The sequence below is a fragment of the Martelella lutilitoris genome, from assembly GCF_016598595.1.
GTDB classification, from domain to species: Bacteria; Pseudomonadota; Alphaproteobacteria; order Rhizobiales; family Rhizobiaceae; genus Martelella; species Martelella lutilitoris_A.
The window spans coordinates 3,170,181-3,222,873 of sequence record NZ_CP066786.1 but is presented as its reverse complement, the minus strand read 5'-3'; the positions used below and the strand labels follow the sequence as shown (position 1 = coordinate 3,222,873).

The following is a 52,693-nucleotide window of genomic DNA, read 5'->3' as shown; positions in this document are numbered from 1 at the left end:
AGCCAAAATGTACAAGGTATCCGATCGTGACGGCATGTATGTGCGCGTCGCGCCATCGGGTGCCATCTCGTTCAGGCTCGACTATCGGCTGAACGGCAGGCGAGAGACCGTCTATCTCGGTAGGTATGCCCGTGACGGAATATCGCTCGCCAGGGCTCGCGAGCTATGCATCGACGCACGGCGCGCAATTGCCGAGGGGCGGTCTCCTGCCATTGAGAAGCAGCGGGAGAAGCGCCGGATCAAGGAAGCGAAGAGCTTCGGTCAGTTCGGCGAGAAGTGGCTGACGAACGCAACCATGGCCGACAGCACGCGCGCGATGCGGCGCTCCATCTTCGAACGCGAACTGATGCCCGTCTGGCGCAATCGTCTTCTGACGGAGATCACACCTGATGACCTGCGTGCCCACTGCGGCAAGATCGTCGAACGAGGTGCGCCTGCAACGGCTATCCATGTGCGGGATATCCTGAAGCAGATCTACAGCTATGCAATTCTGCACGGCGAAAAGGTCGTTAATCCGGCCGATGACGTCGGTCCGGCCTCAATCGCCACCTTTACGCCGAAAGACCGCGCATTGTCGCCCGCCGAGATCCGCATCATGTTCAAGCAACTCGAGCATGTCGCGACGCTGCCAACGATCCGCCTCGGTATGAAGCTCTTCCTCCTGACCATGGTCCGAAAGAGCGAGTTGCAGGACGCGGTGTGGGACGAGATCGATTTCGACAACGCTGTCTGGACGATACCAAAGGAGCGCATGAAGCGGTCGAAGCCGCACAACGTCTACCTGTGCCGACAGACGTTGGACATCATGATCGCGCTCAAGACCTGCTCCGGCAACTCCCGATATCTTTTGCCGTCCCGGTACGACGCTGATGCTCCCATGTCTCGCGCGACCTTTAACCGTATCACCTACGCTGTCGTCGCACAGGCCAAGAAGGAGGGGTTGCCGCTGGAGCCGTTCACCGTGCACGATCTGCGGCGCACCGGGTCGACGCTGCTAAACGAATTGGGCTTTAACAGCGATTGGATCGAAAAGTGCTTGGCGCACGAGGACGGGCGCTCATCGCGCGGCGTTTATAACAAGGCCGAGTATGAAGTGCAGCGCCGGCATATGATGCAGCAGTGGGCGGATACTGTGGATGCCTGGATCGATGGCCGGAAGTATGCTCCCACGCTTTTGCCGCAAGCTATGCCCTTGATGGAGCTTGATCCTGCCCTTTGACGGGGCGGGTTTTACGCCTGGTGACATCGGGGTGTTGGGCGCGCCGGATCGGTGCCGCCCGCCTTGCCATCAGCCAAGCTTCGACTTCAGCCAAGTCCCAAACGACGCAACGCGGAGAGAGCGCAAACCGGCGGGGAAACTCGCCACGCTGCTCCATTTCATAAATGGTGCTGTCAGCCAAAGGGACCATTTCACGTAGCTGCTGGCGCCGAATCGTTCGACGAAAATTTGGAGTGTTCATTCTATGTCCTCCGATCATCATGAGAACCATAGAAAGCGATAGAAGCTGAATGTGAAAAGTCCTTGCAGGCGCTTGTGCGGTAATATCGCGCTATGTCGTGCAAATCGGATTGGTCTTGGAAGAAACGCCTCCCATAACCGTCCACGCAGTTATGCAGCCCGCCTGTCACGTTCCCAGCCGTCTTCTCGATCGTATGATGTTCGATCAATTCGTTCCCGAAAGGTCGAGAGGCTTTGATTGCTCGGCAGAGACCGGTCGCGAAAGGAAGCCATCAATCAACGTCAGAATTATTCCAACAACAAGCCCCGTACCCAACACCAATATGAGGGAAATATTGTCGCCGCGATCGATTGAACGTATTGCTGCGGGGAGGACTGCAAAAATTGTCACGTTATTTAGCGTTTCAGCAAAAGCAAGTACCATGCCTTTGCTATGCCCAGATCGCTCTGCCAATATCGTTGTGCTGCTTGGCGCGCCGGCGCCGAGTGCAAATCCCCATAGGACTAGGCAAGTTACGGCCCCGATGAAAGGGAGAGCCATTGTGGTGAAGGCTGCGATCGACAGCGCAAGTAATGCAGTTATCGCGATGAGTGATATTTCTTCTCTGCCGCACATGCGGCGTATCCAGCCCGCAGAAAGATTTCCGATGCCCAAACCGAAACCAAACGCGGTAACCGTGACGCCAATTTCGGCCGTGTTCAAGTTGTAGCGTTGCTTGAGCATCTCCCCCGAGAGTAGGAAAGCGGCCACGCCTGTCCCATTCCAGGCGCCCTTGGCTATCAGCGGTCGCATTACATTCCATTTCTTCATCCAATGAAAATGCACTGCAGTTCTGGCGAATGAGGGTGAATAATTACCGGGGGTCGTTCTGGAGCCGATAATGAACGCCAACACGCATCCGCTTGCGCTCGTTAGAAAAGGCAGTCGCCAACCAACCCATTCGGTGAGCACGCCTGCGAGGGCTGGACCCAGCGCAATGCCGAACGTCATTCCAAGCATGACGAGTCCCATCGCACCAGCCTGCCTTTCCCTGGGGACGATTTCGGAAACCAGGGCGAACGCCGTTGGAATGATTACAGCAGACGCTAGCCCACCGAAGACTCTAAGAACCATTGCAATTTCGATAGTCGGCGAAAATGCAATTCCTATTCCATCGATAGCAAAGGCCAGAAGAGCAAAGAGTAGGAAACGAACACGGTCGATACGGTCTGAAAGATATCCCAGAATAGGAGCCGCCACAGCGTAAGTGAAGGCGTAGCCGGAGATTAGCCACGAGGCGCGAGCCGGAGACGTGCGGAATGCCTCAGCTAGCGGTCCAAGCATCGCCGAAAGCATGAACTCGCTTGCGCCGACGAAAAAAACCGCCAAGGCTAGGATAGCGAGAAAGGGTCTATGCTGGTTGGAGCTTTCCGACGTCTTTTCTGATGTCGTTACCATTGATCTTCTGCTCTCTTTGAAGCTGTTTCAGACAAAAATACGTCTTCGCGATCGCGATCGCGTTTGGGCGGGATGAATGGACGGGAGGAGAGGCCGAGAGAGGGATCTCGCGACAAGGCCAGATGGATCAATATCCTATCTGGATCGGCTCAGAAATGTTTGTGAGTATATCGACGAAAAGCAGCTCAAAATTAGCTGCCCACGCTGGTATGCGCTCCGATACAAGTCTTCGTATAAGTCGACCTTAGTGCTGCTGTCAACGTGCTGAGGTCGGAACAGTGATCGGGACCGGGCCTTCTCTAGGGGTTGCTTGCCGCCAGAATGGACGACTTTAGCCGCTGGTGTTGGGATAGAGCACATAAAGGTGCCCGATCGCGCGGCCGATGATCACGGTCGAACAAACCGAAGCCAGTTCGTCGCTCGCCGCACCCTAGGTCCAATTCGAGCTACTAACGTCGACTTCATATGTGACGTCGATTATCTATAATGCATGACCAAAGAGACCGATGAAACCATTTCCGACCGGATTGCGCGCATTCTCGCGGATCGGATCATATCGGGCGCGATACGGCCCGGCGCGCGGTTGCGGCAGGATCATGTCGCAGCAGAGTTCGGCGCCAGCCACGTGCCGGTGCGCGAGGCTTTTCGCGCACTGCAGAAGCAGGGGCTGGCGGAGAGCGAGCCCTGGCGTGGGTTCCGCGTCACCGAATTCGATATCGCCGAATTGCGCGAGGTCGCCGAGATGCGGGCAAGCCTGGAATCGCTCGCCCTGCGTCATGCCGCGCCAAACCTGACGCGGGCAATTCTCGATGAGGCGGAAGAGGTTACCCGGCACGGCGATCGCGCCGGCAATGTCCGCGACTGGGAGGCCGCGAACCGCAGATTTCATTATCTGATCCTCACACCGTGCCACATGCCGCGCCTGCTGCGCACGATCGACGACCTGCAGGCGGCGAGCGCGCGCTTCCTGTTTGCCGCTTGGCGCAGCGACTGGGAGGCACGCACAGACCACGACCACCGTGCCATCCTCGATGCCCTGCGGAAGGGCCAGACCGAATTTGCCTGTTCGACCCTGGCACGCCATGTCGGCTGGATCGGCAAGCGCAAGCCGACATCAAAAAATGCCGATCTCAGAGAGACTTATGAGATTCCTGGATAATTATCTATAATCTGCGTTGATCATATGAAACTGACTCCGGAATTATAGATAGCGTTGAAACCTATCTTCGGAGACCAGCCTCATGGCCTTGCTCACCTCCTCCCTGACCCGCCCGGCATCGCTCTGGCGCGGTGCTGCCCTCACGCTTTGCGGCGCGGTGCTGATCACGATCGGCGCCAAGGTGCAGATCCCGTTCTGGCCCGTGCCGATGACACTGCACACGCTCGCGGTGTTCTTTCTGGCCGCGGCGCTTGGTCCCCGGCTCGGCTTTATGGCCATGGCCGCCTATCTCGGCGCGGGAGCAATGGGACTGCCGGTGTTTTCCGGGTCGCCGGAGCGCGGGATCGGACTTGCCTACATGGCGGGGCCGACCGGCGGCTATCTCATCGGCTACCTGCTCTCGACCCTCGTGATCGGCCGGCTGGCCGAAGGGAATGGCCCGATGCGGCTGGCGCTGGCGATGCTCGCCGGCCTCGCCGTGGTCTATGCCTTCGGCCTGGCATGGCTCGCATTGTTCGTGCCGGCCTCCGGCCTGATCGCCGCCGGCCTCGCTCCGTTCATCCTCGGCGACCTGATCAAGATCGCGCTGGCGGTCGCCCTGATCACCGGCCTCGGCCGCCTCAAGGGTCGCGCGGCATGACCGGCGCCAAGATCAGAACCGACTGGACCATGGACGAGGCGCGGGCGATCCACGCCCTTCCGTTTCCGGACCTGATCCACCGGGCGCAGACCGTGCATCGGGCCCATTTCGACCCGACCGCGATCGAGACGGCGAGCCTCTTGAGCATCAAGACCGGCGGCTGCCCTGAGGATTGCGGCTATTGCTCGCAATCTGCCCACCACCGGACCGACGTGAAGGCGACGAAGCTGATGGCGACCGACGATGTGCTGGAAGCCGCCCGGCGCGCGAGGGACGCGGGCGCGCAGCGCTTCTGCATGGGGGCTGCCTGGCGCAGCCCCAAGGACCGCGACATGGACACGCTCTGCGCCATGGTGCAGGGAGTCTCGGAACTCGGGCTCGAAACCTGCATGACGCTCGGCATGCTGAAACCGGATCAGGTGGCGCGGCTGAAGGCGGCCGGGCTCGATTTCTACAACCACAATATCGATACCGCGCCGGACTATTACCGCGAGATCGCCACCACGCGGACGATGGCGGACCGGCTGGAGACGGTCGAGCATGTTCGCAAGGGCGGCATCAGGGTCTGTTGCGGCGGGATCGTCGGCATGGGCGAGACGGAAGAGGATCGCATCGCCATGCTGGTGACGCTCGCGACCTTGCCCACCCATCCCGACAGCGTGCCGGTCAACCTGTGGAACCCGGTCGAGGGCGTGCCGGTGCAGGAAACTGCAAGCCCGGTCGATCCGTTCGCGCTCGTCCGGCTCGTGGCGCTCGCGCGCATCCTGATGCCGGCCTCGGTGGTGCGGCTCTCCGCTGGACGCACGGGAATGAGCGATGAATTGCAGGCGCTCTGCTTCCTTGCCGGCGCGAATTCCATTTTCGTTGGCGAGCAGTTGCTGACGACCGGCAACCCCGCGGCCTGGAGGGACCACGACCTGTTGCAACGGCTCGGGATGCATGTGGCGCCCGCCAGGCCGCAAGGCTCCGCCATGGCGGCCGAGTAGTTCAATCGGGCAGGCTTCGGGCGAGGATATCCACCGCCCGGGCAATCTGCTCTTCGTCCAGCGCTGCATAGCCGAGACGAAGGGCTTGCGGTGCGGTGCGATCAAGGGCGAAGCGTGTTCCAGGCAGCAGCGCAAGCCCTGCCGCGCCGGCCCGCTCTGCCCAGGTTTCGGCGGAGACGCCCACGCACCGCAGCCACAGGGCCAGCCCGCCCGCGGGGCTGTCGAACATGATCCGCCCGCCCAGATGGGCCGACAGAGCCGACGCCAGGACATCGCGCCGGGCCCGATAGATGCGACGGGCCTTCCTCGCATGGCGGCCGAGATCTCCGTCGCGGATCAGGTCCGCCAGCGCGGCCTCAAGCGGCGCGTCACCCTGCCGGTCGATGGCCGCACGCGCGGCCGCCATGCGGCCGAGCAGCGGCTCCGGGGCCATGGCATAGCCGAGGCGAATACCGGGCGAGAGCAGTTTGGAGAGCGAGCCCACATAGATCAGCGGCAGGCCTGCCGGGGCCCGGGCCGCAAGCGGCAGGACCGGGCGCCCCTCGAAGCGGTACTCGTGATCGTAGTCATCCTCGATCAGCGTGATGCCGTGACGCTCGACGGTGTCCAGAAGCTTCAGCCGTCGCGCCGCGCCCATGGTGACCGTGGTCGGATACTGGTGATGGGGCGTGACATAGACGGCCGCGATGCGCGGATCGCTTTCGATTGCCGCCTCAAGCCCCGCGACCGAGAGCCCGCCCGCATCGACCGGAATGCCCCGCACGGCAGCGCCCGCGGCCCGGAAGGCCTCCCAGGCCAGCGGGTAACCGGGTTCTTCCACGGCAATCGCCTGACCGGGTTTCACCGCCGCCCTGGCCGCCAGGAACAGCGCCATCTGGCTGCCGCGCGTGATCAGCAGCCGCGCCGGATCGGCGACCACGCCCCGGTCCGTGGCGAGATAGGACGACAGCGCGTGACGCAGGACCGGCGTGCCCCGGGCATCGCCATAGTCCGCGCCGCCGCGGAAGGCCGGAGACAGCAATGCACGGCGGAAGGCGCGTGCCAGCGCCTTGTCCGGCACCAGCCTCGGATCGGGAGCACCATCGTTGAAGGCGAGATGCGGGCGGACGGTAGCGGGCTCTCTGGGCACGGACACCGAAACCGGCTCCGCCATGCTGTCGGGCAAATCCTCGGCGACGAATGTGCCGCGTGCGGGTTCGGCATGGAGCCAGCCCTGCGTCATGAGCTCCTGATAGGCGGCGTCGACCGTGTTGCGGTGAACGCCGAGCTGGCGCGCCAGCGCCCGCGTCCCCGGCAGACGGGCGCCGGGCTTAAGGCGGCCACGCATGATGTCGCGGGTGATCGCGTCGGCAATCGCCAGAAACAGCGGGCCGGCGGGCTCCTTCTCGATATCCAGCGCAAGCGGCTCCGATGCCATCACAACCGGCCTATCCAAAGTTTCGAAACTGGCACTTTTGTTCAGGCCGGATATTCGCGAGACACATGGAAAACCGCAAGAGGTCCCCATGTCGAAATCCGCCCTGATCCTGCGCCATCTCGCTTTCGAGGACCTTGGCAGCTTTGGCCCGGTGCTTGAGGAAGAAGGCTACCGTCTCAACCATGCCGAAGCTGGCATCGATGCCTTGCCGGATTCGCGCGACCCCGATCTCGTGGTGGTGCTCGGCGGCCCGATCGGGGTGAATGACACGCAAGCCTATCCCTGCATGAAGACAGAGCTTGAGTGGCTGGCCCCGCGTCTGGCAGGCCGCCGCCCGACGCTCGGCATCTGCCTTGGCGCGCAGCTCATGGCGGCGGCGCTCGGCGCGAAGGTCGCCCCGATGCCCCGCAAGGAAATCGGCTTTTCCGCCCTGGCGCTGACGGAGGCCGGCATCAACAGCCCGCTTCGCCACCTGCGGGATGTGCCGGTTCTCCACTGGCACGGCGAAGCCTTCGATATCCCGGATGGAGCGGACAGTCTCGCCAGCACCGCCGCCTGCGCGGCCCAGGCCTTTGCAATGGGCGCAACTGTTCTGGGGCTGCAATTCCACCCCGAAGCAGGCCAACTGCCGGCCTTCGAGCGCTGGCTCATCGGCCACAGCGTGGAGCTGGCTGAGGCCCGCATCGACCCGGCCAGCCTGCGTCGCGAGGCCATCGCGCACGGTCCGGCGCTGAGGCATGCCGGCCAATCCATGCTCCGGGCATGGCTGCAGGACTTGGCCGCATGACCGTGATCACCCTTCTGACAGGGCGCGCCAGACCGCTGCCGGGAAGCGACGCGCAAAGCGGCATCATGAAGTCTCCGGTGGAAAGGCCGCTTCGCCTCGGCCCGGAAGGGTTCGAAGGCGATGAGCAGGCGGACCGGCGGGTGCATGGCGGCGTCGAAAAGGCCGTGCATCATTACCCGCTGGATCATTATCCGCTCTGGCGTGAAGAACTCGGCGATCTGCCGGCGCTTGCCGTTCCCGGCGGATTTGGCGAGAACATCTCGGCATCCGGCCCGACCGAAAACACCGTCGCTGTGGGAGATGTTTTCCGGCTGGGCACGGCACTTTTGCAGGTCTCGCAAGGGCGGCAGCCCTGCTGGAAGCTCAACCACCGCTTCAACGTGGCGGACATGGCCCGCCGTGTGCAGCAGAGCGGCCGCACCGGCTGGTATTATCGCGTGCTGGAAGACGGACTCGTTAAGACGGGAGACCGGCTTGAACTGGTGGACCGCATCGCGTCGGACTGGACGCTGCACCGGCTCTGGCATGCGCTTTATGTCGACCGGCTGAACCTGGACGAACTGAAGGGCATAGCAGCCCTCGACGTGCTGGCCGAAGGCTGGCGGAAATATGCGGTTCGGCGGCTCGAGAGCGGTCGGGTGGAGGATTGGCGCAACAGACTGGACGGCACTGCATGACCTCTCCTCCCTTCGTGATATCGATCCAGAGTCAGGTCGTGTTCGGCCATGTCGGCAATTCCGCGGCCGTGTTTCCGATGCTCGCGGCTGGGCTGGAGGTGGCGGCGATCCCGACGGTCATCTTCTCCAACACGCCCGACTATCCGACGTTGCGTGGCCGGGCTCTGCCGCCGGAATTCTTCTCGGACCTGTTGCAGGGCGCACGCGAGCGCGGCCTGCCGGAACGCGCGGATTTCATCCTGACCGGCTATATCGGCTCGCTCGACGTGGCAATGATGGTCGCGGATTTCGTGGCCGAGGCCAAGGCCATCAATCCGCGCCTTGTCTATCTCTGCGATCCGGTGATGGGCGATACCGGCCCCGGCCTCTATGTGCCGGAGGCGATCGCCGACGTCATGCGCGACCGATTGCTGCCGATGGCCGATATCGCGACGCCGAACCCGTTTGAACTGAGCTGGCTGACCGGGCAGCCGATCGCGTCCATGGCGGACCTCAAAGCCGCGCGAGCCTTTCTCCGCATCGCGCCGGAAGCCCATCTGATCGCAACGGGGTGCGCGCTCGACGGTACGCCCGCCGGCCATATCGAAAGCGTCATTCTCGGAGCCGCCGACGCAAGCCGTCATCCTGTGGAGCACCTGCCGGTCGCGCTTCCGGGCACGGGCGATCTGTTCGCCGGGCTGATCGTCGCGGGGCTCGCGCGCGGATTGCCCTTGACGCAGAGCGTCGAAGCAGCGCAGCGCCTCACATCGCGCGCGCTGGACCACGCCTGTGCCCTCGGCGCCAGCGAAGTGGTGCTCAGCGAACAGGAGTTCCGTCGCGCTCTTCTGACGCTCGATTTGTGAATGAGGGTTATTTCATCTGAACTGAGAAGACTTCAGTGTTCACTGAGGTGAATTAGCAATATCGAACTGAGGGTTTCGTAAAAAGTGGATGCTCATGCTCGATCGATATGACGTACTCCTTCAGAAATTGAGCGCCCCATTGTGGCTCCGGCAGTACCGGCTCGGTTCATACCTAAAAGAAACCTTTCTGATCGGTCAGCCTGCCGAATACTATGGTTGCCCGCCCGCTCTCATTCCCATCACCTCGAATGGTAGCTTACCGGAATATGAAGGGATCTGGATGCGCTGGTTCTGTGACGAGCCGGACGATATCCGACGCTATGTCTGCGCAGGCCCGGAGGACCAATTCCTGCTGGATGAGATCGCTCTTGATGATGAGCAACTTGCGAACTGGCTGTTGGTCCGGGCGCTCGTTTACACGGATGGGGACGATGAGACGGAAGAAATAGCGTCATTTCGTAAGGCGGCCGGGATTTCGGGTCGTCAATTTGCTGAAATAGACGCACATACCCTCGAATTCGGTGACGATCCGGAAAAGCTGGACAAGCTCGCCGCGTATACTGGACGCGTGCCCATTGGCATCGGCGAACGACGGGCTGCGCCGTTGGCGATCAGCCTGTCCGGTTTATCTGACGAGAATGCAAATGATGTCGCCTATTTCGAGCTCAGTGAGCACGGGCGCTCGTGGCTGAGAAATGGGGCATCTCAACTGCCGCCTTGGCTTGTCGCGAATGCGCCGCTGAACCAGGTTTTCGGAGAGTACCTTAAAAGCGGTCGTCTAGAGGAAGCCTGGTTGACCCTCAACAGTACGGGTTGGTCGATCGGAGAGGCCCGCAGCGCCGCTCTTGCCCTTGCCAGGGCAGCAGACGAGCCGCTGTTCACACTCCATATGCGGGCTTGGGTGGCGTTCACGCTCGATGAAGAAGAATTCATTCCCGACGATGAACTGAGTACCCGCGAATATGAAAACTACGATTATTGAGATGATTGGCTGGAAGATGCGTCCCTTGAAATGCGCGTTTCCCACAAGGCTCAAAACGGCAGGCCAGCACGGATGAGCAAAGCGGAAGCCACGATTTTCATTTTCGCCATCGTCCTGCTTATCGGTGTTGGCTGGCTGACGATATTTCTCTACATCAAGAGCCGCCTGTCGGCGGTGAGGCACAGCAGGATCAAGACCGAAGGAGAGGTCGCGAACATTCCGTTGGTCGCCGCATTTTCGGGCTGGCGGGGCGTACCCTGGATTTGCTGGTCATCGAGTGACCTGAAGCCAACGCTTATTTTGCACGCCGACCATATCGAGTGCCGTGTAATCAGGAGGCGCAGGAAACCCTATGACGTGGTTTCCCGTGTGGACTACCGACAAACTGTCGGGACGGCCAATATCGTGCTGGAATTTTCGGATTCTCTGTCGAGCTTCGTCGGAAACACCGCCAACAGGGATACCGCGCGTGACGCGATCAAACGGCTTGCAGAGAAGGGGTGCCCCCTGTCGGCTCGAGCGAGCGGCCTGCTTGATCGCTGAACTCCAGGCCGGTCGTGGGACGGACGTTTTTCACGTGTCGTGATCCGCCATGAAATCCCGTGCAAGACTTTCTTGGTCCCCGATTCTGGCGGGAGCGATGAGAATTCCGACGCCATCCACCAAGGGCGCGACCCAGGCGAGCATGCCGCGCGGCCTTCTCCGCAACCTTAGTTCGTCGCGCGAGAGGAGACCCATGAGGAAATGGGCTTCATCTGGGGCGGGTTTAGTGCCCCTGTCCATCACCAGCATGGGCTGGTGCCCGAAATCCCATCGCCCGTAGGCAAAATACGCCTCTCTCATCGCAACTTCATGATCCGCCGAGACAAGCCAAAGCCGCTCTTTGAGCAGCAGCTTGCGCATACGGCCTAATAAATCGGGTCGACTACCAGTCTCCAGCAATTGGTGGCCGGCCGAGCGGAATGGCTCGGCGTCCGAGGAAAGAAAACTCAGGCGACCGAGTCGTAACAGGCACCGTGTGCAGGCGTCGAGTTCATGATCTGTCGGGCTGCCGCAAAATGGATTGATGAACTCCTCGCCGACGAATGTCTCCCATCGCCAACCAAGAGCGCCGAACGCCTCCGGCCAATCCCGTCGAGAAGCGGCAAGGAGTGGATCCTCTTCCAAAAGGCGTAGCGCCGTAACCCTTACGGAGCCGTCGGATATCTCGTTCATGTCCCCTGCGTACTACGCACTGCCCGCCGGTCCAAGAAATGGCGAAATGAGAAATACTGCGGATCGGCTGAGATGACTTCAGTTTAGCGCTTCCCGAAGATGCTTATGATTTCGAGCAGGAAATTGGGGATCCTCACGATGAAAGCTTATCGTCTGCTGACCGGCGTCGATGACGCTGCATTCTGCCACCGCATTACTGAGGCCCTCAACCTGGGCTGGAGACTGCACGGGAGCCCGGTCCTGACCTACGACGGCGTGCGTCAGGCCGTGATTTGCGGGCAGGCGATCACGAAGGATGTTCCTGACCGCAGTTACGAGCCTTCGATGGATCTTTCCCGACAATAGAAGGGCGACGGAATGACCTCATTCATCACATTGCCAGGTATCGGCGGTTCCGGTGAAACCCACTGGCAAACGCATTGGGAGGCGTCAGACCCTTGCTTTACCCGGTTCCATCCTTCCGACTGGGACAAGCCCCATCTTGCAGACTGGCAAGACGCGCTGGAAAGGCAAATTGACAATTCGCCATCGCCGCCTGTTCTCGTCGCGCATAGTCTGGCCTGCCTGCTCGTCGCGCACGCGGCAGAGACGGTCGCGGGCCGGGTTATGGGTGCTTTTCTGGTCGCAGTCCCTGATCCTGCCTCCGCTGCATTCCCGGCAGCAGCGGCCAGCTTCGCAAACCCGCCACGCCATCGCCTGCCGTTTCCGACCCTCATCGTCGCAAGCGCCAACGACCCTTATGCCACCCCTGACTATGTGAAAGAACGCGCCGAGGAATGGGACGCCGGTTTCGTCGAGATCGGCCCGTGCGGTCATATCAACGGCGCAAGCGGCCTCGGTATCTGGGACCAGGGGCGGATGCTCTTCGGTGCATTCTGCGCTGGGCTGAGGTCCTGACATGGATGCCTTTTCCGCCGTTGCCGCCTTTTCGATCGCCGCCGCTCTTTTGACAATTACGCCTGGGCTGGACACGGCCATGGTCTTGCGCACTGCCACTGTTGAGGGCGGCAAGCAGGCCATGCAGGCTGGCACCGGGGTGGTAACAGGTGTTCTGGCGTGGGGACTGTTGGCTTCGGCGGGTCTCGGAGCCGTTCTCACCGTATCGGAAGTCGGCTACCGGCTTCTTCAATATCTCGGCGCTGGCTACATCATCTGGCTGGGCGCGCGGATGATCCGGAGCGCAATCCGCAGAACCGTCGAGGAGGGAGGGGCGCTTTACAGCGTGCCGGCAGGCAAATCGGCCAATAAAAGTGCCAACTGGTTCTGGCGCGGTCTGATGACCAATCTTCTCAATCCGAAAGTCGGCGTGTTTTACGTCAGCTTCCTGCCGCAGTTCATTCCACAGGATGTCCCGGTTGTCATGTTCAGCATGGCCCTGGCGGCTATTCATGCGCTTATGGGGCTCATCTGGTTCGCGGCCATCACGGCGGCGACGCGGCCATTCACGCGCGTTTTCCATAGTTCACTATTCAAGCGTGGCGTCGATGGAGTGACTGGCTCGGTCCTGATCGCCTTCGGTGTCCGGCTGGCTTTCGAAGAGCGGGGTTGATCAGGTATGGATATGAATACCACGGCCCTTTTGGTCGCCGCCGGTCTTGTTGGCGGAGCCTGCAATGCAGTCGCCGGGGGCGGCACTTTCTTTACTTTTCCGGCGCTCCTTGCGGCTGGCGTTCCTCCGGTCGTCGCCAATGCCACAAGTGCGATTTCGATCTGGCCTGGACATGCGACCAGCCTGTTCGGTTATCGGGAGGAATTGCGCCGGAATGCAGGGCGATTGAAATCCAGCGCGCCTGCTTTCGTTCTCGGTTCCCTTATCGGCGCGGTACTTCTTTCGATCACTGGGAATGCATTATTCCGCCAGCTTATACCATGGCTTTTGCTTGTCGCGACGATCCTGTTCGCACTCGGCCCTAGGCTACGCTCCTGGATAAGAAGGGACCGCCCCGGAATGCTGCCGAGGCCAGTCATCTTTGCGACAGATCTGCTCGTCGCAATCTATGGCGGATATTTCGGTGCGGGCCTCGGTATCCTGCTCATGGCTGTTCTGACGTTGATCGGGCTTAGCGACGTGAACGAGGCCAACGCGGTAAAAAATGCACTGGCAACAATCGTCTCGAGTCTCGCGGTCACAGTTTTCATTGCCACAGGGATCATAGCCTGGGGGCCCGCATTCGCGGTTCTGGTAGGCGCTATTGCGGGCGGCTATCTCGGTGCGCGCTTCGCTCGCTGGATCAATCCGACCATCCTGCGCGGCATCGTCATTGCCGTCGGGTTTGGCCTGACCTGGTTCTATTTCTGATATGCGGCGGTCAGAGGAACAGAGTGGGGAGCGGCGCGTCTACGGTCTGATACTGGTTGGCGCAGGAACCGTGCTCTGGAGCCTTGCTGGCCTGTTCGTACGCGCAATTGATCTTGGGCTTTGGGATCTGATCCTGTGGCGTTCTCTCTTCGCCTGCCTTTGCCTTGTTGCCATCGCCATCGCAAGGTCGGCGGAAGCGGTGCGTTTCGACTGGCGCTTCTGCCTGGCCGCCTGCTTCTCCGCCACCGCAATGTTCTGCTATGTCGCCGCACTCACGATGACGACGGTCGCAAACGTTTTGATCATCTACGCGACACTTCCCTTCGTGACAGCCGCATTGGCCTTCGCGGTCGGTCGGGAAGCGGCCTCGCGACGCCTGTTGATGGCGAGCACGGTATCTATGATCGGGATCGTGTTCGTTGCAGGCACTGCACTGGCGGCGAGCGATATCAAGGGTAACTTGCTGGCTTTCGCAATGACGCTGAGCTTTGGCGCGCTTCTCATCGTCACGCGCCGTAATCGAGCCCTGAATCTCATTCATGTGAATGCCGCGGGGGCAGCGTTGTGTGCGATCGCGGCATTCCCATTCTCATCCGGCCAGCTTCCGGGGGGCGGTGCGCTCGGATTGATATTCATGCTGGCCTTTCTCACGACCGCGCTCGCATTCCTGTTATTTCTTGCAGGTGGACGCCATGTCGCTTCGTCGGAGTCGGCTTTGATCGCACTTCTCGATGTGGTTCTCGGTCCGCTTTGGGTTTGGTTGGCCTTCGCCGAAGATCCGGGGAAATCGGCGATCGCAGGTGGTCTTATCGTAGTGGCAGCAGTGGTCTGGTATTTCTGGCCGTCCCTGCGCCGGTCTCGATCCTGAAGCGATCGACTATGCGCCTGATCGCGGGAAGCGCCTGCTCAAGATCTTCAGATGATGGCGCACCGATACAAAGACGGATTCCGGAGCTAATGCCGTTTGCGGAGGTTGAAGACGGCGGCGTAACCAGAATGCCCAGCGCCTTCGCCGCAGTATCGAGTGCCTCGGCATCGGAATGGCCTAGCGGAACCCACAGATGATAACCGACATGGACAGGTTGGCGTACAGCTTGCCCCAACAAGTCCGTTGCCATCGCACGGCGGCGAATGGCTTCTTCCTGTATAGCCGTGCTGATGGCATCGGCCGTTCCATCGAGAAGCCATTGTTCCATGACCGAGCAACTCAGCGGGCTGATCATCAGCCCGCTGGCATGCATCGCGGTTTCCGCGCGGTCCAGCCATGCCGGCGGAACCACGAGACCGCCAATCCGCAAAGCCGGGTTGAGGGTCTTCGAAAGGCTGTTGATATAAAAGACATGCTCAGGCGCAAGGCTCGCGATCGGCGGATAGTCCGGGTCGGGCGCGAGGGCATAAACGTCGTCCTCGATCACGATGATGCCTGACTTGCGGCAGATTAGCGCGATCGCGCTCCTTCTCGCTTTGCTCATCGAACCCGTGGTCGGGTTCTGCATCGTCGGCGTGAGATAGACTGCCGCGTTGCTGCCGCGACTTGGCGCGAGTTCCCGTTCAAGCTGATCCGGCAGCATGCCTTCGTCATCCATAGCAATTGAAGTGAGCTTGACGCCAAGATGGCGCGCAACGTTGATCACACCGGGATAGGTCTGATCCTCCACATAGAGCGTACCGCCGGGACCACAGAGCGTGGAGAGGCTGACGGACAGCGCGTGCTGCGCACCATTGGTCAGAAGCAGGCAGGCAGGGTCGGCGTCCAGACCGAGACGGCGAAACCAGCGCGCCATTTCTTGGCGGAACCTCTGATGCCCGGTTACGGGCGGATAGGTATTGAAAACATCCGCGTCGATACGCCTGGCGATCGCGTTGAGAGATCGGGACAGAAGCCTCTCGCTGATGACGGCGGGCGGCGCGTTGCGCGAAAGATCGATGACGTCGCCTCTGCGGGCTTCGGTAACGGCCACGAACGTGCCCCGTCCCTTGACCGAGCGCAGCAGGCCGCGCCGCTCCAGGATTCCGTAGGCCTTCGTCACCGTGCCAAGGCCAATGCCGAGACGCCAGGCAAGATCGCGGTGGGCCGGAAGCCTGTCTCCAACCTCCAATCGCCCGGCTGCGATGTCCTCCGACACGGCGGCGACGAGCCGATCGCATGGAGAGTCCATGTCGCCAGTAAGGCGAGGTTGCCAGGGTGATTGTAGACGCATGTGAGTAGCCCAATAGTGTCATGTTACGCTTTTGCATTTTACGGAAAGTGTAACATCAAATAGTATTGGCTATCACGAAAAATCTTTTGCTCCGAGAAGAACGACATGGAGAACGCATCGAAACCCGGCCCTTTTGGCAAGGGTGTCCGCCTATGCGGGACAGTGTTGGCGAACCGAGTTCTGAAAGTTGTCGATGAGGCTTTGGGTAAGAGGGCCAACGCTCCATTGGGCTCCAATCGCTGGCCCCTTGAGTTCGACGACGGGCTGGATCTCGATCGAAGTGCCGACAACGAAGACTTCATCTGCCGCGCACAACTCCTCCAGCGAGACTTTTCGCTCCTCGAGTTCCAGGCCAGCCTTCTGCGCGAGAGCGAAGACATAGCGTTTGGTGATGCTGTCGAGAAAACAGTCTGCTACCGGGGACACGAGCTTGCGGCCCTCGACCAGTATGATGTTCGTCGCGGTCGTTTCGGCAACATCTCCGTCGACGTCGAGCAGCAGGGCATCGTCGAAACCCTCGTCATTTGCGGCATGCCGCGCGAGCGTGCCGATCATGTAGAGGCCGGAACATTTGGAGGCCGTCGGCGCCGTATCGGCACGCGGACGCCTCCAGGAGGAGAGCTGAAGGCGAATACCCGCCGTGCTCCTTCCCTCGGCGGCTGGCGTCGGCCAATCCCAGGCGGCAATCGCAACGTGGATAGTGGCGTTGCGGGCGGCCACCGTCACGCTCTCGCTGCCGCGCCAGGCGATGGGACGGATATAGGCATCCTTCAATTCGTTCGCCCAGAGAACGGCTTCACATGCTTTGACGAGTTCAAGGCTAGAATAGGGAAGCGTGTACCCGACGATCTCGGCAGAACGCTGGAAGCGGGAGAAATGCGCGTTGGACAGGAATATACCTCCGTCATAGGCCCGAATTCCTTCGAACACGGCCCCGCCGGCATGCAGCGAATGGGTCATGACATGGAGCCGGGCTTCGCTCCAGGGAACGAGTGCTCCATCGAGCCAGATCAGGCCATCGCGATCATCGAAAGCAAGCACGTCACTCATAACAATTTGGCCCCTTTGAAAGACACCCCATTGTCACCCAACATCCGTGCCTGGCGAGTGAGCAATCCTCAGAGAAAGCTGAGATTTCGTTGTTCGATGCCAAGTGCAGGAGGAGAACGGCGGCATCCGGCGAGGACGGAAAATACGAGAGCGAGCGCGCCATGACCGAAACGATGCGATTGTCCGTGCCGCTGAATGCCCTGCGCGCTTTCGAGGCCGCCGCACGCCACATGTCGATCAAGGATGCGGCCGAAGAAATCGGCGTGACGCCCTCCGCCGTCAGTCATCAACTCAGGATCCTCGAGGATCTGCTCGGGGTAGAGTTGATGCGCCGCGTCGGACCGCGCCTTGAACTGACGGAGACCGGACGACTGTTGTCTCCGGATCTCACCGTCGGCTTCACGCAGATCATTCAGGCTGTCGCGACAGTGAAGCAGGAACGGAAGCTTGGTCCCTTGCGCCTGTCCATGCTGCCGACATTCGCGGTTCATTGGCTGTCGCCACGGATGGCGTCCTATCCATTTGCGAGGTCTGGCTTCGAACTTTTGATCTCTACGACCCAAACCGCCGTCGATCTTGGCGCCGGCGTTGCAGATGCAGCTGTGCGTCATGGTTCTGGGCAATGGCCTGGTGTTCTCTCCGAGCGCCTGTTCGACGAAAATGTAACGTTGCTCGGCCGTCCGGATGACTGGCAAACGAATGACGAAATCGATATTCGCCAAGCCATCTCGCAAACCAACCTGTTTCTGTCCCAGCATCGGCGCGAGGACTTCCAGCGTTGGAACGAAACGCTCCCGGGCGGTCCGACCCGCCCTGCGGCAGTCACAATCGTCGACTCTTCGGGCCTTGGCCTCAAGGCCGCGATCGACGGCGCAGGAATTACCTTTGCGGGCATCGAAATTGCCGCATGCGACATAGCCGCCGAAAGGCTCGGCCCGATCATGCCGCACCAAGTGCCGGCAAACGCAGGCTATTACCTCTGCTATCCGCCGGCCCTTGAGCGCGACCGCCGCATCAGGAATGTCAGGACCTGGATGCTGGCAGAGGCCGCAAAGACATGCCGATCAGCGGAGCGAGAGAAACGATAATGGCACCGGAGGAACCCGCCAACGCCACGCATCTTCCTGATTTTCCGATCTACTTGTCCTATTGGCGGGCGGCGCTGCTTCTTTTCTTTACGCTGCCGTTTCTGTTGGGTGCGATCAGCATGTCCATCGCCTCTTTCAAAGCCAATTCACTTTCAGAGTTTGCAACGGCGGCCATCCCCACAGCTTTTTTTATAGCAGTGACGCTGGTGCTCCTGCTTGGGGTGTTCAGGTGCCGCCGGAGCCGTGGCCCGATGTATGTTTTTAAGGCCAACGGCCTCATCGTCGGGCGGTATTTTGGCGGCAAGCCCTTACCTTGGAAAGACGTCGATATCTCAACACCAACGCTGCTGTGGTCAGGACCTCTCCTCGTCAATGTGGACTATCGGAAGGCTGAGTTCCGGTCTGATGCAAACCGCCAGCCAATCACTTCCTTCTGTAAAGACAGACATAAAACCACCCGGCGTATTGTCATGCCGAACATTGCTACACTTGGGGGCAGAAATCTGGAACGCACCCTGATCGAGTACATCCGGGCCAACGGCTGCTATGAAACCGAATAGCTCCCTATCTGAACATTTGTCCGCTGCACTGGTACGCCTTCTCGCGGTCAGCGCGGGTGCGACCGTCGCCAACAGTTACTATAATCAGGCATTCCTCGGTCATCTGAAGGCAGATTTTGGGCTGGCCGCGGGCACTGCTGCCATCGTGCCGGTTCTCACCCAGGCAGGTAATGCCTTCGGCGTGTTGCTTCTCGCCCCACTCGGAGACCGGCTGGAGCGCAAATCTCTCATTCTCCGTACTTTCGTTGCGTTGGTGATGGCGTTGATTGGTGCGGCCTTGTCTCCAAGTTTTGTGTGGCTGGCGGTCGCCAGTCTCGCTGTCGGATTATTCACCACCGTCACGCAGCAGATTGTTCCACTCGCTGTGCATCTTGCCCCACCTTCCGAGCGTGGACGCATTCTTGGCAAAGTGACGGGCGGCATATTGATCGGCATCCTGCTTGCCCGCACGGTGAGTGGCACAATCTCGGACCTTTGGGGTTGGCCTTTCGTGTTCTGGTTCTCGGCGGCAATGATGACGGTAATTGGGGTGGCACTTGCGCTCTGGCTGCCTCGTGTGCCGCCAACAACTGACTTGAGCTATCTGCGGCTGCTTGGTTCCTTATGGGCGCTTCTCCGAACGCATGGTGTTCTCCGGCAAGCAGTCGCAGTGCAATTCCTGATTTTCGCAGCCTTTATCGGTTTCTGGTCGAATCTCGCGCTGTTACTATCCGAACCGCCTTATCAGCTTGGTGGCACGGCGGTTGGCCTTCTGGCGCTTGTCGGAGTCTGCGGAGCGCTTGCCGCGCCAGTTGCCGGGGGCTTTACGGATCGACGCGGACCCGCCGTCGTCGTGTCAGTTGGCGCTGGCCTCGTCACGGTCGCTTTCATCGTCTTCGGGCTTTGGCAAGGTTCCCTCATCAGCTTGGTAACTGGTATCCTAGTTATGGACCTTGCCGTACAGTCCTCGCAGGTTGCGAACCAGACGCGTGTCTATGCACTCGACCCGACCGCCCGCAGCCGGCTTAACACGGTGTTCATGGCGACCATGCTCGCTGGGGGGGCGGTCGGCGCCGGCGTTGGAGGCGCTGCGTATGCCGCCTGGGGTTGGACCGGCACATGTGTTTTCGGCGCAAGTGCGGCCGCCATGGCGTTCTATCTGTCGCGAAGATCATGACCCTTCAGCAGGGGTGAAAACGAACGGCCCCGATGAGGTGGATGCCCGCAAACCTGGTGACTAGGAGATTGAGGATGCTCTGCCTCACCAAGAGCCGCCATCGCCCAACCACAACACGTAGCTTTTCCAGGATGCTGCTTTGGCAAAGCGCTCATAGGTCCGAAGCGCAGCTGCATTGTCCTCTGGCACAAGCCATCTCAGATGAATCCAACCGCGCGCTCTGCCGATCAATGCTACCGCCTGGACCATTTCTTGCGCCAGACGCTGGCCGCGAGCGCCAGCAGCCACGTAGAGGTCGTCGAGCTGTCCGGCGCGTCCGTTTGAAATTGCTTCCGGCAGATCGAAGAAAACGGCGAATGCCGACAGTTTGCCGTCCAGGAAACCGCCTATCACCTCGGCCGTCTGGCTCGACAGCAAGGCGGTGGCAGCCTCCTGACGGAGGTTCTCTGTCTCTGAGGCGGGGTACATCTCTGCGCAATAAGCGTTAAGGAGCGGCGCCAGATGCGCCGTGTCTTGGCTGGAAAGCTGGCGAATGACCAGACGTCCTGCCGTTGCGCCTTGCGAGTCCGCCACCGGTCTGTCTTCAGCCTTTTTCAAACGGTTATTGTCTCAGCGTCCAAAATAACCGGCAATGCTTGCTTTCGCGAGCACGTGGCTATTGATCATGTAACTGGCCATTGCGCCAGAAGAGGTAACCGCCAATGGCAGTGTGCTGACATTAAGTGCATACACCGTAACCACGTAACGATGCGGCTGGGCACCAACTGGTGGGCATGGGCCACGATACCCGGAGATGCCAAAGTCGGTGTTTGTCGAGAGCGCTTCTCTGGGTTGGGATCGCTCCGGCAAGCTGGTGACATCCGCGGGGATGTTTACGAGAATCCAGTGCCACCAACCGCTATCTGTAGGCGCGTCCGGATCGAACATTGTGACAGCGAAGCTCTTCGTTTCTGGAGGAGCGTCACGCCATTGCAAAGCAGGAGAAATATTCTGCCCTTCGCAACCCAAACTGTTAAGCGCATGGCGCAGAGGTATTATTCCTCCGTTCTCGAAGGACGAACTCGTCATTTCCATTGCGAGCGCTGATGTCGGCAACAAAGCGGCCGCAATGAAAAGTGTCTGCATCCAACTCGCAGGTATGGCGAAAAGTGCACTTCTCTTGTTCTGACTCCACTTCATTCCTCCCCCTCCCAATATCCGACAGCAGCATTTTTCTTCACGGTTAGTTCCAGGCTTCGGGCTGCTTTTTCACCACCCGGCGCGGAGCCCGCGAAAACCGCCACCTTGCCACTATCGGGATATTCCAGGACGTCGGGCTCATTCATTGTGCTGACCGCTAGGTAGCGCAGCGGTTTGGAGCCTGCTGCCCGCAGTTGATGAGCTGTTTCAACGCCACCGGCGGGGCAAACGACGACATCACCAGCGCTTACGTCGTGTTCTTCCTCGCCATATCGCAGCACGCCGGCCCCGGCCAGAATGACAAAGAGCTCGTCATTCGCGTGGTGACAATGAAAGGGCCAAGCCTTTTTGCCCGGGGGAATTTCAACGTAGCGAGCGCCAAGTCGCTTAGCGCCAAACGGTGCCGCGACGGCAGCCATGTGCGCTTCATAGGCTCCACCATGCGATTGTGTCCGAAGCGGCAGTTCTCGAAGGCGAACGATTGGATGCATCGACTTTCCCTGGCTGATTTCAAACTTTTCGCCAAATGAGCCTGCAATCCTAACGAAAACAAATGAGCGCTTCTCACGCCATATGGAGGGATGCTCATTCGACAATCTGCATCCGGGCGAAGAAAAAACGGATACTTGAAAGTAACAATCGAGAGGCGTCAGCGTGATAAACCACGGACGCGGAACAGAGGTTGCTGGTGTCCGGGAGATGCCGAACCAAGCATTGTCAGTGTGCCTTGAAACAGACGATGGCCGGCTTCTCGGCGGGTTTCTATGGCGACACGGCGGTGTTGCGGCCGCGCGCCCGATCGTGATCATCAGCGCCGCGACGTCTGTAAGGTGCCGCTACTACTCGCGCTTCGCTGACTACCTGTTTCTCAACGGATTCGATGTGCTCACCTTCGATTACCGGGGGATCGGCGAATCTCGGCCAAAATCCCTGCGCGGTTTCCGTGCCGACTGGGTGGATTGGGGCGCGCACGATCTGGAGGCGGCGCTCGCATACGCTGAACGCACTTTTCCGGGGCAGGAAATCCATGTCGTCGGCCATTCGATCGGGGGCTTTGCGATCGGGCTTGCGCCCTCGAACCGGCGGATCGGGCGCATTCTCACCGTCGGATCCCAATTCGCCTATTGGCGGGATTACGGCGAGGCCGAACGCCCGCGCATGTATATCAAGTGGCACATCGTCATGCCGCTGCTGACACGGATGTTCGGCTACTTTCCGGCCAAACGGCTTGGCTGGATGGAGGATACGCCCGCAGGCGTGGTCCGGGACTGGAGCCGAATGAAGGCCCGGTTCGAGCATACCGTGCGGCAGGATCTTTTCATCGGTGGGGAGCGGGAATCCGAAATCCTGCAAAGACGCTTCACCAGGGTGACGGCGCCCATGCTCGCGATTGGCCTTGAAGACGACCCGCACGGCACCCCGGCAGCCCTCAACCGGCTGCTCGCCTATTTCACGTCCAGCCACCGGCATCATTGGCGCATTGCCCCAGCGGACATCGGCGTATCATCCATCGGACACTTCGCCTTTTTCCATGACCGGTTCAGGGACAGTCTGTGGCCACTCGCGCTTGGCTGGCTGCGCGCGGGCGAGATCCCGGCCGACGCGCCCGGCCTTCTGCTCGATGAAGCAACTCCAGGGACAACGACATGACGATAACGATCAAGGCCGCAAGCCACGCAGACAGAGGCGGCTGGGAAAAACTCTGGGCAGAAAACCGCGCGCATTTCGGTGCCGGGGACATGGACGAGGCGGTCATCGCCGGGCTGTGGCAGCGCGTACGCGATCCTTCCTCACCGATGAATGCCTGGCTCGCGTTTCAGGCTGGAGAACCTGTGGGGCTGGCGCATACAATTCTCCATCCCCACACATTCTCGCTCCGCCTCGTCTGCTATCTCGAAGACCTTTGGGTTTCTCCCCTGCACAGGGGCCGGGGCGTTGCGACGAGGCTCATCGAACATCTGGAGGTTCTGGGCAGGCAGGAGGGCTGGCGTCGCCTCTACTGGGAAACGGCCGAGGACAACGCGGCCGCCCGACACCTGTATGACCGCGTGGCGACGCTGAGGCCGATGGCGACTTACCAGATCGAGCTGGCTAACTGAGGGTTGCCAATGGCGAGAACCACCCATGACCCATGCCACCGCCATCTTTGATCTGAGTCTTGCGTTGGAGGCGTATGGCGCCGACCGCCTCGGCGAGGCCGAAAGTATCTGCCGCACTATCTGTGCGCAAGACCCGCCGCCAGTCGATGCGATGCACCTTCTCGGACTGATCGAAATGGCGCAAGGAAGGCTGGAGGCAGCAGTCGAAACGCTGACAGCCGTGACCAAATTTCAACCCGACGACGCAACGGCCCGGAACAATCTCGGCATTGCGCTGCGGAAGCACGGCAGATTGCCGGAAGCGATCGCCGCGTTCGAGAACGCCGTCGCCTGCCGCCCGACTTATCCGAACGCTCTCTACAACCTGGCTGTCGCATTGACCGATACGGGCAACAGAGGCTCGGCAATCGAACCCTTGCGCCGGTGCCTGTCACACGCGCCCGACCATGCCGGCGCCCGCTTCCTGCTCGGGGATCTGCTGGTCGATGCCGGCGATCATGAAGAGGCCACCGCCCATCTGGAGAGATATCTGGGCGAAAATCCGGACGACGTCGATGGCGCCCGCATGCGTCTGGCGCAGATGAACAGGGGGCCGGTCCCCTCAAGGGCTTCCGCGGCGCAGCTCGACCAACTCTATTCATCCAAGGCGCGCGACTGGGATCTGGCGGACGGTTATCTGGCGCATCGCCATGTCAGCGACGCGCTCGCCCGGCTGTTGCCTCGACACGGCAACCGGATCCTCGACATGGGATGCGGAACCGGACTGGTCGGTGGCCTGCTGCGAGATCGGGCCGCGCATCTGGCGGGCATTGATCTGTCCGGGGCGATGCTGTCAGTCGCGAGACAAAAATCGCTTTACGACACGCTTGTCCGTGACGATCTGGCGTCGTTTCTCTCCGCCACCTCGCTTCGGTTTAATGCGGTCGCGGCTGCGGCCGTCCTGATCCATTTCGGAGACCTGGCCACAATCCTCCCGAGCGTCGCCAATATCATGGATCCCGGAGGCCTATTTGCCTTCACAGTCTATCCAAATGACAAAGGAGACCGTCTTGGCTTTGGTCCCTGCATCAACCCGGAACTCGCCAGGTCGGGCTGTTTTTCCCACGGCTCCGCCTATATTGAGGCGATAGCCGAGCGCTCAGGCTTCAAGCTTCTTGAACAAGGCGAGGTTGTGCACGAATTCAGCGAAGGGCATATCGAAATGGGGCTGCTGACCGTTTTACAGTGTCGCTGATCGCACAACCTGACCACCAGAGGCAATTTTGCGTGACGATAGCCGTCGATCCAAGCTCAAGCCCCCCAATTCGTTGGGTCGGCGGGGTAGCGGTCACCGGATGTACTTGGGCTGGATGAGAGCAGGAATATAAGATCGGAAACGTCGTCGTTTCTGACCCAGTGCGGTTGCCCGGCCGGTATATGCATTCCTTGGCCCGGACCAATGAGAGTGACGCCGATGGGGGTGAGGATCGTCATTTGCCCATCCAGCACATAAAAGAATTGATGCGCCTCACGATGTACATGGGGCTCTTCAGCCGTCGCCGGCGGCATTGTTTCCTGCCTCACCTGAAGGTGCTCGAGGTCAAGCAGGCGCCAGCCCGAACAGCCGTTTCCCCAACGATAGAAATTCTCGCTTGAAGGTTCGACGGGTCTCATTGCGACGGCTCCGAAACATCCGCGCCATAAAACGCCTCGCCATAAACTTGCAGTCCATTCTCGAACCGCATGAGTTCGCATGCTCGAAGAGTCTTTCCACCGGCATGCGACACGTAGTGGACCAGAACGGTTTGCGCGTTCTCGTCACAGGCGATGGATTCAAGTCTAAATTCCAGGTCGGGAACGGCGGCGAGGGCTTTCGTCCAGTAGTCATAAAGCGCATCTCGGCCTCGCACCGTTGCGTCTCCGGTCACGATTGCCGCCCTCGGGCTAACGAATACAACCGACTTGGAAAATGGTGTGATCACCGCATCGACGTCGTGGCGGTTCCATGCTTCGATCCATGTAGTTGCATGATTTTCGAGATCTTTGCGTGAAAGAAAATTCATAGCCAAAACAATCCTGCTGTCAGTGCCGCGAGCGCGGACATGCTGCGATTTATGAGAAGAAGTTTCGATGGATCGTGAAGCACTTGTCGCAGTCCAGCCCCGAAGGCCGCCCACACCGCCAAGCATGGAATGCCGACAACGGTGAAAATCGCTGAGGCAAAGACAAGCTGGATCAGATAGCCGTTATCTGGAGAAATAAAGGCCGCGATGACGGTTACCGCAATCAGCCAGGCCTTGGGGTTTACGAACTGGAATGCGGCAGCCTGGAAAAAAGAAACCGGCTTTGCCAAAGAGGCATCGGGCATCTCGGCGGCACGCCAGAGTTTGTAAGCAAGCCAGAGCAGGTAAGCCGTGCCAATAATTTTCAAAAAAATCTGGATACGGGGCTCAAGTGCAAAGACAGCCCCAAGGCCAGCTCCGACCGACATCAATTGAACGGCAACACCAAAAGGAATTCCGAGAATATGTGGCCATGTTCGTGCCATGCCAAAGACAAGGCCTGATGTGGTGAGCATCAGGTTGTTCGGCCCCGGCGTGATCGTCATCACGAAAGCATAAAGTGCGAGGCCGGTAAGTGTTGCGGTTTCCATCCAGAGATCCGTTTGCAGGCCATCTCGATACTGAAAAATGGCCATACATACCTGTCATTGAATGGAGAGAGACGCTGCTGAGAATTCATCATGCAAAGATGAGCCTTTCTCTCTCGCTTGCCGGCGAACCAAATGCACGATGTCGGGAACACAATGAATTTCCAGCGCTTTCAAGGATCAGATGGACCCATGCCATTGGCTATAGCTGCACGATTGGACGATCACCTTTCCAAGACAATAGACCGGTTAAGGCAAGATCTCCTCGTTCGGGCTCCGAACGCAGAAAAGCAGCTGGACTATCCACCACACATCACCTTGGCAGTGATAGAGGACGGTGAACGCGTTGATCCCATGATTCAGCAACTCGCCGCAGCTTGCCAAAATACTGGCCAGCTCAAAATAAAAATGAGTCACTTTGGAATATTTTCAGGGATCCCATCCTATGTTTTTCTGGCACCTGTCGTAACTCAATCGCTCCTTGCACTTCATGAGAATATCGCGGAAGCCGTTCGAGGGCAGCAAATACACGAACATCATTTGGTTGGTAGTTGGGTACCTCATGTCACGGTCGCAACGCTCAAAGGAAAGCCGGAGAAGGCTTTGGAAGCAGCGATGTGCAATTTCGACCATCACGACGGTCATATTACGGCGATCGAGCTTGTGCAGTTTCCGCCAGTCGAAATTCTGGCAAGTTTCCCTCTCCAGTAGAACTTTCAACGACGATGGTGGACGGAAAGAACCTGAGTTTTTCTCAGCATCCTGTCAGGGCTTTTCACTCCAGTATGTCGCCACCTCCCGGTAGTTTTGGCATCCAGGGTCATTGCTCCGGAGGTGTCATGAAAAGGGTTATTGGCAGTGCCGTAGACGCAAGCGTTGAGCAGCGGGTTCGTGACAGCTTTCGTCGCCAGGGGCTGATGAGCCATTTGGGCGCGACACTGTCCGAAATTCGCCAGGGACTGGTATCTGTCCAGATGCCTTTCCGGCCTGAGCTTTCGCAGCAGCACGGTTATTTCCATGCAGGAGGAACTTCCGCGATCGCGGATTCTGCCGGCGGCTATGCCGCTTTTACGCTCTTCCCGGAGTTCAGCTCGGTTCTCACCGTGGAATTCAAGATCAATCTGCTGAACCCGGCTCTAGGCGATAAACTCGAAGCGCTAGGCAAAGTGATCAAGGCCGGAAAGACGCTCACAATCTGTCAATTAGAAGTGTTTGCCGACTCTGCTGATGGCGGAACGCTTGTGGCAATTGGTCAGCAAACGCTGATTTGCATGATGGGCCGCCGGGATTCGCTGTCGCACGCTAACCCCAAATAGGTGGTTGTATTGTGTGTAGACGCAGGGCCTGAAAGGAGCGAGTTGTGTGTGAAGTACCCCTTTCCCCCTCCTTGACACAGATGCCGAATGCCATCGCGCTACGTCACCTACGATACTTTGTTGCCGCAACGGAGGAAGGGAGCTTCCGCAAAGCGGCGCTATCCTTATCGGTGCAGGAGTCTTCCGTCAGTAGACGAATTCGTAATCTCGAGGATCAAATCGGCGCTTCGCTCTTTCACCGCCACAGCTCCGGCGTAGCTCTTACCGTAGCTGGTGAACGCTTTCTTCCTGCCGCCCGTAAGGCTCTCAGAACCTTGACGGAGGGAACTAGAGATATCCAAGTCATCGCGCGAGGCGACCTGGGATCGGTAAGGATTGGCATATTTTCTTCGCTGGCATCGGGATTTCTTGCAGACTTGTTCCAAGCATATGGAACCAATCACATTCAGGTTCGGATGGACTTCATTGATGGCAGCCCCGCGGATCACCTATCAGCTATCCGCCGCCTTGAAATTGACGTAGCCTTTTTAACTGGAACTTCCAAACGTCCGGATTACGACTCCGCAGAGTTGTGGTCAGAGAAGGTGTTTGTCGCTTTGCCCGAGCATCATCACTTGACTGCCAAAACCGAAGTAAAATGGACTGATCTGGCCGATTCAACGTTTATTGTCAGTGACGCGCCGCCAGGTCAGGAAATTCACGATTTTCTCGTGATGCGATTGGCCGAACTGGGACATCATCCGCAAATCGAGCCCCAATGTGTAGGGCGAGATAATCTTTTACCCTTGGTGGCATTCGGCCGCGGAATCACGGTTACAAGCGAATCCACGACAGCTGCCTGTTTTCCTGGTGTTGCCTACCGCCCTATCGAAGGAGAACGTCTGCCATTTTGTGCGGTATGGTCTCCTCGGAACGACAATCCAGCTTTTCGCAGGTTGTTGAGCTTGGCCAAGCATCTATCGAAATCAAGAATCTCTAGGCAGACGAACGTTGGCGCTTGGCCTTCGCAAAACCTCGGTCTGTCGCAATGAACCGTTCCAGCATGGGCACGATCAAGCGGACGGGATCGGCGGGCGCATGCCCTCCCTCCCTGCCGAGAATTTCGGCATAGGCGGCGAGGTCGCGATGGAGACTCGTAGGCAGTTCCACCGTGACTTTGACCGGCTTGTCATCAGCGATCGGACCAAGTTTCAACTTCGTCATGGTCAGCCTCCATAGGGTTCAAGTACGAGATCGTGCGTGACGATCACGCGGACGGGGAAGCCCGGACGGATCGTCAATGTCGGCGCGATATTGAGCTGGCGGCTGACAATCTGCTGTCCGGTCTGGTTGATGCTGTCGCCAGCGCCCTGGCGCAGGGCACGCACGATCTCGCTTTCCTCGTTCGACGAACTGGCCTTCGAACCGATGCTGAGCAGCGTCGAGAGCGCGGCAGCCTTGAACAGTTCGCCCCAGTGATAATCGACACCATCCTCCAAGCCGGCATAGCCTTGCGTGTCTGCGCCTGGCTGGCGTTCCAGCACGATCGAACGGCCGTTCGGGAAAATCAGCCGGTTCCAGACGAGCAGGATGCGGCGCTGGCCGAAACCGATGCCGTTGTCATACTGACCGATGACACGCGTGCCCTGAGGGATGAGCAGGATGCGCCCGGTCGGGCTGTCATAGATGTTCTCCGTCACCTGCGCCGTGATCTGGCCGGGCAGGTCGGAACGAATGCCGGTGATGAGCGCGGCGGAAATCACCGCGCCGGCCTGAAGGGTGTTTGCCGATGCCGGAGCGGCGACGCGATCGGTCGACACGGTGCGTTTGTCGGGCGTCTGGTTGAGGAAGGCGAGCTGCCGATCCTGCGCCGAGGGCGTCGCTGGCTGCGGCGCGAGGCCGAGACTGGTCAGATCCGGCAAGGGCGTCGTTGTGGTTGTTGTCGTGGTGGCGGGCGAGGCCATGTTGCGCGTCTCGGTCGAAGTGAAGAGGCGCGCGGTCCTAGCGGCCTCCAACTCCTGCAATCGGCGCTGTTCCTCGGCGCTGAGGCCGGGCTGCGCGGCGGGGGTGCCGATCCGTGACGACGTCACAGGCTGGCCGCGGTTCTGCGCATCGAGGATCGGGCGGCCGAGATCGCCTGGCAGCGGTGGGCCGAGGACCGGGCCGGTATAGTCCTTCGGAAGCGTGTTTAGGCCATCGGGTGTCGGCCGGTTGTCGGTCGAATACAGCTCCTCGTTCGACCGGCCGTCATGCTGCACCTGAAGCGCATAGATCAGCGCGCCACCGATACCAACACCGGCGACCAGACCGAGACCAGCCAGCACTTTGCGCGAGAGCCGGGTGACGCGCGGCGGCTCCGGACGCAGCCGCATCGGCGCGGCCGGTTCTCCGGTCAACGGCCGGGCATCATCGTCGGACTCCGGCTGGGGTTCCAGCCCGGACTTGCGGCCTTCCTCCTTATCGGGATCGATCTCGTTCACGACGCAGGCCTCCCGTCAGTCCGGGAGATGCGCACGCGCTTCTGGTTCTTGGCTGCGCCGAAGCGTAGCTCGGCGGCGGCGAACAGCCGGTCGATGACCATGTAGTTGCCGCGCACCCGGTAGTTAACCAGCTCGGACGTGTCGCCTTCGGGGCCGACGACGAAGAGCGGCGGCATCTCGCCCTGACCGATGCCGCGCGGGAATTCGATGAAGACCTGTTTGCCGTCGTCGAAGGCGCGTAGCGGCCGCCACGGCGCGCGATCGCCCGTCACCTGGTATCGGAAATTGACGCGGGACAGATCGACGCCACTGGCGACGGGCTGTACGGCCTGCGCCTCAGTATTCTGGCGACGCAGCGCGATGAGTTGGTCCTGCGGATACTGCCAGGAAACCGAAGCCATGTAGGTCTTCTCGGTCGAGCGCAACTCCATATGATAGGTGCGCAGGCTGGTATTGATGACGAGATTGGTCATCAGCTCCGTGCGCGTGGGCTTCACCAGGATATGGATCTGCTTGGTCGCGCCTGTGCCGCTTTCGGTGTCGCCGATGATCCAGCGGACGGTATCGCCGGCGGCGACCGGGCCGGAGCCAACGAGGGTTTCGCCGGGCTGCAGCGCGATATCGGTGATCTGACCGACGGCGGTGTAGACCTGATAGAGCGCGCCTTGAGTGAAGGGATAGACCTGCATGGAATTGATGAAGCCGTCACGGACGGGTTGGATGCGGGCGGCGGCGTTTGCCTGATTGACGCGGGCGGCGGGATCAGTGGGCTCCGGCGTCCGGCGTGAGGCTTCGACCGGCTTCATCTGACCGGGAAGCGGCAGCGGCTTTGGCAGTTCGACCACCGTGACGGGTGCGGGCGGATCGACTGTCTGCACGGCGGGCGCGGCATCGTCGTAGGAGATTTCCGGGGGCTTCTGCATCGTTGCGCAGCCTGCAAGCGCCGAGGTGCAAACGAGGAGAGCCAAGAAAGCGGATTTGCGGAAAGCCGGCCTCCCGGCGGCGCGGAAGGTCGGTGTCATTGTCCAAGCTCCTTCGACCAGTTGATGGCGTTGACATAGATTCCAAGCGGATTGGCCCGGAGTTTTTCGGGGTCGCGTGGTATCTGCACGGCGACGGTGAGGATGGCGGACCACCGTTCGGTGGAGGCGAGCGAGCCGTCCTGATAGCGGCGCTCGATCCAGGCGACGCGGAACGAGTCTGGTGAGGCCCGGATCACGCTGGAGACCTCGATGGCGATCTGCTGCTTGCCAACCTTGGTGAAGGGATCGTTGGCGCGGGCATAATCGTTGAGCGCGAGCGCCCCGGCCTGCGTGGTGAAGTCGTAGGCCCGAAGCCAGTTTTGCCGGACGATGATCGCGTCGGCCGGGATCGAGCGGACCTCTTCGATGAAGCGGGCGAGATGAAAGGCGATCTGCGGATCGGTCGGGCGATAGTCGGCGACGGCCGGTGCCACGGCTTGCGCTTGGCCGAGCTTGTCGACCTGAACCACCCAGGGAACGATTGAGCCGCTCATCGACTGCCAGACCAGTGCGGCCGACAATCCGGCTGAGAGCGCCAGTGATCCGAAGGCCATGAAGCGCCAGTTGCGGGCCTGCACGCGGGCGGAACCGATGCGGTCGTCCCAGACCTGGGCGGCGCGCTGGTAGGGCGTCTCGGGTTGTGGTGATTTACCGTAGTGAGTGGTGGGTCGTTTGAACATGGTCAGTCGCTTTCGGAGAGGTTGACGGAAGAGCCGCCGCCATGGCTGTCGCCCGACTTGACCGCGTGAGCTGCGGCCTGGACGCCGTGGGACATCTGCTGCGAACGCTTCAGGCGCTTCGCCCAGGCGGGTGGGCCGTCGGTGGCGGGAGATGGGGATGCGGCGGACGCCGAAGCGGCCTCGGCGTCGGCTTCGCCGCCTATCGTGCCAGCGGTGGACGATCCGCCGGTCATTTCGAAGGCTGCGCGTGCCCCGGACTGGTAACTGGACTTGAAACCATCAGCGGTTTGGGTTGCTGCGCGTTTCAACGGCGAGATGGCGGCTTGGGCGCCGGCGCTGGCGACATTGCCGAGACCCGACGCCACAGCCGATGCGCCGGATTGGCCGGCAGCGCCCAGGCTGTAGGCGGTCGAGGCGCCGCCCGCGAGCGCAGCCCCGCCACGGGCAGCGGCAGCAGCGCCGCCGGCAAGGGCAGCGCCACCAGATGCGACGGCGCCTACCGTGGCCGCACCCGCCGCGACCATGCCACCAACGGCGAGACCCGTGCCGACAGCGGCACCAGCGCCAAGCTGCGGGCCGCCGGAGACCAGGCCATTGGCGATGCCGGGACCGAAGATGCCGAGGCCGAGCAGCGACAAAGCGGCGAGCACGATCGCCATGGCGTCGTCGATAGATGGGGTAGCACCGCCGAATCCGGCGGTGAACTCGGAGAACAGCGTCGAGCCGATGCCGATAATGACGGCGAGCACCAGCACCTTGATGCCGGACGAAATCACGTTGCCGAGCACGCGTTCGGCCATAAAGGCGGATTTGCCGAACAGGCCGAAAGGGATCAGCACGAATCCTGCGAGCGTCGTCAGCTTGAACTCGATCAGCGTCACGAAGAGCTGGACGGCGAGGACGAAGAAAGCGAGCAGCACCAGCATCCAGGCAAACAGCATGCAGGCGATCTGGATGAAGTTCTCGAAGAAGGACCAATAGCCCATCAGGTTCGAGATCGAGTCGAGCAGCGGGCGGCCGGCATTGAGGCCGGTCTGCGCCACCTTGCCGGGGCGAAGAAAGTCGGTGACGGTAAAGCCCGTGCCGGATGCCTTCAGGCCGAGGCCGGCAAAACTCTCGAAGACGATGCGGGCAAGATTGTTCCAGTTGCCGATGATGTAGGCGAAGACGCCGACGAAGAGCGTCTTCTTGACCAGGCGCGCGATGATGTCCTCATCGGCGCCCCACGACCAGAAGAGGGCTGCCAGCAACACATCGATGACGATCAGCGTGGTGGCGATGAAGGCGACCTCACCGCCGAGCAGGCCGAAGCCGCCATCAATGTAGCGGGTGAAGACCTCGAGGAAATGATCGATGACGCCGGTGCCGCCCATATCAGTGCGCTCCCGGCCGGACGGGTTCGGGTTGCGCGACCGGCGCGGTGTCCTTGATGGCCGTATCTTCGGTTGGGAAGAGCGTCACCGGCGCCTCCGTTGCGGGCGTCCTCGTTCCGCCCGGTTGGGAAGGTTTCGGGCTTTGACCCAGAAATCGGTCACGGGCCTTGGCCCAGACATCGAGGCAGGCGGGATCGCGGGTCGCCGCTTCGCCCATGTCGCGGCACCGGCGCAGGACCTGGCGAAGCGCATCGGTGTCGTCGCGCTCGTGGACGAGCGTGCGGACCTGCGGCTCCTCGGGCTTGCGGGTCACTTCTATGACCGTGGCGGTGATGGCGACGCCGACGAAGACGACGGCGCCGAGCCGGGCGAGCATCTTGCCGTCCATGGCGATCTCCCCGTTCAGTTACTGCCGGGGAACATCCGGGCGTTGCCCGGCTGGTAGCCCGTGCTTGGCGTCAGGAAACGGCGACGCTGTTCGCGGCCCTGTTCGGCCGCCGCCGCCTGCTCGGCCGATTGCAGCGCCTGTGCGCGACCGTTCGCTGCGACGACAGCGGTGAGGTCGGCGAGTTGCTGGGCCTGAAGGGCGAGGAGCTGGTTGCCGGCCTGGGTTGCCTGAAGCGCGCCGGTGGCGCCCTGGCTCTGGCCGACAAGCGCTGACATCTGGGCGCGGTTGGTGTCGATGTTGCCGACGACGCCGGCCTGTACCTTCATGGCGTCCTGCAAGCCACCGACCGTGTTCTGCCAGCGCGATTTGGCGTCGGCGACGAGTTGCGCGTCCGAGGCGGAGAGTGAGGCACTCCCGTATTTCTGCTGGAATGCCTGGTCGATCTGCTGGACGTCGTAGGCGATGTTCTGCGCCTGGCTCAGAAGCTGTTGCGTGCGGCTCACCGACTGCTGGAGCTGTTGCAGCGAGGAATACGGTAGATTCGCAAGGTTGCGGGCCTGGTTGATGAGCATCTGCGCTTCGTTCTGAAGCGAGGTGATCTGGTTGGTGATTTGCTGGAGCGCGCGGGCGGCCTGAAGGACGTTCTGCGCGTAGTTGGTGGGATCGAACACGATGATGGCGTGGGCCGGCGTCGTGATGATCGGCGACAGGGACAGCGGGACAGACAGGATGGACGCGGCAAGCAATGCCGCGCGTGAACGGCGCAGTTTCATGGCAGTTTCTCCAGGTTGGTGAGGTTGGGAATGAGGTCGGCGGCCCAGTCAGCGCCGCGCAGGCGCAGCCATGCGCCGAGGAAGCCATCCGGGCCGTGCTCGGCAGTGATGCGGGCGATGGCGGCCTGATCGGTCTTGGAGGATGCGGCGCAGAGCGCCAGCGCCACCTCCGACAGGCCGAGCTCGAACAGCCGGTTGCCGCGTCGGGACTGGCAGTAGTAATCGCGCTTGGACATGGCCCGCGCGAGGATCTCGATCTGGCGATCGTTGAGACCGAACCGGCGATAGATGGCGGTGATCTGCGGCTCGATCGCCCGTTCGTTCGGCAGAAGGAGCCGGGTCTGGCAGCTCTCGATGATGGCGGGTGCGATGGCGCTGCCGTCGATGTCCGACAGGCTCTGCGTGGCGAAGATGACGGAGGCGTTCTTCTTCCTAAGCGTCTTCAGCCATTCACGGAGCTGGCCGGCAAAACCCTCGTCGTCGAGGGCCAGCCAGCCTTCATCGACGATGATGAGGGTCGGTGAACCGTCGAGCCGATCTTCGATCCGGTGGAACAGATAGGCCAGCACCGCGGGTGCGGCGTCCGTGCCGATCAGCCCTTCTGTCTCGAACGCCTGAACGGTGGCCGTGCCGAGATGTTCGCTCTCGGCGTCGAGCAGCCGGCCCCAGGCCCCGCCGATGCAATAGGGGCGGAGCGCCTGCTTCAGGTCATTGGACTGGAGCAGGACGCATAGGCCGGTGACGGTGCGTTCTTCGACCGGCGCCGAAGCCAGCGAGGTTAGTGCCGTCCAGATATGCTCCTTCACGTCAGGCGAGATGGCGACGCCCTCCCGTGTCAGGATGGCGACAATCCAGTCCCCCGCCCACGCGCGTTCGCTCGTCTCCTCGATACGGGCGAGCGGCTGGAGGCTGACGGACGTGTCCGAGCCGTCCGTCAGGCCGCCGCCGAGATCGTGCCAGTCTCCGCGCATGGCGAGTGCTGCGGCGCGGATCGAGCCGCCGAAGTCGAAGGCGAAGACCTGTGCGCCGGCGTAGCGCCGGAACTGCAGCGCCATCAGCGCCAGCAGCACGGACTTGCCCGCGCCGGTCGGGCCGACGACGAGGGTGTGACCGACATCGCCGACATGAAGGGAAAACCGGAACGGGGTCGAGCCTTCGGTCTTGCCGAAGAGCAGTGGGGGCGCTGCAAAGTGCTCGTCTCGTTCCGGCCCCGCCCACACCGCCGAAAGCGGGATCATGTGGGCGAGATTGAGCGTGGAGATTGGTGGTTGCCGGACATTGGCGTAGACATGGCCCGGCAGGCTGCCGAGCCAGGCGTCCACGGCGTTGATGGTCTCGGCCATCGCCGTGAAGTCGCGGCCCTGGACGACCTTTTCGACCAGCCGCAGCTTCTCGTCGGCGATGCGCGGATCGGCGTCCCATACCGTCACCGTCGCGGTGACATAGGCAATTCCGGCATAGTCGGCGCCCAGCTCCTGCAAAGCGAGGTCGGCATCCGCCGCCTTGTTCGCCGCATCGGTATCGACCAGTACGGAGGCCTCGTTGGTCATCACCTCCTTGAGGATCGCGGCGATGGACTTGCGCTTGGCGAACCATTGCCGCCTGATCTTGGTGAGCAGCTTGGTGGCGTCCGTCTTGTCGAGCAGGATCGCGCGGGTAGACCAGCGATAGGGAAAGGCCAGCCGGTTCAGCTCGTCGAGCAGACCCGGCGTGGTCGCGGTCGGAAACCCGGTGATGGTCAGCACACGCAGATGCGACGTGCCCAGTCGCGGCTCCAGCCCGCCGGTGAGTGGCTGATCGGCGAGCAGCGCGTCGAGATAGATCGGCGTCTCGGGGACGCGGACGCGGTGCCGGTGCGTGGAGACGCAGCCGTGCAGATAGTTCAGCGTCTCGCCGTCATCGAGCCATCGGCATTCCGGCATGAAGGCTTCGATCAACCGCAGCAGGCGTTCGGTGCGGTCGGCGAAGGCGGTCAGCACCTCGTTGGGGTCGATTCCGGTCTTCTCGCGGCCCTCATAGAGCCAGGTCTCGGCGCGGGCGGCATCCTCGGCCGGTGGCAGATAGGTGAAGGTCAGAAAATAGCTGGACTCGAAATGCGCCCCGGCTTCTTCGAAATCGGCCTTGCGTTCGGCATCGACCAGTGCTGACGCCGCGTCAGGGAATCTACTCGTCGGGTAGATCGCTGCGGCATGGCGCTGCGCCTCCACGAAGATCGCCCAGCCGGAGCCGAGACGCCGGAAGGCGTTGTTCAATCGTCCTGCGACTGCAACCAGCTCGGCAGGCACGGCGGAATCCAGATCGGGGCCACGAAACCGGGCCGTGCGCTGGAAGCTGCCGTCCTTGTTGAGCACGATGCCCGTGCCGACCAGCGCGGCCCAGGGCAGGAAGTCGGCGAGCCGGCTGTTGCGATTGCGGTATTCGGCGAGGTTCATCATCGCTGCGCGCTCCTCAGACCGAAAGATGCGCGGGGATGCGCAGATGGCGGCGGCCGACCTCGACAAACAGCGGATCGCGCTTGGCCGCCCACACCGCCGCGAAATGGCCGATCGTCCAAATGGCGAGGCCGACCAGCCAGAGGCGAAGGCCGAGCCCGACCGCGCCGGCCAGCGTGCCGTTCATGATCGCGATAGCGCGCGGTGCGCCGCCGAGCAGGATCGGCTCGGTCAGCGCCCGGTGGACGGGAACGGTGAAGCCCGGAACCTCGCTACCTTGATCGACGACGCCCACCATCAGACCAGCGCTCCGCCGCCGAAGCTGAAGAAGCTGAGAAAGAACGAGCTGGCGGCAAAGGCGATCGACAGGCCGAACACGATCTGGATCAGACGGCGGAAGCCGCCCGAGGTGTCGCCGAAGGCCAGCGCCAGGCCGGTCGAGATGATGACGATCACAGCGATGATCTTGGCGACCGGGCCTTCGATCGACTGGAGGATGGATTGCAGCGGCGCTTCCCACGGCATGGACGAGCCGGATGCGTGGGCGGGCGCTGCCATCACGACGCTGAGCGTGGTGACGGACAGCACCATGGCGAGGCGATGGCGCATTGAGCGCGAGGCTTGGATCACAGGTTTTCTCCTTCGGGGCTGGGGGTGAGAGAGGTCGCACCGCCGTCGCCCTCGACAGCCAAGGCCGTGACGGCGGGCGTGACGCGGTAGTCGCCATCCGGGCCGAGGCCCTCGACACGGGCGAGTTCGGAAAGCCGACGCGCGGAGCCGCGGCCGGAGAGCACGGCCACGAGGTCGATCGTCTCGGCGATCAGCGCGCGCGGGACGGTGACGACGGCTTCCTGGATGAGCTGTTCCATTCGGCGAAGCGCGCCGATGGCGCTACCCGCGTGGATGGTGCCCACGCCGCCGGGATGGCCGGTGCCCCAGGCTTTGAGCAGGTCGAGTGCTTCCGAGCCGCGCACCTCTCCGACCGGGATGCGGTCGGGGCGCAGGCGAAGTGACGAACGAACGAGATCGGAGAGAGACGCGACGCCGTCCTTCGTTCGCATGGCAACGAGGTTGGGTGCTGCGCATTGCAGTTCGCGTGTGTCTTCGATGATGACGACGCGCTCGGAGGTCTTTGCGACCTCGGCCAGGAGCGCATTCGTCAGCGTCGTTTTGCCGGTGGAGGTGCCGCCCGCGACGAGGATGTTGGCGCGCGACGCAACACCTTGGCGGAGCGCCTCAGCCTGTGCGGCGGACATGATCCCGGCGGCCACATAGTCGTTGAGGGTGAAGACAGCGACGGCGGGCTTGCGGATGGCAAAAGCCGGAGCCGACACGACGGGCGGCAACAGCCCCTCGAACCGCTCCCCCGTTTCCGGGAGTTCTGCCGAGACGCGCGGGGCGCCGGCATGGACCTCGACGCCGACATGGTGCGCGACCAAACGCACGATGCGCTCGCCATCGGCTGGCGACAGGCGTTCGCCGGTGTCCGACAGTCCTTCGGAAAGCCGATCGATCCAGATGCGACCGTCCGGGTTCAGCATCACCTCGACGATCGCGGCGTCCTCGAGAAGCCGGGCGATGGCCGGGCCGAGCGCGGTGCGCAGCATCCGCGCGCCGCGTGCCAAGCCTTCCGAATTGTGGTGAGAAACTGCCATCTGATCCCCAATGCAACGGGGGAAAGTCAGACGGTCCCCCGACGGGGATGATTAAAAGAGCCCGATTTTGGGCCGCTTCAACAAGAAACTAGAGGCGTAGTAGTGTGGCGTGCAAATACAGGAGATAGCGTAGATCATGTCGTTGCTATGATCTCAAAATCACAAAAGGAGGCTCGCGATTCGCTGTTACTGGAGGGCTGAATGAAAGAGAGATTGCAACGGACATTGAAGCGCGCCGTTCGGCTCCGAGACATGGCTGTGATTACGAGCGATGATCTGCTTCAGATCGATGCTGACGGCTATCAAGAGGTTAGACGGTCCGCCACGCGGGCTCGCAACGACGGACAGGCGGCCTTCGTCTGCGATCATTGCGGCTTTCCGGTTTACGCACCGCGCGAGCCCAACACGAGACTGCCATTCTGGCGTCACCACAAGGGTGCTCCGCGCAGTTGTCCATGGTGGACTGGCGAGCCGGGCACAACAGATGCGGTCAGCGCGTCACAATTTCAGGGGGCGCAAGAAAGTCCCCTGCATTTGCGCGTCAAAAATCTCGTTGCTGAGTTGCTCAATGCAGATCCGTTGACCGAGCCAGGATCAGTTGTCGTCGATGAATATGTTGTTTGCGGTGAGAGCCGGCGCCGGCCTGATGTGCGTGCGACATATGATGGAAAGCCGATCGCCATCGAAATCCAGCTCGCGACGACGCAGATCCCGATCATCGTTGCGCGGGAAGATTTCTATCAGCGCGAAGGGCGGCATCTAATCTGGCTGACTTGGAATTTCGTGCCTGTCGAGCGGGCACACCTCCTGACGGCTTTTGAGGATATCCTCTACTCGCACAATAAAAACCTGTTCTCCCTCGACGACGAAGTTGTAGCGGAGTGCCGAGCAAGGAAGGCATTTCTGGTTCGGGCCTTTTGGGAACACGGCTCAGGCTGGAACTCGAAAATCACTGCGCTCCCTGAACTTGAGTGGCCGCCATCGGGGTTGCCCTATGCGGTCGCTCCGCCGCCTCCGTGGCACATGGGTTTTCGGGCACGCTGGCTTACCGCAACGACAAATGGTGGGACGCCGTGGTCACTCAGGAGAGAATTGCTCGCCGACTTGGCAGAACGGCTCAATGAAGACGCGATTGATGCGACAGCCCTCGAAGAGGCCGACATGGGCGCGCTCCTCAATGCGATCTTGTCATTTGTTGAAGGCAAACCAGTCGGTTCAGCGCAACGAAACCTGAGCGAGGTCATCAACACGTTCCTGTCGAGTGAGCGGCGCCACAGGTTCGCGCGCATCATGCGAAAAGTTATTTCGATAACGACGGGACCTGAAATTCTCGACAAGCCAAGCGTTGCGGCGAAATTTGGTCGCGCAATGGAAGATACGCAGGATGCGCCGGACAGCATGGTTGGCAAAGCCGCGCTTCTACTGTTTCCCGAGTTGTTTCAAAAGCGAAAGCTGACCACCTAATCCGCTTCGCCTTGAGGGCTGACATCCTCCGAAATCTCCTGCCTGAGCTTCGGTCCCTTGGCGAGACGCCGACCGAGCGCAGTGACGAACTGATCGTATCGCTCGCCGGCCTTGGCGCGCGCTGCCTGCGCGGCGGGCTCTGGTAACGCAGGCGTGGTCGCGAGCCAGAACTTGATGAACACGGCCAGGCTCTCCACCGCGATGCCGCTATCGCGCTCAAGCCGGGTCATGCGTCGATCGAGCTGATCGAGACGCTTGGCGATCACTGCTTCCCGGCGCTCAGCCGCATCCGGTGACAGGAAGGACGCGATCGCAGCCTCGGCGATCATCGACTGCGACTGGTCCCGGCGCGCCGCATGGTCGGCAAGCATCGTCATGATCGCCGGATCGAGATAGACCGAGATCTGGGCCTTCTTCTTGCGGGTCTCCACGGCCTTCATAGCTCCATGCCGTCGTTCGGATCGAGCGAGACCTGTCGCGCTACGCCCTGCATGATCCCGGTCATCCGCCTGTTGCGGGTGGCAGTGTTCTCCATCTCGTCATCGCGATCAGCATCGATCTCGAACTCGTTTTCGATCGGCGGCGTCTTCTCGACCGGCTGCACCCAATTGAGCTCCGGTTGGTGGCGGCGCTCGGATTCGGTCGGGTCTTCATCCTGCGCGGCCTCGACCGGTTTCGCTTCGACGAGTTGGGGACGTGGCGGAAGCAGCAGCGAAGTCCAATCGTCGGGGCGCCCCTGCTTCGGTGTGGCGGGGGCGGGAGGCGGCAGAAGACGCTCCTTGAATCTGATGTCCTCGTAATAGCGCGCCTTCTTCGCCCGGATCGGCGGCGTGCCCGCGACCATGACGATCTCGTCGCTCGGCGGAAGCTGCATGATTTCGCCGGGAGTCAGCAGCGGGCGCGCCGTCTCCGAGCGCGAGACCATCAGATGCCCGAGCCAGGGCGAGAGCCGATGTCCGGCATAGTTCTTCATCGCCTTCATCTCGGTCGCGGTGCCCAAAGCATCCGAAACGCGCTTGGCGGTACGCTCATCGTTGGTCGCGAAACTCACGCGGACGTGGCAGTTGTCGAGGATGGAGTTGTTCGCCCCGTAGGCCTTTTCGATCTGGTTCAGCGACTGCGCGATCAGGAAGCTTTTCAGCCCATAGCCGGCCATGAAGGCCAACGCCGATTCGAAGAAGTCCAGCCGCCCTAGGGCCGGGAACTCGTCCAGCATCAGGAGCAACCGGTGCCGCCCGGCTTTGGCCTGCAGATCCTCGGTCAGGCGGCGGCCGACCTGATTGAGGATCAGGCGGATCAGCGGCTTTGTCCGGTTGATGTCGGACGGGGGCACGACGAGATAGAGCGTCGTCGGCTGTTTGGCCGTCACGATGTCGGTGATGCGCCAGTCGCAGCGGCGCGTCACCTCGGCGACGACGGGATCGCGGTAAAGGCCGAGGAAGGACATGGCGGTGGACAACACGCCCGACCGCTCGTTGTCCGACTTGTTCAGGAGTTCGCGCGCGGCGCTGGCGATGACGGGATGCGGCCCGACCTCGCCGAGATGTGCCGTCTTCATCATCGCCGCGAGCGTCGACTCGATTGGGCGCTTGGGATCGGAGAGGAAAGCGGCAACGCCTGCCAGCGTCTTGTCCTCTTCGGCATAGAGGACATGGAGGATGGCGCCGACCAGAAGCGCATGACTGGTCTTCTCCCAATGGTTCCGTTTTTCGAGCGAGCCTTCTGGGTCGACCAGGATGTCCGCGATGTTCTGGACGTCGCGCACTTCCCACTCACCCCGGCGGACCTCCAGCAGTGGATTGTAGGCCGAAGACTTTGCGTTGGTCGGATCAAACAGCAGCACACGGCCATGCCGCGCGCGAAAGCCGGCCGTAAGCTGCCAGTTCTCGCCCTTGATGTCGTGAACGATGGCCGAGCCCGGCCAGGTCAGCAGCGATGGCACGACCAGGCCCACGCCCTTGCCGCTTCTCGTCGGCGCGAAGCACAGCACATGCTCCGGCCCGTCATGGCGAAGATAGTCACGATCGAGCTTGCCGAGCACCACGCCATCCGGGCCGAGAAGCCCGGCGGCTTTGACTTCTTCCGTCTCGGCCCAGCGAGCGGAACCATAGGTCTCGACCTTCTTGGCCTCACGCGCCCGCCAGACCGACATGCCGATGGCGACACCCACGGCGATGAAGCCGCCTGATGCGGCGATGAATGCGCCTTGGGTGAAGATGCCAGGCGCATAGGCGTCGTAGAAGTACCACCACCAGAAGAAGGCGGGCGGCAGGTAGAAGGGGAAGCCGAAGACCGTGAACCACGGCGGCCCAAGTTGCGCCTGAAAGCCGAGCTTCCATGCGACATATTCGGTGGCGCCCCAGGTGGTGGCGAGCACGATCAGAAAGACGGTGAGGATCTGGCCCCAGAGGATTTTGGTGGACGACATGGCGACGGTCCTTTCTTGGGAATGAAGGGTTAGAGGCCTAGCCCCCGTTTGCGGCCAAAGCTCCAATCCACGCCGCCGTCGTCGCGGGCGACGCCGGAGACATGGCGGCCGAGCTGCTTTTCGAGCGAAGGGGTCCAAGGCACGAGCTGGAAGCCAAGGCCGTCATCGATCATGGCAAAACGGCCGGAGGCGAGCGTGAGGCGGTTGCGATAGGTGCCAGCGACATATTCGCCGCTGCCTGCCCGGTTGAAGGGCTGGCCGGTCTCAGCGGCGAGCTTGTCGCCAGCCGCCTCCAGTTCCCGGCGGCGCAACGTGTCGATCAGGTTGCGGCCGAAGCTGATGCGCTGGCCTTGCCGCTCGGCAAGGCCCTGTTCGACTAGATGCTCGGCACGGGCGGACATGGCTTTCCGCACCTCGGCGCCGAAGCCGCCTTCGGAGAGCGCGACCGGCTCGCGTGCAATATTCTGCCGGTCGAGCCAGGTGGCGCCAGACGCCGTGACCTGAGCATCAACGTCGAGATCGGAGCGCACGGCGAGCGCGACGCGGCGCTGGCCACGCGCGTCATCGAACTTTCTGAGTTCGACGATCGAGCCCGGCGCGCTGTCGCCGGCCGCATCGAGGTCGGGCAACTTGATATGATGGGTGCGTCCGTCCACGCCATCCACCACGGCGTAGGCCGTGCCGTTCAGCTCGTCATCGAGACCGCGTTCGACCAGCCGTCCAACGACGGGCAGATCGAGGCTTTCGGCCGCCAGGACATAGTTGGTTGAGCCGCGGTCGATACCGCGCTCCGTCAGCGCCTTGTGCATCCGCTTTATTATGTCGCCACGTTCGCCCAGCTCGCGAAGCGTCTTCTCGGCTTCCGGCTTGATGAACCATTGCGCGTTACCGACCTGGCTGGCGAGACCGAGGGTTTCGAGCTTGCGCAGGCGCCCGACCTTCAGGGCATGGAACTCGTCGGGCTGCTGGCCTGGAACCGGCGCGAGGTCGATGATGCCGGTGTCGCGCCCGTCGCGAACAAGCTGACGGTCGAGCTGCGTCCAGCGTTCCGTTTCGATCTGCCGCTCGAGGGTGCGGCGGATCTCGAGATCGGTGCGTAGCCCCAGTTCCTGGGTGATGAGATCGCGCGCCCGATCGCGCATCCCTTCCTTGATGTAATCGCGCGCGATGACGAGGTCCTGGCCGTCGTCACGAACTCCGCGCACGATCAGATGGACATGCGGGTGCTCGGTGTTCCAGTGATCGACCGCCACCCAATCGAGCTGGGTATCGAGATCCTTTTCCATTTGCCCGACGAGATCGCGGGTGAAGGATTTGAGATCGGCCATCTCCAGCGCATCGTCGGGCGAAACGATGAAGCGGAAATGATGCCGGTCGTCCTGGTAGCGATCGGCGAAGGCGCCGGCATCCGCGTTTTCGCTTCCCGGCCCGAACAGGCGGGCCTTCTCCCCCTCGCGGGTCACGCCCTCTCGGCGCAGATAGTTGAGGTGCTGCGCCAGTGATGCGGCTCGGGCCGTATGGCGCACGACGCGCGCCTTGATGACGGCTCCGCGCGAGCGCGAAGTGATGAGGCGGTTCGCTTGGATGCTGGCGCGCTGGCCGTGCCCGAAACGCGAGCGGTTGCCGGGCACGATGCGGCCTGAGCGTGATACGCCGCCGCCAGCCTTCTTCGCCGCCGCCAGCGCCTGCGCGATGAAGGGCTTGGCCCGCTGTGCGCCCGACGAGCGGATGCGGCCCGGGCGGACACGGAATTCGCGCTCATCGGACATGGCGCGGCCCCGCAATGTGCCAAAGCTCGTGGAGATACAGCGGTTTAGGCTTGCGGCACACATTGCCGATGAAGGCCGCAAGGTGCGGATCCTTCCAGAAAACCCAGCAAAAACCACCAACCGACCGAAGCGCAATGTGCGCCCTTTTATCCTGCCCTCCTTCGGTCGTGTTGCCCGGTCCCGACCTCTGCGCCCGATATGCTGCGCCAGAGCCCGACAGGATACGAATGGGAGGCAATGCGGTCATGGGACCGGCCTTTCCGTAGGGCGCGGCACGAACAAGCCGCCGGACTGCGGCGCGATGGCAGAAACATCGCGCACGGCAACTGCTGTCGGTGCGTCGTTCGGTGGACGATCTGCCGACACGGAATTTGCAGCCGCTGCGCTTATCCGTTGCGCTACAAACAGCGGAGCGCGGGTCCAGGCGAGCGCCTCAACCGAGGCCACCATGACGGGGTTGACGGTTTCGCCGCCGTCGATGACCGGCGCGATGGCTGCGACATAGGCGCGGGTTTCTGCGGGCAGCGGGCGGCCGGAGAGCGAGGCTTCGTAGCGACCGGGACCGGCATTGTACGCAGCGAGAAACCCCGGGGAGCCGTAACGGTCGTAGAGTTCACGCAGATAAGCCGTGCCCGCCAGAATGTTGTCGCGCGGGTCATAGGGATCGCTGCCGAGCCTGTGCCGGACGCGCAGTTCCGCCCAGGTGTCGGGCATGATCTGCATCAGCCCCATCGCACCGGCCGAAGAGATTGCCTGGCGTTCGCCAGCGCTTTCGGCCCGCATGACGGCCCTGATCCATGCCGTCGGGATGCCGAAGCGCTGCGAGGCCTCCGCGATATAGGCGGCTTTGGGATCGACAGGCGCCGGACGTTGCACCGGTTCCGCCTGCGCCAGTGCGGAGGCCGTCCACGGGGCGGCGAAGATCAGGCCGGAAAGGAGAAGGAGGGCAGGACGGCGCATGACGTCAGTCTCTCCCGCCGCGCGCTTGCGGGCTGCTCCAGTGCAGCGACCATGCGTTACCGGCATCGTCGTTGCGGAACAGGTTGGCGCGGATCGGCTGCGGCAAAGCCGGATCGTCAATCAGCAAGACGACATATTCGCCCGCGCGTTCGCCGGTGCGCTTCCAGCCCGCTCGGATTTCCGGGCCGACCTCCGCTTTGCAGTCATCGCTGGCATGGATGCGGAAGTCCGGCGCGTTCTCGGCATCGGACAGCTCTGCCGAAACGATGACGATGTCGCGGAAGAGCGTGAACGTCTCGATGCGCCCGACGAAGCCTGTGGTCTCGCGCGTGAATTGACCAATCTGCGGCATGGCTGATTCCTGTGCGGTGGCGTTGGAAAACCATCGGGCGGACACCGCTCCCGCCGATGGGGAAGCGATCAGCGCGTGGCGGCACGCCAGATGAAACGACCGTCGCCGGCCTCGTCGGTGTAGAGCGGCGCCGCCTTGCCGATGACGGTGCGCGCCGGGATCGGGCCGAAGTAGCGGCCATCCAGGCTGTCGCGCACGTCAGGGTTCATCAGGAAGATGTCGCCGTCCGCGATGCGGCGGCAGCCCTGCCAGACAGGCAGATCGCGGCCTTGGCTATCGCGATCGAGGGCATCTCCGAGCGGCACGGCATTGACGGTCACGGCGTTGCCGGTGCGGCAAACCCGTTGACCGGGAAGCCCCATGACGCGCTTCATCAGCGGCACGTCGCGGCCGATATAGCCGCGCTCGACCATGAAGTCTGCGAGCGGCTTGTCTGGCGTGACGGCGACCAGATTGCCAATTTCCAGATGGCGCGGCGGATCGAGATCGTAAAGGCCGATCGGCACGCTGGCCGAGGCGTTCCAGACGAGGCGCAGCGGCGTCGGGATTAACGCGGCGATGGTGACGCCCATGACCGAGAAGTACGTCGCCATGACATAGCCGAAGCGGGTCATTGCTCGATCTCCCGCCGCTTCAGCCATGCCTGATGACGGTCTGCCGTGTACGCGCGCGGTTCATGACCGGCGCTCATCCGGTTGGCGACATGCCGCCAGTGATCGGGAGCAACCTCGCAAGCATCGATGCCGGCGGCTTCCACCGCGTCGATGTGGCGGAGCACCTGTTCGACCTTGGGCCAGCCCTCGATCTTGAGCAGGATGTCGCCGCCGGGACGCACGAAGGGCAGCGTCTGATAAGGCTCGCCCGGTTCAACGGCACGCACGATATCGATGCGCGAGATGATCGTACCGAAGTCGTTCGCCGCCCAACGGACAAAGGCGAAGATGCTGCCGGGCCGGTAGGAGAAGATACGCCGCCTGCGGTCGAGCACCTGTTCGCTCACCTCGCGGCCGAACCTGATCCAGTTCTCGATCCGCTTCTCGATATGCGTCAGTTCGACATGGGTAAGGCTGTCGGCGGAATGCGCGCGCGGCACCGGGCCGCCGCGCGCGGAGGGAACCGCGGCGCTGGTCATGGATGATCTCCTTCGGTTTGGGGGAATTCGCGCGCGAGCAGGCCGCGCAGCATGTCGGCGACGGTGATGCCCCGACGGAAGGCGGCGATCTTGATCCGGCCGCGCAGATCGGGCGTCACGTCGATCGTGAGCCGGGCAGTGAACCCGCTGGCCTCACCGTCGCGTGGTGGAGCGTCGGCCGCCTTGATCCAATGTTCGGGATCGGCCGGACGGGCAGCGAAGCCACGGCGGGTCGGGTGCTCGCTCATCGCGCGCGCCTCCCGATACGAAGCCGGTCGAGCTCGTCCGCCAGCGCTGCGATCTCGCGTGCGGCGGGCGTGTCGTCGTCGAGTTCCGAGACGAGGCGGCCGGACTGCGCTGCGGCGGCGAAGGCGATGCGCTGGCCGATGGTGTTGGAGAGCACCGGCGGATCGTGATCGGCCAGCGTCTCGGCCGTCTCGCGGGCGAGCACCGTGCGCGCACCGCAACGGTTCAGCACAAAGCGGGCGGCAAGCTCCGGACGGTAGATGCGCGCCTCGGTGACGAGCGCCAGCATTTCGGCCGAAGCCCAGCCGTCGAGTGGCGACGGCTGCACGGGGATCAGGACCAGGTCGGAGGCAAGCAGCGCCGAGCGCATCAGCGCGGCGACACGCGGCGGCCCGTCGATGACGACATGATCGGCGTCGCGTGCCAGTTCCGGCGCTTCCCGATGCAGCGTGTCGCGGGCGAGACCAACGACGCCGAACAGGCGCGGAAGGCCTTCACGGCTGCGTTGCTGCGACCAGTCCAGCGCCGAGCCTTGCGGGTCCGCGTCGATCAGGGTGACGCGCTGGCCTCGACGGGCCAGTTCCCCGGCGAGATTCAGCGCCAGCGTCGTCTTGCCGACACCGCCCTTTTGATTGAGCAGCGCGACGATCATGACGCGCTCCCGATCGTCGGCGAGCGGTTTTCCGCAATCGTAGAAACGACGGAATGCGTTAGAAGAATTCCATAGGAATTCTGGTTAGATAAGTTACGGGCGGCGCAAGCTTTTGATTCAAGGCGAGGAATCGACGATTCCGGTCCCCGATAGCACGAGGATCGGGTCCCCGATGGCACGATAGGTGCGGTCCCTGATAGCACGAGACTATTCACAGCTTATCCCCAGGGCGAGAGGTTGCGCGGCGACGGCGAAGCCGCGGCACGCCGAAGGGCGCCGGGTCGGTCGGAGCGAAGGAAAGGCGTTCGGGAAGACCTGACGGCTGCTCGATCACGAGCCGGTAGCCGGGCAACGGCTGGCGCCGGACGATGTCGCGCAGGTCGTAGGCGAAATGCTTCAGGGGCGAGAGTGAACCCGACTTGGCGTGCAGGTGGAGGAGATCGAAGCTCCAGCCATATTCCTGGCGGCCGCCATGCTTGCGCACGAGCCGATAGAGCCAGCGCTCAAGCCCGCCGGTCAGGTCGAAATAGGCCTGGTCGATGGTCAGCACGAGCGCGTCGTCGAGCACGGCGGCGTAGAACCAGTCGGGCAGAATCAGTTCGAGCCCGAGCGGACGGCCCCGATGGTCGGCCTTTTCCTTCCACTCGTTGATCCAGGAGAAGCGGTGCATCCGCCGCTCGGTTGGCTGGCGGATCGATGTCGCCACGGTGGTCGACTGAAGGCGATCGAGGGCTGCCTTGAGGCGATCGTAATCGCGCAAGCTGACGCCGCGGCCGATGAAGGTCAGGATTTCGTAGGGCGTCGTCGCCATCAAGCGCGACGGGCGCAGACCCAGATCGCGCGCCTCGACGATCTGGGACGCGGCCCAGATCAGCACGTCGGCATCCCAGATGGTCGCCATGCCGTGTTCGGCAACCGCTTCGACCCGGATGATGATCGACCCGGCCTTGAAGTCGATCGGCGCCAGGCGCTTCGACTTGGCGAGCGAGAAGAACGGATAGGCCATGAGGTCCTGGGCGTCGCGCGGCGCGAGGTCGCCGGGCAACGTCCGGAAGAGATCGAGTTGATCCCGCTCGCTGCTGTGACGGTGAAACGTCATGGCCGGACGCTCAGCGGGCGTATCGGCCGGCATGAGCCGGCTGCGTCGGCTCTTGCCGCTTGGCGGGCAGCACCGCGCCGCGCGGGTCGGAGGTCGAGGTGACGGCGCCGCGTTCGGCCCAGGCCTGCAGGTCATCGACCGCGTAGACGACCCGGCCGCCGAGTTTGCGGTAGGCCGGGCCGGTTCCGTAGGTCCGGTGCTTTTCGAGGGTTCGGGCTGACAGGCTGAGAAATTCGGCCGCCTCCTTGGTGCGCAGGAAGCGCGGCGGCAAAACGGCGAGATCGGGTCGCATGGATCGGGCCTCCGTGGGGTTCGTTAGAGCCGTCGGGGATCGGCGGCGGACGAAAAGCACGGTGGCGAAGAAGGCCCGGCAGGAGGGAGGGCGAAGATGGGAGGGCTAAATTCTCCCCCCTCCCGAAAAGGGAGAATTCGCTAGGATCGGCGGCGATGACGAAGAAGCTGACGATACCCGCCCTGAATCATGGCAAGGCCGTCGCGGACGAGATCCCTGACGGTGTCTCGCAGCGCGGAGGTTTTCCACGGCTGATCGGCGACGCGACGCGCGCCGAAGAGGGCCTCGGCAATTTCGCGGTAGCTTGCGCCGCTGGTCCGGCCATCGACGGCTTGCAGCATGTGGCGCGCGCGGCGCAATTGCTGGTCGGTCAGTCGGGTATCTTGTGGCACGGCGCGTCCATGAAGCGCCTTGACGAGGCGGCTGACCGCTTCGACACGATCAAGGCCGTCCGCGTCGAGGGGCACAAGAGCCGCCAGCGGCCGGGCTCCATCGACTCCAATCAGGCGGACCAGGCGCAGCGACTGCCCGTTGCCGAGATCATGGAGAAAATGCTCGCCGGTTTCGTCGCGGCGGGGCGCGTTCGGATCGAGCGCGTCGATGAAAATGTTGTCGGAGGGAAGGAGCGAGGGAACATCCGTCAGGATGACAACGCTGCTGTCTTCCTCTGGCGACCAGAAGACGGGGATCTCAACGGCGGTAAAAACAGGGTGGACAAGGAAATTGCAGGCCCCATCGCCGCCGCACAGCATTCACAAGCAACTCTGACTCATCCGCCCGGCCTTCGACCTTGGAATAGTCATGCTGATAGTCGCTGTTGCGCCTCAACCATTCCCAGGCGAGATCGGGCGCCACAAGGCGATCAATATAGTCGTAGTTCGGTGATGCTCTCCAGTTCGATATATCGGGAGTCATGTTACCTCCAGGCTCGCATCGTTCGTGCGTATCGCGGCCTGTGATGATTCCCGATTGCAATACCGGTCGGAAGCCCTGAGGGGTGCAACATGCGATGCCGTGACTGCATCGCAATTAATCAATGAAGATGGCCTTCGCGCACCAACAAGCGATAGCCGTGCTCCGTCATCCAGCGCGCGCGGGCCAGATGGGTATCATGGACATGGCGCGCACGTTCCGGCTCGTTCGTGGGGTCGAGGCCGAACAGGATCATGACGGCTTCGCGCCAGTCGGCGCCGTCCGTCGCCGCGTCGAGCAGGCGCAGATAGAGAACCATGTGCTTACGGTCATATGCCGTGAGCACCGCGCTTTCCGGCGGTTCGTCGAGAAAATCTATGTCCGTCATATTGTGCCCCAGTACCCATTTATAGCCGTTCTAAATCCCGGTGTTAACCATTGGATTTGGACGCGAAGCAGCGAGCATCGACACACATCAGGCGATGCGCCGCGTGTATCGCCTGTCAGTTCAAACGGGCAGAAATCACGAAGACTTGCGACTGTCGATTTTCGCACGGACGAGCATCACACCTTCACCCTGGTCGGAAGTGAGGAGAACGATGCCGTTGCCTTCAAAGGCCCGGCGAACCTGATCGCGCGTTGTTTCATACACCTCGAGGCCGTTTTCGGATTCGAGGCGCTTCAATGCGGTCAGTGATACTTGGGCCTTGTCAGCGAGCGTCTCCTGTGTCCAACCCAGCAACGCGCGTGCGGCCCGTGATTGTCGGGCGGTGATCATGCATGATCACCTCCCATCGGCACGGGCACGCGCGCCAGAACTACGACTATAATAGTCGTTCTTGAGGCTGTGAGCCAAGCTATTTCTGCTGATTGGCCAGCTTCAGCCGTCATTCTGGCTTGACTGATTCGGTTGCGGCGGCAGCGCTTCGGCCCCGCCCGGATTATCCGGGCGGGGCGGCTGCGGGTCTCAGTCGCCGTTGCGGCGGTTGGGGCGGGACCAGATCAGCGAATGGGTGTCGCCTTCCTCGTCGTCGAAGAGGTTGGCGTAGATCGGGGCGTTGAAGCTCGGGTCGTCGAGCTTGAGGCCCAGATAGTCGCGGCCTTCGCCCGAGCGCTTCGTCCAGGCGGCGCCGATCTCGGCGCGGCCAACCAGGACCCGGTGGCTGGGGGCGTTTTCGCCGGTGGAGCGCAGGTCGGGGACGATGCGCACGCCCTTGGCCTGGACGCTGAGGGTGACGATTTCGCCGGTGAATTCGTTCGAACCGATCTTCTTGAAGGTGCCGATGGTCGCCATTTTCAAATCTCCGTTTTCCGTTTTCGAGCCCGCACCATGCGGCCTCGATGGCGATCGGTTGGCCGGAGACGACCGACGACGCATCGCTTGCGACCGGAGCGAAGCGGAGGATGGCGCAGGAACGAGTTTCTTGCCTCGCGAGGAATGACGGCCTTGGCCGGCAGGGGAAGAAAGTAGGGACGCGCCATTGCGGCATAGGCGGTCGAGGCGAAGCCGCTCTTCGGCCAGATCAGCCCATTGAAGAGGCCGTTTGGAGCGGTCGGCGGACGGATGTCTCACGGAGATGATGGCGACCTGACGCGACTGGCGCGGAGACTGTCCGATCTCTCACCGGCTCATCCCTCCTTAGCGGCGGGCCGCATGTGCTTCTCCGCCGTCACGCCCTTCCGCATCACGAATGCCCACCATCACGTCATGATTGGTTGTGTCGGCCGTGGACACCGCTGGTCCAGGCGTATCAGCAGAATTCCAGCTTCTGGGCCTCTTGCGCGACACGCTGCCATCGCCGCCTTGCCACGTCTTCGACGACGAGGCGGGCGCGCGGATCAGCCGTTTGGTCTGGCGAACCATCGTATGGAGAAACGATCAGGCCCACATCGTGCCTTGACCGGCCGGGGCGGTGGCCGCCATGCCTGTGACCCGCATGAGTGCAGTGATGCCGACAGCGATCGCGCCGATGACGGAAAATGCGATCTGCCAGGTCTCCGACGGCATGGTGTGTTTCACGATGCCATGCGTGGCGAGATAGCCCGCCATCACTGCGGGCGCGACAAAGACCAGTGCGATCAGCAGCCGCGCCCACATGGGACGGACGATCACGAACAGGACCTGGCCGATGCTGAGCGTGAGCCCCGCGGCGACAATGCCGATGATGATCGCTCCGAGCCAACCCGCGCCGGTGTGCCAAGCCCAGGTTCCGACGCTCAGCCCTGCGAAGAAAGGAAGCGCGAAGACGGCGAGTGTGAACAGAAGCCAGCAGAAGAAGCCGATGGCTGCGATGGAAAGAAGAATGCCGAGAAAGATCATGGTGGTGTCTCCGTGAGGAAAGCTCTGACGGTCGCGCCTCCACCACCACCACGGCACGAAACAGAGAATAGCAAAAGATAACCGTCAGCGGGAGCGGAAACCGGCAAGGTTCTCGTCTCGGCCATGACGATCTTCGCCCCGTCATGGGGCGAAAGGATCGATCTCGCTGACGATTTCGGCGGCATCGCCGTCGTATTCGGCTGCGGGGGTGACCGAGAGCGTGCCGTCGCCGGCACGGAAGATGACGATGGCGGCCATGAGCGTTGCGGCGAGGCTGAAGGCGAAGGCTTGAGCGTCGTTGAGGGACATTGATCCGGCTCCTGCTTGAAGCGGAGGACCATCCCCCGCTGACAGGCGCCCGATGTGTCGGACTGAGTGCTGCAATCACCGCGAAGGTGAAACCGCAGCGGCGGCATGCCCGCATAGCCGACCCTTTACGGGTTGATGGCATCAAGCGATCAGTCGGACCAAGGATCAGCGCAGAAAAGCGGGGGGTGCGTCAGCCGGTCCGAAATGGTAGTCGATGAATATCTCAACAGCCCAAGTGCCAAGACTTCAGCCGGACGTCTCGCGCAGCGGAGGCGATAATCATGGCGGGGGAACAGTGGCGAGTGGATTTCATGTGCCCGACGGCAACGAGGCGCTTCGTGCCGACATCCCAGCAATCGTTGAATTGATCGAGCGAACGGCACGGTGGGTTCATCCGCACACTTTCCACGGGCTGCCGGTCTGGGCGCCGCACACGGCGCGAGGCCGCCCACTCTACGATGCCGGTTGGTCTCGCCGATACACGAACACTCGGAAGGCGACAGGCGTGACTGCCGAGAAGTTCGAGGGAAACGTGGCGGCACTGAACGCGCTTGTGGCCGCTCTCGACGTCGCGTCGCCTAAGCCGAAGAATTGGACCGTCTGCCACATCTGGGGATATGACGATCCGTCCTTCGCGCAGCGCAGTAGCGTCGTGCAGGACCCGCGCTACTTCTCATGTGTTGCGAACATGGTCTGGCTGCCCACTTCGCTGAAGGGCTTCACCGACACGCTTCCCGAGATCAAGGCAATGCTGCGGGTTTGTTCGTTCCATCTTTACGGATGGGCATGCGAGCATG

At 62.0% G+C, this 52,693-nt stretch carries 66 protein-coding genes (2 of these 66 only partly in view); 25 read left to right on the top strand and 41 right to left on the bottom strand.

The window, feature by feature from the left end:
• A protein-coding gene (locus JET14_RS15510; protein ID WP_200334668.1) for a tyrosine-type recombinase/integrase crosses the window boundary here: on the top strand, positions 1 to 1,219 show its 3' portion. The gene continues 38 nt to the left of window position 1, outside the view; the window shows 1,219 of its 1,257 coding nt (coding positions 39-1,257); its start codon lies off the left edge, out of view; the stop codon is at positions 1,217 to 1,219.
• Here JET14_RS15510 and JET14_RS15505 read toward each other — a convergent pair.
• Both JET14_RS15505 and JET14_RS15500 read right to left on the bottom strand, forming a co-directional pair.
• Positions 1,185 to 1,460, bottom strand: a complete 276-nt coding sequence (locus JET14_RS15505) for a helix-turn-helix transcriptional regulator (RefSeq protein WP_200334667.1) — start codon at positions 1,458 to 1,460, stop codon at positions 1,185 to 1,187. The genes JET14_RS15510 and JET14_RS15505 overlap by 35 nt on opposite strands.
• A 204-nt stretch (positions 1,461 to 1,664) precedes the next feature.
• Complete coding sequence (locus JET14_RS15500; protein ID WP_200334666.1) at positions 1,665 to 2,897, bottom strand: MFS transporter; 1,233 nt, start codon at positions 2,895 to 2,897, stop codon at positions 1,665 to 1,667.
• A gap of 490 nt (positions 2,898 to 3,387) precedes the next feature.
• On the opposite strand from JET14_RS15500, the gene JET14_RS15495 reads away from it, so the two are divergent.
• The 3 genes from JET14_RS15495 (at position 3,388) to bioB (ending at position 5,682) form a co-directional block, all read left to right on the top strand.
• Positions 3,388 to 4,056: a GntR family transcriptional regulator gene (locus JET14_RS15495; protein WP_200334665.1), complete on the top strand. Its 669-nt coding sequence runs from the start codon at positions 3,388 to 3,390 to the stop codon at positions 4,054 to 4,056.
• An 82-nt stretch (positions 4,057 to 4,138) separates the two neighbouring features.
• Complete coding sequence (locus tag JET14_RS15490) at positions 4,139 to 4,696, top strand: biotin transporter BioY (RefSeq protein ID WP_200334663.1); 558 nt, start codon at positions 4,139 to 4,141, stop codon at positions 4,694 to 4,696.
• Entirely contained in the window at positions 4,693 to 5,682 is a 990-nt protein-coding gene (gene bioB / locus JET14_RS15485) for a biotin synthase BioB (protein ID WP_200334662.1), read from the top strand. Before JET14_RS15490 ends, bioB begins: the two co-directional genes overlap by 4 nt.
• A gap of 1 nt (position 5,683) precedes the next feature.
• Here the strand turns inward: bioB and JET14_RS15480 are convergent, their stop codons facing one another.
• The gene (locus JET14_RS15480) at positions 5,684 to 7,099 is read right to left on the bottom strand and encodes a PLP-dependent aminotransferase family protein (RefSeq protein WP_200334661.1); all 1,416 of its coding nucleotides are present in this window, start codon (positions 7,097 to 7,099) and stop codon (positions 5,684 to 5,686) included.
• Positions 7,100 to 7,187: 88 nt separating this feature from the next.
• On the opposite strand from JET14_RS15480, the gene JET14_RS15475 reads away from it, so the two are divergent.
• From JET14_RS15475 to JET14_RS15455, 5 genes are all read left to right on the top strand, one after another.
• Positions 7,188 to 7,886 carry a glutamine amidotransferase gene (locus tag JET14_RS15475; protein ID WP_200334660.1) on the top strand — a complete coding sequence of 233 codons (699 nt, stop codon included), beginning with the start codon at positions 7,188 to 7,190 and terminating at the stop codon, positions 7,884 to 7,886.
• On the top strand, positions 7,883 to 8,563 hold the full coding sequence (locus JET14_RS15470; RefSeq protein WP_246750341.1) for an MOSC domain-containing protein: 681 nt from the start codon (positions 7,883 to 7,885) through the stop codon (positions 8,561 to 8,563). The genes JET14_RS15475 and JET14_RS15470 overlap by 4 nt, the downstream gene beginning before the upstream one ends.
• Positions 8,560 to 9,405: a pyridoxal kinase gene (pdxY, locus tag JET14_RS15465; protein ID WP_200334658.1), complete on the top strand. Its 846-nt coding sequence runs from the start codon at positions 8,560 to 8,562 to the stop codon at positions 9,403 to 9,405. Before JET14_RS15470 ends, pdxY begins: the two co-directional genes overlap by 4 nt.
• Before the next feature lie 88 nt (positions 9,406 to 9,493).
• Entirely contained in the window at positions 9,494 to 10,387 is an 894-nt protein-coding gene (locus JET14_RS15460; RefSeq protein WP_200334657.1) for a hypothetical protein, read from the top strand.
• Between the two features lie 72 nt (positions 10,388 to 10,459).
• Positions 10,460 to 10,930: a hypothetical protein gene (locus JET14_RS15455; RefSeq protein ID WP_200334655.1), complete on the top strand. Its 471-nt coding sequence runs from the start codon at positions 10,460 to 10,462 to the stop codon at positions 10,928 to 10,930.
• A 30-nt stretch (positions 10,931 to 10,960) separates the two neighbouring features.
• Here the strand turns inward: JET14_RS15455 and JET14_RS15450 are convergent, their stop codons facing one another.
• Positions 10,961 to 11,602 (bottom strand): hypothetical protein, encoded by a 642-nt coding sequence (locus tag JET14_RS15450; RefSeq protein WP_200334653.1) that lies wholly within the window; start codon positions 11,600 to 11,602, stop codon positions 10,961 to 10,963.
• Between the two features lie 138 nt (positions 11,603 to 11,740).
• Between JET14_RS15450 and JET14_RS15445 the strand changes: the two genes are divergently transcribed.
• From JET14_RS15445 to JET14_RS15425, 5 genes are all read left to right on the top strand, one after another.
• Entirely contained in the window at positions 11,741 to 11,947 is a 207-nt protein-coding gene (locus tag JET14_RS15445; protein WP_200334651.1) for a DUF1737 domain-containing protein, read from the top strand.
• A gap of 12 nt (positions 11,948 to 11,959) precedes the next feature.
• Entirely contained in the window at positions 11,960 to 12,499 is a 540-nt protein-coding gene (locus JET14_RS15440) for an RBBP9/YdeN family alpha/beta hydrolase (RefSeq protein WP_200334649.1), read from the top strand.
• A gap of 1 nt (position 12,500) precedes the next feature.
• Positions 12,501 to 13,151, top strand: a complete 651-nt coding sequence (locus tag JET14_RS15435) for a LysE family translocator (RefSeq protein WP_200334647.1) — start codon at positions 12,501 to 12,503, stop codon at positions 13,149 to 13,151.
• A 6-nt stretch (positions 13,152 to 13,157) separates the two neighbouring features.
• Positions 13,158 to 13,901, top strand: a complete 744-nt coding sequence (locus JET14_RS15430; RefSeq protein ID WP_200334646.1) for a sulfite exporter TauE/SafE family protein — start codon at positions 13,158 to 13,160, stop codon at positions 13,899 to 13,901.
• Between the two features lie 70 nt (positions 13,902 to 13,971).
• Entirely contained in the window at positions 13,972 to 14,769 is a 798-nt protein-coding gene (locus JET14_RS15425) for a DMT family transporter (RefSeq protein ID WP_200334645.1), read from the top strand.
• Here the strand turns inward: JET14_RS15425 and JET14_RS15420 are convergent.
• Together JET14_RS15420 and JET14_RS15415 are read right to left on the bottom strand one after the other, a co-directional pair.
• Entirely contained in the window at positions 14,708 to 16,027 is a 1,320-nt protein-coding gene (locus JET14_RS15420; protein ID WP_246750340.1) for a PLP-dependent aminotransferase family protein, read from the bottom strand. The genes JET14_RS15425 and JET14_RS15420 overlap by 62 nt on opposite strands.
• A 225-nt stretch (positions 16,028 to 16,252) precedes the next feature.
• Entirely contained in the window at positions 16,253 to 17,152 is a 900-nt protein-coding gene (locus JET14_RS15415; RefSeq protein WP_200334643.1) for a branched-chain amino acid transaminase, read from the bottom strand.
• Between the two features lie 89 nt (positions 17,153 to 17,241).
• Here JET14_RS15415 and JET14_RS15410 point away from each other — a divergent pair, with 89 nt between their 5' ends.
• The 3 genes from JET14_RS15410 to JET14_RS15400 are packed head-to-tail and all read left to right on the top strand — an operon-like array spanning position 17,242 to position 19,956.
• Positions 17,242 to 18,240: a LysR substrate-binding domain-containing protein gene (locus JET14_RS15410; protein WP_246750339.1), complete on the top strand. Its 999-nt coding sequence runs from the start codon at positions 17,242 to 17,244 to the stop codon at positions 18,238 to 18,240.
• Positions 18,240 to 18,800: a hypothetical protein gene (locus JET14_RS15405; protein WP_200334642.1), complete on the top strand. Its 561-nt coding sequence runs from the start codon at positions 18,240 to 18,242 to the stop codon at positions 18,798 to 18,800. Before JET14_RS15410 ends, JET14_RS15405 begins: the two co-directional genes overlap by 1 nt.
• Complete coding sequence (locus JET14_RS15400) at positions 18,787 to 19,956, top strand: MFS transporter (RefSeq protein ID WP_246750338.1); 1,170 nt, start codon at positions 18,787 to 18,789, stop codon at positions 19,954 to 19,956. The genes JET14_RS15405 and JET14_RS15400 overlap by 14 nt, the downstream gene beginning before the upstream one ends.
• Before the next feature lie 84 nt (positions 19,957 to 20,040).
• Here the strand turns inward: JET14_RS15400 and JET14_RS15395 are convergent, their stop codons facing one another.
• From JET14_RS15395 to JET14_RS15385, 3 genes are read right to left on the bottom strand one after another with little or no spacing between them, the layout of a single operon-like run.
• Positions 20,041 to 20,553: a GNAT family N-acetyltransferase gene (locus JET14_RS15395; protein ID WP_246750337.1), complete on the bottom strand. Its 513-nt coding sequence runs from the start codon at positions 20,551 to 20,553 to the stop codon at positions 20,041 to 20,043.
• 12 nt (positions 20,554 to 20,565) lie between these two features.
• Positions 20,566 to 21,135 (bottom strand): YbhB/YbcL family Raf kinase inhibitor-like protein, encoded by a 570-nt coding sequence (locus JET14_RS15390; RefSeq protein WP_200334641.1) that lies wholly within the window; start codon positions 21,133 to 21,135, stop codon positions 20,566 to 20,568.
• On the bottom strand, positions 21,132 to 21,731 hold the full coding sequence (locus JET14_RS15385; RefSeq protein WP_246750336.1) for a cupin domain-containing protein: 600 nt from the start codon (positions 21,729 to 21,731) through the stop codon (positions 21,132 to 21,134). Before JET14_RS15385 ends, JET14_RS15390 begins: the two co-directional genes overlap by 4 nt.
• Before the next feature lie 103 nt (positions 21,732 to 21,834).
• Here JET14_RS15385 and JET14_RS15380 point away from each other — a divergent pair, with 103 nt between their 5' ends.
• From JET14_RS15380 to JET14_RS15370, 3 genes are read left to right on the top strand one after another with little or no spacing between them, the layout of a single operon-like run.
• Positions 21,835 to 22,785: an alpha/beta hydrolase family protein gene (locus JET14_RS15380; protein WP_114215851.1), complete on the top strand. Its 951-nt coding sequence runs from the start codon at positions 21,835 to 21,837 to the stop codon at positions 22,783 to 22,785.
• A complete protein-coding gene (locus JET14_RS15375) occupies positions 22,782 to 23,234 on the top strand; it encodes a GNAT family N-acetyltransferase (RefSeq protein WP_200334640.1) in 453 nt (150 codons plus the stop codon). Before JET14_RS15380 ends, JET14_RS15375 begins: the two co-directional genes overlap by 4 nt.
• Before the next feature lie 25 nt (positions 23,235 to 23,259).
• On the top strand, positions 23,260 to 24,468 hold the full coding sequence (locus tag JET14_RS15370; RefSeq protein WP_200334638.1) for a tetratricopeptide repeat protein: 1,209 nt from the start codon (positions 23,260 to 23,262) through the stop codon (positions 24,466 to 24,468).
• A gap of 56 nt (positions 24,469 to 24,524) precedes the next feature.
• On the opposite strand, the gene JET14_RS15365 is transcribed toward JET14_RS15370, so the two are convergent.
• From JET14_RS15365 to JET14_RS15355, 3 genes are read right to left on the bottom strand one after another with little or no spacing between them, the layout of a single operon-like run.
• The gene (locus JET14_RS15365) at positions 24,525 to 24,887 is read right to left on the bottom strand and encodes a cupin domain-containing protein (protein WP_200334636.1); all 363 of its coding nucleotides are present in this window, start codon (positions 24,885 to 24,887) and stop codon (positions 24,525 to 24,527) included.
• Complete coding sequence (locus JET14_RS15360) at positions 24,884 to 25,276, bottom strand: nuclear transport factor 2 family protein (protein ID WP_200334634.1); 393 nt, start codon at positions 25,274 to 25,276, stop codon at positions 24,884 to 24,886. Before JET14_RS15360 ends, JET14_RS15365 begins: the two co-directional genes overlap by 4 nt.
• Positions 25,273 to 25,911, bottom strand: coding sequence for a LysE family translocator (locus JET14_RS15355; protein WP_234187005.1), 639 nt, complete (start codon positions 25,909 to 25,911; stop codon positions 25,273 to 25,275). Before JET14_RS15355 ends, JET14_RS15360 begins: the two co-directional genes overlap by 4 nt.
• Positions 25,912 to 25,998: 87 nt before the next feature.
• Here JET14_RS15355 and JET14_RS15350 point away from each other — a divergent pair, with 87 nt between their 5' ends.
• From JET14_RS15350 to JET14_RS15340, 3 genes are all read left to right on the top strand, one after another.
• Positions 25,999 to 26,574: a 2'-5' RNA ligase family protein gene (locus tag JET14_RS15350; protein ID WP_200334632.1), complete on the top strand. Its 576-nt coding sequence runs from the start codon at positions 25,999 to 26,001 to the stop codon at positions 26,572 to 26,574.
• A gap of 128 nt (positions 26,575 to 26,702) precedes the next feature.
• Positions 26,703 to 27,179, top strand: coding sequence for a PaaI family thioesterase (locus JET14_RS15345; protein ID WP_114215846.1), 477 nt, complete (start codon positions 26,703 to 26,705; stop codon positions 27,177 to 27,179).
• A gap of 44 nt (positions 27,180 to 27,223) precedes the next feature.
• Positions 27,224 to 28,210, top strand: coding sequence for a LysR family transcriptional regulator (locus tag JET14_RS15340; RefSeq protein WP_246750335.1), 987 nt, complete (start codon positions 27,224 to 27,226; stop codon positions 28,208 to 28,210).
• Here JET14_RS15340 and JET14_RS15335 read toward each other — a convergent pair.
• From JET14_RS15335 to trbB, 11 genes are read right to left on the bottom strand one after another with little or no spacing between them, the layout of a single operon-like run.
• Entirely contained in the window at positions 28,155 to 28,382 is a 228-nt protein-coding gene (locus JET14_RS15335) for a DUF2274 domain-containing protein (protein ID WP_200334628.1), read from the bottom strand. The two genes, JET14_RS15340 and JET14_RS15335, sit on opposite strands and share 56 nt — an antisense overlap.
• A gap of 2 nt (positions 28,383 to 28,384) precedes the next feature.
• Positions 28,385 to 29,638: a TrbI/VirB10 family protein gene (locus JET14_RS15330; RefSeq protein ID WP_432443042.1), complete on the bottom strand. Its 1,254-nt coding sequence runs from the start codon at positions 29,636 to 29,638 to the stop codon at positions 28,385 to 28,387.
• Positions 29,635 to 30,660, bottom strand: coding sequence for a P-type conjugative transfer protein TrbG (trbG, locus tag JET14_RS15325; RefSeq protein WP_200334626.1), 1,026 nt, complete (start codon positions 30,658 to 30,660; stop codon positions 29,635 to 29,637). The genes JET14_RS15330 and trbG overlap by 4 nt, the downstream gene beginning before the upstream one ends.
• On the bottom strand, positions 30,657 to 31,340 hold the full coding sequence (trbF, locus tag JET14_RS15320) for a conjugal transfer protein TrbF (RefSeq protein WP_200334624.1): 684 nt from the start codon (positions 31,338 to 31,340) through the stop codon (positions 30,657 to 30,659). Before trbF ends, trbG begins: the two co-directional genes overlap by 4 nt.
• Positions 31,341 to 31,342: 2 nt before the next feature.
• On the bottom strand, positions 31,343 to 32,713 hold the full coding sequence (gene trbL, locus JET14_RS15315; protein ID WP_200334622.1) for a P-type conjugative transfer protein TrbL: 1,371 nt from the start codon (positions 32,711 to 32,713) through the stop codon (positions 31,343 to 31,345).
• Between the two features lies 1 nt (position 32,714).
• Positions 32,715 to 33,101, bottom strand: a complete 387-nt coding sequence (gene trbK-alt / locus JET14_RS15310) for a putative entry exclusion protein TrbK-alt (protein WP_200334620.1) — start codon at positions 33,099 to 33,101, stop codon at positions 32,715 to 32,717.
• 14 nt (positions 33,102 to 33,115) lie between these two features.
• A complete protein-coding gene (gene trbJ, locus JET14_RS15305) occupies positions 33,116 to 33,874 on the bottom strand; it encodes a P-type conjugative transfer protein TrbJ (RefSeq protein WP_200334618.1) in 759 nt (252 codons plus the stop codon).
• Complete coding sequence (trbE, locus tag JET14_RS15300) at positions 33,871 to 36,309, bottom strand: conjugal transfer protein TrbE (RefSeq protein WP_200334617.1); 2,439 nt, start codon at positions 36,307 to 36,309, stop codon at positions 33,871 to 33,873. Before trbE ends, trbJ begins: the two co-directional genes overlap by 4 nt.
• Before the next feature lie 13 nt (positions 36,310 to 36,322).
• Positions 36,323 to 36,604: a VirB3 family type IV secretion system protein gene (locus JET14_RS15295; RefSeq protein ID WP_200334616.1), complete on the bottom strand. Its 282-nt coding sequence runs from the start codon at positions 36,602 to 36,604 to the stop codon at positions 36,323 to 36,325.
• A complete protein-coding gene (locus JET14_RS15290; protein ID WP_097622889.1) occupies positions 36,604 to 36,915 on the bottom strand; it encodes a TrbC/VirB2 family protein in 312 nt (103 codons plus the stop codon). Before JET14_RS15290 ends, JET14_RS15295 begins: the two co-directional genes overlap by 1 nt.
• A gap of 17 nt (positions 36,916 to 36,932) precedes the next feature.
• On the bottom strand, positions 36,933 to 37,961 hold the full coding sequence (gene trbB / locus JET14_RS15285) for a P-type conjugative transfer ATPase TrbB (protein WP_200334615.1): 1,029 nt from the start codon (positions 37,959 to 37,961) through the stop codon (positions 36,933 to 36,935).
• A 201-nt stretch (positions 37,962 to 38,162) separates the two neighbouring features.
• Here trbB and JET14_RS15280 point away from each other — a divergent pair, with 201 nt between their 5' ends.
• Positions 38,163 to 39,425, top strand: a complete 1,263-nt coding sequence (locus JET14_RS15280) for a DUF6035 family protein (RefSeq protein ID WP_200334614.1) — start codon at positions 38,163 to 38,165, stop codon at positions 39,423 to 39,425.
• Here JET14_RS15280 and JET14_RS15275 read toward each other — a convergent pair.
• The 18 genes from JET14_RS15275 to JET14_RS15195 form a co-directional block, all read right to left on the bottom strand.
• Positions 39,422 to 39,856: a CopG family transcriptional regulator gene (locus JET14_RS15275; RefSeq protein ID WP_200338121.1), complete on the bottom strand. Its 435-nt coding sequence runs from the start codon at positions 39,854 to 39,856 to the stop codon at positions 39,422 to 39,424. The genes JET14_RS15280 and JET14_RS15275 overlap by 4 nt on opposite strands.
• Positions 39,857 to 39,861: 5 nt before the next feature.
• Positions 39,862 to 41,853: a conjugal transfer protein TraG gene (locus JET14_RS15270; RefSeq protein ID WP_200334613.1), complete on the bottom strand. Its 1,992-nt coding sequence runs from the start codon at positions 41,851 to 41,853 to the stop codon at positions 39,862 to 39,864.
• 29 nt (positions 41,854 to 41,882) lie between these two features.
• Positions 41,883 to 43,622 carry a relaxase/mobilization nuclease domain-containing protein gene (locus JET14_RS15265; protein WP_200334612.1) on the bottom strand — a complete coding sequence of 580 codons (1,740 nt, stop codon included), beginning with the start codon at positions 43,620 to 43,622 and terminating at the stop codon, positions 41,883 to 41,885.
• Between the two features lie 243 nt (positions 43,623 to 43,865).
• Positions 43,866 to 44,582: a lytic transglycosylase domain-containing protein gene (locus JET14_RS15260; RefSeq protein ID WP_200334611.1), complete on the bottom strand. Its 717-nt coding sequence runs from the start codon at positions 44,580 to 44,582 to the stop codon at positions 43,866 to 43,868.
• 4 nt (positions 44,583 to 44,586) lie between these two features.
• The gene (locus JET14_RS15255; protein WP_200334610.1) at positions 44,587 to 44,934 is read right to left on the bottom strand and encodes a DUF736 domain-containing protein; all 348 of its coding nucleotides are present in this window, start codon (positions 44,932 to 44,934) and stop codon (positions 44,587 to 44,589) included.
• A 68-nt stretch (positions 44,935 to 45,002) separates the two neighbouring features.
• The gene (locus JET14_RS15250) at positions 45,003 to 45,548 is read right to left on the bottom strand and encodes a S26 family signal peptidase (protein WP_200334609.1); all 546 of its coding nucleotides are present in this window, start codon (positions 45,546 to 45,548) and stop codon (positions 45,003 to 45,005) included.
• A complete protein-coding gene (locus tag JET14_RS15245; RefSeq protein WP_200334608.1) occupies positions 45,545 to 46,066 on the bottom strand; it encodes a DUF2840 domain-containing protein in 522 nt (173 codons plus the stop codon). The genes JET14_RS15250 and JET14_RS15245 overlap by 4 nt, the downstream gene beginning before the upstream one ends.
• Positions 46,063 to 46,314, bottom strand: coding sequence for a hypothetical protein (locus JET14_RS15240; protein ID WP_200334607.1), 252 nt, complete (start codon positions 46,312 to 46,314; stop codon positions 46,063 to 46,065). The genes JET14_RS15245 and JET14_RS15240 overlap by 4 nt, the downstream gene beginning before the upstream one ends.
• The gene (gene parA, locus JET14_RS15235; protein WP_200334606.1) at positions 46,311 to 46,964 is read right to left on the bottom strand and encodes a ParA family partition ATPase; all 654 of its coding nucleotides are present in this window, start codon (positions 46,962 to 46,964) and stop codon (positions 46,311 to 46,313) included. Before parA ends, JET14_RS15240 begins: the two co-directional genes overlap by 4 nt.
• A gap of 211 nt (positions 46,965 to 47,175) precedes the next feature.
• On the bottom strand, positions 47,176 to 48,096 hold the full coding sequence (locus tag JET14_RS15230; protein WP_432443041.1) for a replication initiator protein A: 921 nt from the start codon (positions 48,094 to 48,096) through the stop codon (positions 47,176 to 47,178).
• Positions 48,074 to 48,355 carry a helix-turn-helix transcriptional regulator gene (locus JET14_RS15225; RefSeq protein ID WP_097622901.1) on the bottom strand — a complete coding sequence of 94 codons (282 nt, stop codon included), beginning with the start codon at positions 48,353 to 48,355 and terminating at the stop codon, positions 48,074 to 48,076. Before JET14_RS15225 ends, JET14_RS15230 begins: the two co-directional genes overlap by 23 nt.
• A 140-nt stretch (positions 48,356 to 48,495) precedes the next feature.
• Entirely contained in the window at positions 48,496 to 49,107 is a 612-nt protein-coding gene (locus JET14_RS15220; protein ID WP_200334605.1) for a DUF2285 domain-containing protein, read from the bottom strand.
• Positions 49,046 to 49,270, bottom strand: a complete 225-nt coding sequence (locus JET14_RS23070) for a transcriptional regulator domain-containing protein (protein WP_432443040.1) — start codon at positions 49,268 to 49,270, stop codon at positions 49,046 to 49,048. Before JET14_RS23070 ends, JET14_RS15220 begins: the two co-directional genes overlap by 62 nt.
• A 118-nt stretch (positions 49,271 to 49,388) precedes the next feature.
• Entirely contained in the window at positions 49,389 to 49,655 is a 267-nt protein-coding gene (locus JET14_RS15215) for a DNA -binding domain-containing protein (RefSeq protein ID WP_200334603.1), read from the bottom strand.
• Positions 49,656 to 49,790: 135 nt separating this feature from the next.
• On the bottom strand, positions 49,791 to 50,045 hold the full coding sequence (locus tag JET14_RS15210) for a helix-turn-helix domain-containing protein (RefSeq protein WP_114215823.1): 255 nt from the start codon (positions 50,043 to 50,045) through the stop codon (positions 49,791 to 49,793).
• Between the two features lie 189 nt (positions 50,046 to 50,234).
• Complete coding sequence (locus tag JET14_RS15205; RefSeq protein WP_025560835.1) at positions 50,235 to 50,561, bottom strand: DUF736 domain-containing protein; 327 nt, start codon at positions 50,559 to 50,561, stop codon at positions 50,235 to 50,237.
• Between the two features lie 585 nt (positions 50,562 to 51,146).
• The gene (locus JET14_RS15200; RefSeq protein WP_200334601.1) at positions 51,147 to 51,587 is read right to left on the bottom strand and encodes a hypothetical protein; all 441 of its coding nucleotides are present in this window, start codon (positions 51,585 to 51,587) and stop codon (positions 51,147 to 51,149) included.
• Positions 51,588 to 51,728: 141 nt separating this feature from the next.
• Complete coding sequence (locus tag JET14_RS15195; protein ID WP_200334599.1) at positions 51,729 to 51,896, bottom strand: hypothetical protein; 168 nt, start codon at positions 51,894 to 51,896, stop codon at positions 51,729 to 51,731.
• A gap of 214 nt (positions 51,897 to 52,110) precedes the next feature.
• On the opposite strand from JET14_RS15195, the gene JET14_RS15190 reads away from it, so the two are divergent.
• Positions 52,111 to 52,693 carry the 5' portion of a hypothetical protein gene (locus JET14_RS15190; protein WP_246750334.1) on the top strand. Its footprint extends 251 nt past the window's final position, so the window shows 583 of its 834 coding nt (coding positions 1-583); its start codon is at positions 52,111 to 52,113; its stop codon lies off the right edge, out of view.

What these genes read in the sequence shown, in the direction of transcription:
- JET14_RS15380 (WP_114215851.1), top strand. Translation starts at nt 21,835, where the DNA reads ATGCCGAACCAAGCATTGTCAGTGTGCCTTGAAACAGACGATGGCCGG.
- JET14_RS15345 (WP_114215846.1), top strand. Translation starts at nt 26,703, where the DNA reads ATGAAAAGGGTTATTGGCAGTGCCGTAGACGCAAGCGTTGAGCAGCGG.
- JET14_RS15500 (WP_200334666.1), bottom strand. Translation starts at nt 2,897, where the DNA reads ATGGTAACGACATCAGAAAAGACGTCGGAAAGCTCCAACCAGCATAGA.
- JET14_RS15435 (WP_200334647.1), top strand. Translation starts at nt 12,501, where the DNA reads ATGGATGCCTTTTCCGCCGTTGCCGCCTTTTCGATCGCCGCCGCTCTT.
- trbG (WP_200334626.1), bottom strand. Translation starts at nt 30,660, where the DNA reads ATGACACCGACCTTCCGCGCCGCCGGGAGGCCGGCTTTCCGCAAATCC.
- JET14_RS15240 (WP_200334607.1), bottom strand. Translation starts at nt 46,314, where the DNA reads ATGAGCGAGCACCCGACCCGCCGTGGCTTCGCTGCCCGTCCGGCCGAT.
- JET14_RS15245 (WP_200334608.1), bottom strand. Translation starts at nt 46,066, where the DNA reads ATGACCAGCGCCGCGGTTCCCTCCGCGCGCGGCGGCCCGGTGCCGCGC.
- JET14_RS15455 (WP_200334655.1), top strand. Translation starts at nt 10,460, where the DNA reads ATGAGCAAAGCGGAAGCCACGATTTTCATTTTCGCCATCGTCCTGCTT.
- JET14_RS15295 (WP_200334616.1), bottom strand. Translation starts at nt 36,604, where the DNA reads ATGGTGGGCGTCGTCGATCAAGGTAGCGAGGTTCCGGGCTTCACCGTT.
- JET14_RS15495 (WP_200334665.1), top strand. Translation starts at nt 3,388, where the DNA reads ATGACCAAAGAGACCGATGAAACCATTTCCGACCGGATTGCGCGCATT.
- JET14_RS15365 (WP_200334636.1), bottom strand. Translation starts at nt 24,887, where the DNA reads ATGAGACCCGTCGAACCTTCAAGCGAGAATTTCTATCGTTGGGGAAAC.
- JET14_RS15415 (WP_200334643.1), bottom strand. Translation starts at nt 17,152, where the DNA reads ATGAGTGACGTGCTTGCTTTCGATGATCGCGATGGCCTGATCTGGCTC.
- JET14_RS15460 (WP_200334657.1), top strand. Translation starts at nt 9,494, where the DNA reads ATGCTCATGCTCGATCGATATGACGTACTCCTTCAGAAATTGAGCGCC.
- JET14_RS15230 (WP_432443041.1), bottom strand. Translation starts at nt 48,096, where the DNA reads ATGCCGGCCGATACGCCCGCTGAGCGTCCGGCCATGACGTTTCACCGT.
- trbJ (WP_200334618.1), bottom strand. Translation starts at nt 33,874, where the DNA reads ATGAAACTGCGCCGTTCACGCGCGGCATTGCTTGCCGCGTCCATCCTG.
- trbB (WP_200334615.1), bottom strand. Translation starts at nt 37,961, where the DNA reads ATGGCAGTTTCTCACCACAATTCGGAAGGCTTGGCACGCGGCGCGCGG.
- JET14_RS15405 (WP_200334642.1), top strand. Translation starts at nt 18,240, where the DNA reads ATGGCACCGGAGGAACCCGCCAACGCCACGCATCTTCCTGATTTTCCG.
- JET14_RS15270 (WP_200334613.1), bottom strand. Translation starts at nt 41,853, where the DNA reads ATGTCGTCCACCAAAATCCTCTGGGGCCAGATCCTCACCGTCTTTCTG.
- JET14_RS15250 (WP_200334609.1), bottom strand. Translation starts at nt 45,548, where the DNA reads ATGACCCGCTTCGGCTATGTCATGGCGACGTACTTCTCGGTCATGGGC.
- pdxY (WP_200334658.1), top strand. Translation starts at nt 8,560, where the DNA reads ATGACCTCTCCTCCCTTCGTGATATCGATCCAGAGTCAGGTCGTGTTC.
- JET14_RS15375 (WP_200334640.1), top strand. Translation starts at nt 22,782, where the DNA reads ATGACGATAACGATCAAGGCCGCAAGCCACGCAGACAGAGGCGGCTGG.
- JET14_RS15470 (WP_246750341.1), top strand. Translation starts at nt 7,883, where the DNA reads ATGACCGTGATCACCCTTCTGACAGGGCGCGCCAGACCGCTGCCGGGA.
- JET14_RS15200 (WP_200334601.1), bottom strand. Translation starts at nt 51,587, where the DNA reads ATGATCTTTCTCGGCATTCTTCTTTCCATCGCAGCCATCGGCTTCTTC.
- parA (WP_200334606.1), bottom strand. Translation starts at nt 46,964, where the DNA reads ATGATCGTCGCGCTGCTCAATCAAAAGGGCGGTGTCGGCAAGACGACG.
- JET14_RS15475 (WP_200334660.1), top strand. Translation starts at nt 7,188, where the DNA reads ATGTCGAAATCCGCCCTGATCCTGCGCCATCTCGCTTTCGAGGACCTT.
- JET14_RS15360 (WP_200334634.1), bottom strand. Translation starts at nt 25,276, where the DNA reads ATGAATTTTCTTTCACGCAAAGATCTCGAAAATCATGCAACTACATGG.
- JET14_RS15220 (WP_200334605.1), bottom strand. Translation starts at nt 49,107, where the DNA reads ATGCTGTGCGGCGGCGATGGGGCCTGCAATTTCCTTGTCCACCCTGTT.
- JET14_RS15260 (WP_200334611.1), bottom strand. Translation starts at nt 44,582, where the DNA reads ATGCGCCGTCCTGCCCTCCTTCTCCTTTCCGGCCTGATCTTCGCCGCC.
- JET14_RS15450 (WP_200334653.1), bottom strand. Translation starts at nt 11,602, where the DNA reads ATGAACGAGATATCCGACGGCTCCGTAAGGGTTACGGCGCTACGCCTT.
- JET14_RS15225 (WP_097622901.1), bottom strand. Translation starts at nt 48,355, where the DNA reads ATGCGACCCGATCTCGCCGTTTTGCCGCCGCGCTTCCTGCGCACCAAG.
- JET14_RS15265 (WP_200334612.1), bottom strand. Translation starts at nt 43,622, where the DNA reads ATGTCCGATGAGCGCGAATTCCGTGTCCGCCCGGGCCGCATCCGCTCG.
- JET14_RS15350 (WP_200334632.1), top strand. Translation starts at nt 25,999, where the DNA reads ATGCACGATGTCGGGAACACAATGAATTTCCAGCGCTTTCAAGGATCA.
- JET14_RS15255 (WP_200334610.1), bottom strand. Translation starts at nt 44,934, where the DNA reads ATGCCGCAGATTGGTCAATTCACGCGCGAGACCACAGGCTTCGTCGGG.
- JET14_RS15280 (WP_200334614.1), top strand. Translation starts at nt 38,163, where the DNA reads ATGAAAGAGAGATTGCAACGGACATTGAAGCGCGCCGTTCGGCTCCGA.
- JET14_RS15290 (WP_097622889.1), bottom strand. Translation starts at nt 36,915, where the DNA reads ATGCGCCATCGCCTCGCCATGGTGCTGTCCGTCACCACGCTCAGCGTC.
- trbF (WP_200334624.1), bottom strand. Translation starts at nt 31,340, where the DNA reads ATGTTCAAACGACCCACCACTCACTACGGTAAATCACCACAACCCGAG.
- JET14_RS15370 (WP_200334638.1), top strand. Translation starts at nt 23,260, where the DNA reads ATGACCCATGCCACCGCCATCTTTGATCTGAGTCTTGCGTTGGAGGCG.
- JET14_RS15430 (WP_200334646.1), top strand. Translation starts at nt 13,158, where the DNA reads ATGGATATGAATACCACGGCCCTTTTGGTCGCCGCCGGTCTTGTTGGC.
- trbE (WP_200334617.1), bottom strand. Translation starts at nt 36,309, where the DNA reads ATGATGAACCTCGCCGAATACCGCAATCGCAACAGCCGGCTCGCCGAC.
- JET14_RS15195 (WP_200334599.1), bottom strand. Translation starts at nt 51,896, where the DNA reads ATGTCCCTCAACGACGCTCAAGCCTTCGCCTTCAGCCTCGCCGCAACG.
- JET14_RS15390 (WP_200334641.1), bottom strand. Translation starts at nt 21,135, where the DNA reads ATGAAGTGGAGTCAGAACAAGAGAAGTGCACTTTTCGCCATACCTGCG.
- JET14_RS15400 (WP_246750338.1), top strand. Translation starts at nt 18,787, where the DNA reads ATGAAACCGAATAGCTCCCTATCTGAACATTTGTCCGCTGCACTGGTA.
- JET14_RS15505 (WP_200334667.1), bottom strand. Translation starts at nt 1,460, where the DNA reads ATGAACACTCCAAATTTTCGTCGAACGATTCGGCGCCAGCAGCTACGT.
- trbK-alt (WP_200334620.1), bottom strand. Translation starts at nt 33,101, where the DNA reads ATGGACGGCAAGATGCTCGCCCGGCTCGGCGCCGTCGTCTTCGTCGGC.
- JET14_RS15210 (WP_114215823.1), bottom strand. Translation starts at nt 50,045, where the DNA reads ATGATCACCGCCCGACAATCACGGGCCGCACGCGCGTTGCTGGGTTGG.
- JET14_RS23070 (WP_432443040.1), bottom strand. Translation starts at nt 49,270, where the DNA reads ATGACTCCCGATATATCGAACTGGAGAGCATCACCGAACTACGACTAT.
- JET14_RS15440 (WP_200334649.1), top strand. Translation starts at nt 11,960, where the DNA reads ATGACCTCATTCATCACATTGCCAGGTATCGGCGGTTCCGGTGAAACC.
- trbL (WP_200334622.1), bottom strand. Translation starts at nt 32,713, where the DNA reads ATGGGCGGCACCGGCGTCATCGATCATTTCCTCGAGGTCTTCACCCGC.
- JET14_RS15335 (WP_200334628.1), bottom strand. Translation starts at nt 28,382, where the DNA reads ATGACGAAGTTGAAACTTGGTCCGATCGCTGATGACAAGCCGGTCAAA.
- JET14_RS15205 (WP_025560835.1), bottom strand. Translation starts at nt 50,561, where the DNA reads ATGGCGACCATCGGCACCTTCAAGAAGATCGGTTCGAACGAATTCACC.
- JET14_RS15445 (WP_200334651.1), top strand. Translation starts at nt 11,741, where the DNA reads ATGAAAGCTTATCGTCTGCTGACCGGCGTCGATGACGCTGCATTCTGC.
- JET14_RS15215 (WP_200334603.1), bottom strand. Translation starts at nt 49,655, where the DNA reads ATGACGGACATAGATTTTCTCGACGAACCGCCGGAAAGCGCGGTGCTC.
- JET14_RS15355 (WP_234187005.1), bottom strand. Translation starts at nt 25,911, where the DNA reads ATGGCCATTTTTCAGTATCGAGATGGCCTGCAAACGGATCTCTGGATG.
- JET14_RS15490 (WP_200334663.1), top strand. Translation starts at nt 4,139, where the DNA reads ATGGCCTTGCTCACCTCCTCCCTGACCCGCCCGGCATCGCTCTGGCGC.
- bioB (WP_200334662.1), top strand. Translation starts at nt 4,693, where the DNA reads ATGACCGGCGCCAAGATCAGAACCGACTGGACCATGGACGAGGCGCGG.
- JET14_RS15480 (WP_200334661.1), bottom strand. Translation starts at nt 7,099, where the DNA reads ATGGCATCGGAGCCGCTTGCGCTGGATATCGAGAAGGAGCCCGCCGGC.